The following is a 55,976-nucleotide window of genomic DNA, read 5'->3' on the forward strand; positions in this document are numbered from 1 at the left end:
AACGACGGTGGTGTAGGCCGCGATGCCAGCGAGCTGCTGCGTAAGGTCAAGGCTGCCCAGTACGTTGCCGCCCACCCGGGTGAAGTCTGCCCGGCCAAGTGGAAAGAAGGCGAGGCGACCCTGGCGCCATCCCTGGACCTGGTCGGCAAGATCTAAGTCGATGCGTCAATCGCGGGCGGTAGACAGCCGCCAAAGCTGAAATACCTACCGCCCCGTCAAACGCCCGGGCGACCTCGCCTGGGCGTTTTTGTATCCGAGTTTTGAAAAAGGAATCGCCCGTATGTTGGACGCCACGCTTAAATCGCAACTGAAAACCTACCTGGAGCGGGTCACCCAGCCGATCGAGATCGTTGCTTCCCTCGACGACGGCGCGAAGTCCCGCGAATTGCACGACCTGCTGGTGGAGATCGCCGGCCTGTCGAACCTCATTACCCTGCGCGAGGACGGCAGCGATGCCCGTCGCCCTTCGTTCTCGCTCAACCGCCCGGGTGCCGACATCAGCCTGCGCTTCGCCGGCATCCCTATGGGCCATGAATTCACCTCCCTGGTGCTGGCGCTGCTGCAAGTCGGCGGCCACCCGTCCAAGGCCAGTGCCGAAGTGATCGAACAGATCCAGGCGCTGGAAGGCGAGTTCACCTTCGAAACCTATTTCTCGCTGTCGTGCCAGAACTGCCCGGACGTGGTCCAGGCGCTGAACCTGATGGCAGTGCTCAACCCCAACGTGCGCCACGTAGCCATCGACGGTGCGCTGTTCCAGGATGAAGTCGAGGCGCGCAAGGTCATGGCGGTGCCGAGCATCTACCTGAACGGCGAAGTCTTCGGCCAGGGCCGCATGGGCCTGGAGGAGATCCTCGGCAAGATCGACACCAACGCCGGCAGCCGCCAGGCCGAGAAGATCAACGCCAAGGACGCCTTCGACGTGCTGGTGGTCGGTGGTGGCCCGGCGGGCGCTTCGGCAGCCATCTATGCGGCGCGCAAAGGCATCCGTACCGGTGTGGCAGCCGAGCGTTTCGGCGGCCAGGTGCTCGATACCCTGGCGATCGAGAACTTCATCTCGGTGCAGGAAACCGAAGGCCCGAAATTGGCCACGGCGCTGGAAGAGCACGTCAAGCAGTACGACGTGGACATCATGAACCTGCAGCGCGGTGAAGCGCTGGTCCCGGCCACTGATGGCGGCCTGCACGAAGTGCGCCTGGCCAGTGGTGCGTCGCTCAAGGCCAAGACCGTGATCCTGGCCACCGGCGCCCGCTGGCGCGAGATGAACGTACCCGGTGAGCAGCAATACCGTGCCCGTGGCGTGGCCTATTGCCCGCACTGTGACGGCCCGCTGTTCAAGGGCAAGCGCGTGGCGGTGATCGGCGGTGGCAACTCCGGCGTGGAAGCGGCTATCGACCTGGCGGGCATCGTCGCCCAGGTGACCCTGATCGAATTCGACAGCCAGCTGCGTGCCGACGCCGTGCTGCAACGCAAGCTGCACAGCCTGCCGAACGTCAAGGTCATCACCCGTGCCCTGACCACCGAAGTGCTGGGCGATGGCGAGAAGGTCACCGGCCTGCGCTACAAGGACCGCAGCAATGACCAGATGCATGATGTGGCGTTGGAAGGCATCTTCGTGCAGATCGGCCTGCTGCCGAACACCGACTGGCTCAAGGGAACCGTCGAGCTGTCGCCGCGTGGCGAGATCATCGTCGATGCCAAGGGCCAGACCAACATCCCGGGTGTGTTCGCTGCCGGCGATGTGACCACGGTGCCGTACAAGCAGATCGTCATCGCCGTGGGCGAGGGCGCCAAGGCTTCCCTGGCCGCCTTCGATCACCTGATCCGCACCTCGGCGCCAGCCTGAGGAACCTAGGGCCGCTTTGCGGCCCTTTCGCGAGACAAGCCCGTTCCTACAGGATGCGGGCTTGTCTCGCGATGGCTTCAAGGCGTATCTGTCTATAGTGATAAACAGACCCGCTGACGGACCATGCCCATGACCCTCATCAGCCGCGAACCCTGGTGGCTAGTGCCGCCCAAGCCCGGGCAGAAGGAGCAGGACCTGCACTGGGGGTACCTGGAAATCTATTCCGACGGCCGTACCGTCTTCGTCGACCAGCGCCCCAGCGACCGGGAGTTGGCCGAGCGCAAGAGCTGCCGCAACTTCCCCGACGCCGAACAGCCCTGACTCAACCCTCGAGTTCGGCCAGGCGTGCCTCCAGCGCGGCGACCCGCGCCTCCAGGGCGTCGATTCGCTCCTGTGACACATTGCTGGCACCGCTGCGCTCGCCGCCGCCTTGCTGGCGCGCAGCCAGGATCGCCTCGATGTCCGCCGGGTCGCCCAGGGCATGGGTGTAGCGGTCTTCACGCTGGCCGGCCTGGCGCGGCAGGTGCAGGGCCAGGCCGCGGGCGATCAGGCGCTCGAGCTGGTGCTGGACCTGCTCCACATCGTCGAAGTCGTGCAGGCGATTGCTACGGGTCAGCAGTTCACCCAGTGTCTGTGGCCCGCGCAGGAACATCAGCCCCATCAGCACCAGCTGCGCCGGCACCAGCTCCAGGGCCTTGTCCACCCGCTGCTCCCAGCGGTCGGCGCGGCTGCCCATCTGCAGGCGGGTCATGTCCTGGCCTTCCAGCGTACGCAAGGCCTGGCCGACCTGCCCGGGAGAAAGGTTCATGACCGGTTCCCGGCTGGTTTTCTGGTTGCAGGCCAGAACCAGGGCGTTGAGCGTCAGTGGGTAGGTTTCCGGATTGGTGGCCTGTTTTTCGATCAGCGAGCCGAGTACACGGATTTCGATGCTATTGAAGCGGCCTGCGCTTGCGGTTTCGTGTTCTGACATGGCCCTGTCTCATGGCGAGGAAAGGCCCCTAGCCTAGGTAAAGCGGGGGCGTTAGGCAATCAGGTTGATATCGCCGACGGCAGGTTGCGGCGCAACTTCGCGATGAGCGAAGGGTACGCCGCAGTGACAGAGGGTCAGTCGTTCGCCTTCCATGCACCGGCAACTGCCGCGGCGCGGAACCTGGCGCGGTTTTCAGGGGTGTCGACGGGCTCCGATTCACCGAAAATCGCTTTCATCCAGTGCCCGTCGGTGGGGTTGGGGAAGACGATGAACCGCTCGCCGAACTGGGCACGGTCCTCGTCCAGCAAGGCGGCGCGCTGCTCGACGTTGTCGACGTAGTAGCGGCGTTTGAAGTCGTTGAGGTTGTCGCCGAGCATCAGCAGTACGTCATGGTGCTGGGCCACGGCTTTTTGTGCAGGCTCCTTGTTGGAACTTTCGCGCAGGATGGTCACATGTTCCTTGTCGGCGAAGGGCACCTTCAGTGCGCGCAGGTTGGCCAGGGCGTATTCGTCGGTCTTGTCACCCTGGTCGCGGCTGGAGACATAGAAGATTTCCACGCCCTTGGACTTGGCATATTCGAGGAACTCCAGTGCGCCCGGTGTCAACGTCGGGCCGTTGCCGGCCACCCAGCGGTCCCACAGCGCGTCGTCGAAGAAGTCCTTGTCCTCTTTCATGAGCGCGCCCCAGTAGGTATTGCTGCTCAGGAGGGTGTCATCCAGGTCGCTGATGATCGCGGGTGGCTTGGCCCCAGGCTTGCGTTCGGCCAGGGCCTGGTCCAGGCGCAGCTTGGCCAGATTGAAGCCTTGGTAGTACAGCGCGCGGTATTCTGCGGCGGTCTGTCGCCACGCGACGGCGGCAGTCAGCAGGTTCGGCTTGACTGGGGCGGTATCGGCCAGCGCCAGGTGCAGGGGCGCGACGAGCATGAGTGCGGTGGCGGCGATTATGGTTCTTGGGGATGGCATTGTGCGAGGTTCCTTGTCATCGCCCACTTCAAGCGGCGGGCGTGGGAACCTCGTACCACAGGGCATGCGCGCCACTCTATCGAGGTGACGCAATTGTGTAGCAACCTGGCGCCTTGGCCTCATGAAAACGGCCCGCACCCTCGCCGGCAAGCCCTGCAGGGGATCTGCGCTGCAGGCCTGGTGGGGCCGGCTTGCCGGCGATGGGGCACAAAGGCGATCAGAAGCGGTAGGCCACGCTCGCTTCCAGGGTACGTGGCGCACCTGGGGTGATCAGGTCCACCGAACCATGGGCGGAGGCGTAGTAGTCGCGGTCGAAGGCGTTCTTCAGGCGCAGCGCCATGTCCCAGTGCTGTTCGCTGTACAGCAGTGCAGCGTCGAAGGTGGTGTAGCCAGGCATCACCACCTGGTTGTCCAGGGCGGTGTAGCGTTCGTCCACGTAGTTGGCTCCGGCGGCCACACGCCACTGCGGGGTGAGGGTGCGCACCAGCCACACGTTCGCGCTGTTGCGCGGGGTCAGCGTCGGGGTCTGGCCTTCGTTGGAAACGCCGTTGGTCTTGGCGTTGGACTTGACGATCTCGGCGTCCAGGAAGGCGTAGCCGGCGTAGATCTGCCACTTGTCCGAGAGCTGGCCGCTGATGGTCGCTTCGAAACCGTCGGTGCGCTGTTCGCCGGCCAGGATGGTCAGGCCAGGGGTCACCGGGTCCGGGGTACGCATGTTGGTGCGCTCCAGGCGGAAGATCGCCGCGGTCACCGACAGCTTGCTGTCGAGCAGGTCCCACTTGGCGCCCAACTCGTAGTTGGTGGTCTTTTCCGGTTCCAGGTCGGCGTTGCCGGCGTTGACCGCGAACATTTCGCCCGAAGGCTGGTAGCTGCGGCTGACGGAAACGTAGTACGACTGGATCTGGTCCGGCTGGTACACCAGGCCGACCCGTGGGCTCCAGGTCTTGTCGGTGCGGTCCAGGTCGACGTCCGTTGCGCGGATGTCGTCGTACTCCTGGCCGAAGATGTCGTAGCGCACGCCGAGCAGCGCCTTCCACTGGTCGTTCAACTCGATCAGGTCCTGCACATAGAAGCCAGCGGTCTGCTGGTAGTTGGTGCCTTTGGACGACAGGTTGGCCGCATGTTCCGGCACCGGTACCAAGGCATCGCGATAGACCGGAACCTGGGCCACGTTGTTCTGGTTGAACACCCGCTGGTACTTGTCCTGGTAGCCCACCTCCACGCCGTAGAGCAGATTGTGCCGCATGCCGGCCAGTTGCGCCTGCTGCTTGAGTTCGGTCTGGTTGAACACACCGTACTCGTCGCGGGCCACGTTGCCGCGGTTGAGCTTGACCAGCAGTTCGCCGTTCGGCGCGGTGACGAAGCGGGTAGGGCTGCTGTCGGCCAGGGTATTGTTACGGTCCAGGTCGTAGTGGTAGTAGCGGCTGGTGTTGGTCAGCGTGAAATCGTCGTTGATGCGGTAGTCCAGGCTGGCGGTGAACGAGAACACCTCGCTGCGGGCGTAGTCCTGGTCCGCATCGCCGGAGCCGAAGCGCTTGTCGCGGTCGACGTCCACGGGGCGGTTGCCCAGGGCCGGAATGCCGAAGTCGATCAGGCGCTTGTCGTACAGGTAAGTGGCGCCCAGGTTCAGCTCCAGGTCGTCGGAAAGGCGGAAGTAGGCCGACGGGGCGATAGCCTTGCGGTCGATGTAGCCATCGTCGCGGAAGGTGTCGCTGTCTTCGAAGGCGCCGGTCAGGCGGTAGGCCTGGTTGCCTTGCGGGTCGGCCCAACCGGTGTCGAACTGGGTGCGGCGCTTGCCCTCGGTGTCCAGGGTCATGCCCACTTCGTGCTTGGGGTCGAAGCCTGGTTTCTTGCTGACGCTGTTGATCAGGCCGCCGGACGAGCCACGGCCATAGAGCACGGCAGCGGGGCCCTTGATGACCTCGACGCGCTCGATGTTGGACAAGTCGCGAAAATACAAGGCGTCGTCGCGCACGCCATCGATGTACATGTCGCCAATGGCGTTGAAGCCGCGGATGGTGACCTGGTCGCGCTGGCCGTCGCCGTTGGACAGGCCGACCCCGGGCACATTCTTGAGTACGTCTTCCATGGACTGGGCGCCCTGGTCCTTGATCACGCTTTCAGGAACGACGTTGACCGTCTGAGGAATGTCGCGCAGAGGCGCGTCGATCTTCAGAGCACTCTTGCTTTCGGTAGCCTTGTAGCTCTGCTGCTCGTAGGCACCGGTCACCGAAGTCGCCGGCAGGGCCAGCGTGTCCTGGGTTTCAGCGTGAACAGCAGGCACTGCCAGCAGGCCCAGCATCGACAGGGATGCCGGGGCGACGTACTTTTTTGCCATTGAGAATCACTCGCGTTGTTTTTATTGGGTGCGAATAGTATCGATTCACAAATGTAAATCAAGTGTAAAGATGAGTATTCGAACGAATGCCTGTGCAATGGCGGGAACAAGCAAAACGATGTCTTGAACAGCTACGTCCGGGGCGGGCGGGCACGCTGATGGCCTAGTCCGAATGGAGGGTGCGAGGCGGTATTCGATGGACGTAGTGTCGGGTCCACAGTCACCCGTCAAGGAAGGTGAACGCAGTGGACCTGGAACAACGCATCAACCGGCTGGAAGCCCTGGAGGCGATCCGCCAGCTCAAGCATCGCTACCTGAACGCCTGCGACCTCAAGGACGTGGCGGCCATCCGCGATTGCTTCGCCTCGGGTGAAGTGCTGATCGACTATGGGCCTCTTGGCACTTTCCACGACCGGGAACCGTTCCTGGCGTTGTTCCGCGAGCTGGCGTGCGTGCCCCGGGTGATCGATCTGCACCACGCCGCCAACCCGGAAATCGACTACCAGGATGCCGACAACGCCCAGGCCCGCTGGGCCTTGCACTACCAGAACCGAGATGGCGAAACCGGGGCGACCCGCCAGTTGGGCGGGTTCTACCAGGACCGCTACCAGCGGTTCGAAGGGCAATGGCGGATCGTCGAAACGGTGTTTCGTGGCCACTTCGAAGTGGCTCGCCCAGGGATCGGCTGATCACTCCCTGGCCTTGAGGCCACCTTGGCCGCGGCCCATCTGATTCGAGGCTTCCGGCAGCGAGGTCACCTTGATCGCCCGTGCTGGCACGGCAAACTTCGCGCCGATACTGGCGAACTGCTCCAGCAACTGGAAATTGATCGCCTGCTGGATGTCCATGTACAGGTTGTACCCCGGGTCGAGCACGATGTAGACGCATTCGAATTCCAGCGACTCCTTGCCGAAACCGCGCAAGTGAGCACGGTCGAAGCGCACCTTGTCCTGGCTCTGGATCACTTGCGCAACGATGCCCGGCGCCTTCTTCACCGCTTCGGTAGGGGTGTCGTAGGAGAGACCGAACTCGAAGACGATGCGCCGCTCTTGCAGGCGCTTGTAGTTCTGGATGGTGCTGCTGATCATGCCGGCGTTGGCCATGACGATCTGCTCGCCGCCGAGGCTGCGAATGCGTGTGGTCTTCAGGCCAATGTGCTCCACTGTCCCGGCCAGCGGGCCGATGACGATGAAGTCGCCCACCTCGAACGGCTTGTCCACGGCGATGGAGAGTGAGGCGAACAGGTCGCCGAGAATGTTCTGTACCGCCAGCGCTACGGCGATGCCGCCCACGCCCAGGCTGGCGACGAAAGCGGTGATGTTCACCCCGAGGTTGGAGAGCATGGCCAACAGCACCATCGACCAGAGCAGCACCCTGGCGCCCCAGGCAGACAGCGTGGCCAGGGCGCTGCCCTGATAGAGACCTGCGCTGCTGTGCCGGGCGAAGTAGCGGGACAGGCCAAGGGCGATGGCGCGGTTGGCCCACAGGCCGATCTGCAGCGCGGCCACCACGAACCATAGGCTGCTGACCCGGCCCAGCCAGCGGTCCGGCAGGTCCAGCACGCTCAGGCCGATGAGCAGCGCGGCGAGGAACAACAGGAAATTGCTGGTGCCTTCGAGCACCTTGGCCAGCACCTGGGCAAAGTGGCCGTCATGGGCCGACCAACCCTGCACCCTGCGCTTGACGAAGCTGATGGCCCAGCGGGCGACCAGGAAGGTGACGAGGCTGACTGCCAGGGCCAGCAACCAATTAAGGACAGAGATGCCGAAGATGGTCGTGTTCGTCAGCGGGTCCAACAAGCGTTCGTTCATCGTCGATTACCCCTCCAAGGCTATGATGCGCACATGGTCGTTAGAAGGGCGTGGGCTGCGGGGGTTGGGCTGGGCTGGCGGGAAGCTCGACGAATGGTCGCGAATCGATCGAGGGCTGTGCGGGCCGACAGCCTGGCGCTGTTCGTGCCGCCTCGATCGCCGGCACGCCGGCTCCCATCGGTATCGCGCGGGTGTTGCAGACACCGCTGAACCTATGGGAGCCGGCTGGCCGGCGATGGGGTCACGAGGCCTGTCAGGCCTCGCGCTTGGGCGCAAAGCGCAGGATGGCGCAGGCGATCAGCGCCGACAGCAGCGAGCCGAGGAGGATGCCGATCTTCGCTTCATCGATGCGCTCCGGCTGCCCCGGGAAGGCCAGCTCGCCAATGAACAGGCTCATGGTGAAACCAATGCCGCAGAGCATGGCCACGCCATAGATCTGCAGCCAGCTTGCACCACGCGGCTTGGCCGCCAGGCCTGTCTTGACCGCCAGCAGCACCCCGGCGAACACTCCCAGTTGCTTGCCCAGCAGCAGGCCCAGGGCAATGCTCAGCGGCAGCGGGGCGAGTACGTCGCTCCAGCTCAGGTGGCTGAAGGACACCCCGGCGTTGGTGAAGCCGAAGGCTGGCACGATCAGGAAGCCGACCCACGGCGCCAGGCCGTGCTCGAGCTTGAGCAACGGGCTGGCGTTTTCACCTTTGCCGGCACCGGCGCTGTAGGGAATCAACAGCGCGCCGACCACGCCGGCGATGGTGGCGTGCACGCCGGACAGCAGGGTCACGTACCACAGCGCGGCGATACCCAGCAGGTAGGGCCACAGCGACACCACGCGCAGGCGGTTGAACGCCAGCAGCACGACGACGATCCCGGCCGCCGCCGCCAGAGCGAGCAGGTTGATCGACGAGGTGTAGAACAACGCGATGATCGCCACTGCGCCCATGTCGTCGATGATCGCCACCGAGACCAGCATCACTTTCAACGACAGCGGCGCATGCCGCCCCAGCAGTGCCAGGGCTCCAACGGCGAAGGCGATATCGGTGGCCGCGGGGATCGCCCAGCCACTGGCAAGCCCAGGTTCGCCGCGCGAGAACGCCAGGTAGATCAGCGCCGGCACGGCCATGCCCATCAGTGCCGGCAGGGCCGGCAGACGCCGTTGCTCCCAGGTGGCGAGGCGGCCGTCGACCAGTTCGCGCTTGATTTCCAGACCCACCAACAGGAAGAACACCGCCATCAGGCCGTCGTTGATCCACAGGTGCACGGTCATCGGCCCGAGCTTGTCGCTGAGCGTCGGCCCCACAGGCAGGTGCAGCAGGTGTTGATAGGCCTCAGCCCAGGGGCTGTTGGCGATTACGATGGCCAGGGCGGCGGTGAACATCAACAGCACACCGCCCGCGGCTTCGCTGGCCAGCAGGCGGCGCAGCACCGATTGCGAGGTGAGAGTGGGAAGGGGTGCATTCATCAAGGAGTCCTCGTTCATGGCGTCGCCTGCGCAAAAGCAGCGGTGCGTCGGAACGTGGACACAGCGAAACGATGGCGCCGGATGAACCGGACCACTGCAGCGAAAGGCGAGAAGAAGGGAAGGGTGTGGCGCATGGACGTGCCGGCCGCAAAAAAACGGAACGGCAAATACCAGGAATGTACGGAGGCTGCATGCAACATGGACGGACTCTCGGAAAACAAATGAATGTTCTCCGTATTCGGGAAGGCTCCCGGGCGCACGCAGCACACGCCAGGCAGCAATTCTACGGAGATGGGTGGCAGTTCGCCTGCGAAGTTTGCATCAAAATGTTGCCACTGCCGGATGGGCGGGGCCGCGCAGGGGTCATGCCGCTGTCATGCACCCTTGGTAAGGTCCAGGCGCTTTTGCGTCCAACAACAAAAAGGTGGCCCTGAAGGTGAATACCGGCACGCTCCGCAAACAGATCATCCTCCGCTCCCAGGACATGCACAGCGAGGCCTTCGGCGCACTGTTCTCGCGTATGTTCGACAACCTCTATGCCGACTCGCTGGTGCTGTCGGACGACCTGCTCATCGGCGGTGTCTACGGTCGCCATGGAGGCGTCAGCTTTCGCCGCATGCAGTACCAGGGCGATTGTTGCGTCACCTTCACCGACCCGCAGGACGAAATCACTTTCGTGCTGCCCAGCGCGGGAAAGGTGGTGTTCGGTCTCCAGAATGAAACCATCGGGCTGCCGGGCATGGGCCTGGCCATCGAGAAAAGGGCGTTGCGTACCTTGCGTTTCATCGACGGCCATGCCCAGTGCGGCATGTCGATCCGACGAAGTTTGATCACCGAGCGCCTGGCGGTGTTGCTGGGCAAGCCAGTGTTGCAGCCGATCCGCTTCGAGCCGCTGGTGGAGCTGGAGATGGCCGCCTGCCAAGGCATTCGCGCCCTGCTCGAACTGGCCACCGGCAACGAGTTCGATCAACTGATCCATGCCGGTGCGTTGATGCCGGTGCGTTTGCAGGAAATGCTGGTCGACGCGGTGCTCGAGGCCTGGCCGCACAACCACAGCCAAGCCTTGCGCCGGCCTCTGCCGCAGATCGCGCCGCGGCACGTGAAGTTGGCCATGGACTGCATTCGCGCCAACCCGTCGAGCGCGACCCGCGGCACGGAATTGGCGGCCCTGGCCAACGTCAGCTTGCGTGCGTTGCAGCAGGGGTTTCGCAGGTTCCTGGGGTGTTCGATCGTGGACTACCAGCGGCAGGTGCGCCTGGAGCGGGCGTATGAGTCATTGCTGCATGGGGAGCCGGTTTCGGTTTCCGAGGTGGCATTGCGTCATGGCTTCAGCAATGCCGGGCGGTTCGCGCAGTATTTCCAGCAGGCCTATGGCGTGAGCCCGGCGCAAGTTCGGCGCAGAGGGTAGGCAGTTGGGGCGCTGAGCGCCCCTTTCGTGGCACAAGGCCGCTCCTACGGGTCGTGTACACCCGTTATGGGAGCGCCCCTTGCGCCGCGATGGGCTGCGCAGCAGCCCCACACATTCAAAATGCGTAACTGGCCTTCAGGCTCCCGCTTACCCCATGGCTGTCACTGCCACCGCCAGCTGCCACTTCACCTCCCACGCTGAACGCCCCGAGGGTGGCCATCGCACTGACCCCGGCGCTGAACAGGTCGCGGTTGTCGTACGCGGCGCGCTGTTCGATATCCAGCCCGAGTAGGTGGCCTTCGCTGTCGACCTGGTGATCGCCCAGCACATGCTCGTATCCCAGCGTGAACCCCGGCATCAACTGCCAGCCGCCGCTCAGCTCGAGCGGCGCCAGGGTACCCTGGAGGTTGGCCACCGCGCTGCGCCGGGTTTCCTGGAGGCTGTCCACCTCCAGCGCCAGCTCGCTGCCTTTCTCCGTGAAGCCGGAGCGGTCCACGTGGCTGACCCGCACGCCAAGGCTTGGCTCCAGCATCAGAGTGCCCGCCTGCATCCGATAGCCCAGCGCCAGGCCGGCCCCGGTCAGGTTGCCATGGCTGTCGCCCTTGGCCTGGCCCAGGCCGTTGCCCAGGTCGCGCTTGCTCTGGTAGTCGAACCAGCCGGCATGGGCATCGGCCTCGATGAACAGCCCGTGCTCCAGGCTGCCCGGCGCGAAGCGTGCGCCGGCGCTGAGAAAGGTCAGGTCGGTGTCTGCATCACCACCGGCGCCGCCGACGTTGCCGCGGCTGTAGCCGAAGCCTGCATGGGCGCTGAGCTGTTCGGAAAAGCGCTGTGTCAGGCCGACCATCAAGCCTTGGCTGTGCTCGTTGCTGCTGCGTGCATGGGACGAGCCGTCGGTGCCCAGGTAGCTGGCCAGGGCCGTGCTCCACAGCCGCGTCTGGCCGACCTTGAGGTCCGTGCCGCTGGCGAAGGGCGCGCTGGCCTGTTCGATCATCGTGCCCTGGCGCAGCAGGTAGCTGGCAGCATCGGCGTGTACCTGGCCACCGACGGTGGCCTCGACGCCGCCCAGGGTACCGGCATCGATGGCCGATTGCAGGTAGTAGTTGTAGGCGCTGTAGGTGCCCGACAGGCTGCTGTCCTGCAGGCCTTGCAATAGCCGCGCGCCTGCCGCGGCGTTGCCTTGCAGGCCAGCCTGGCCGGGCAGGCTGTTGAAGCGGACCATCTTGCCGCGCAAGACGTAGAGGGTTTCCTGGGACAGGCCCAGGCCTTGCTTGAGGTAGTTATCCATGCTGCCGTAGCGCGCCTTCACCTCGTCCAGCCCTGCCTGTAGGTAGCTGGCCTCCACGCCGATCAACGGCCCGTAGATTTCGGCCAGGCTCGGCGGCAGCGAATCGAGGATCGCCGCCATGCGCTCGGCGGTGTAGGCGTTGGTGGCCAGGTAGTCCTGCATGATGGTGGCGTCGTCGACACCGGCGATGCTCTGCAACAGCGCAGCGGTCCAGCCGGTGCGGTCCTTGCCGGCGGTGCAATGGAACAGCGCCGCGTCCTCGGTGCGGGCCAGCTCGTTGAACAGCACGGTGTACTGGCTGCGCATGCCGGCATCGTAGACGAAGGCTCGGTTGGTCTCCTTCATCATGGCTTCGGCTTCGGCGGCGCTGTGGAACACCATGTCGGTGATGTTGGCCCCAGAGGTGTTGTTGCCGATGATGTCGATGTTCCGGTAGGCCGCACCGGCCTGCAGGGTGTCGGGGGTGGCAGCGATCTCGCTGGGGGTGCGCAGGTCGAATACCGTGCCGATGCCGAGGCGCTCCAAGGCCGTCAGGTCCGAGGCGGTCGGGGTCACGGCATTGGAGCGATAGAACACCCCTGCGCGCAGGGTGCCGTCATGGGCGGTGCTGTAGGCGGTGGTGGTGCCGGCGATGTCGCGAAAGTTGTCCATGCCCACCAGGCGCGGGGTATCGAGCGGCTCGGCGCCATGGGCGGCGGAAATGGCGAGGGACAACAGGGACAGGGAGCAAAGGACACGTGGGTACACGGAGCTAGCCTCGTTGTTGGGTGATAGGCCAGCCACTATTAGCGTGATCGTCGACCGGTGTTAGTGCATTGATCCCGGGTGGCAACGATGAGTGCGCGATCGGTCCATGGGGTGCGTGATTTGTCTCTTCAGAGCGGGTTCGTGGGTTGTTTTTTCAGACCCCATCGCGGGACAAGCCCGCTCCCACCCGGCCTGCGCTGTTTTCAGAGACACCGCCGTACCTGTGGGAGCTGGCTTGCCAGCGATAGGACCGGGGCAAGCAACTCAAGACAGTTGGCTCCCACCAGGCCTGCGCTGTTTTCAGAGACACCGCCGTACCTGTGGGAGTGGGCTTGTCCCGCGAGAAGGCTCGCGCAGTTACAGGCAGGCGTACACCACCAACTCCACCAACATTTCCTCGCGTGCCAAGCCGGCCACCACGACCGCGGCGCGGTTGGGGTAGGGCGCCTGGAAATATTGGCTGTAGAGGCTATTGACCGTGGCCAGGTAGCTGCGGTCGGTGACGTAGATCAGCACCTGGGTCACGGCGTCCAGCGAGCTGCCCGCAGCCTCCAGGGTGTGGCGCAGGTTGTCCAGGGTTTGGCGGGTCTGGGCTTCGATGCCGCCGGCGACCACTTGGCCTTGGGCGTCGATGGGAATCTGCGCGGTATAGAGCGTGCCGTTGCCGACGACGGCCCATTCCAGCGGGGCCTTTGAGGCGAACAGGTCGGTCTTGATGGCGTATTTCATGGGTCGGTTCCTGAAAAGGTGGGCGCGGTCAGTCGGTATCGCTGCCGCCACCGGCGCCATGCCGGCGCGAGGCCTCGGTGCTTTCGACCAGGATGTGTTCGGCCAGCTGCTTGAGCCGTTGCCAGGTCTGCTCGCTGACGGTGAAGCCCTCGGTGGGCAGGGCCGGTGGAATGGCTACTGGCTCGGTGTGCCGGGCAGGCCGGTTGAACAGCACCGTGATGCACTGTTCGGGCGCGGTAGAGACGGCGTGTTCGTCGCTGTGCAGCGCAGGGCGGATGGCACCGGCGGCGAAGCTCGCCACATGTTGCTGGCGGGCATCGCCCCAGCGGGCCTGCACCTCGAGCCCCAGCTCCGCGGCCCGGCTGAGGTAGCCCAGCAGCAACAGGCGGTTGTGGCACTGATGGATGCGCAACAGCGCCTGGCCAGTGCGCAAGGCCTTGCCCAGCGCCAGCTCCACCGCAGTCGCAGCGCAGCGCAGCACGCTCTGGCCTTGGGCATTGATCACCAGCACGGCGCTGTCCTCGTAGCACAAGGCGTAGGGGCGGTCGGCCTCCCGTTGCAGGTAGTCCAGAGCTTTGGCCAGGGTGCCGAGGCCATCCAGACCTTGCAGGTGCAGCCAGCCAACCAAGTCGGCGGCATCTTCGCAATCGCCGCCGGCAAAGCCCATGCCTTCGAAGGCCTTGCGGCACATCACCTGGATTTCATTGAGCGATACACGCATGTTCACAGGCCTCCTTGCGGCATGACTGCGAAGTTCCAGTCGTCGGCAAACGGTTGGCCGATCTCGCTGACCAGCGGCGCGCCCTGGAACAGGGTGATGCGCACCCAGCGACTGGACTTGGGGTCGAATTTGCCCGCACCGAAGAACGCCAGTTTGCAGCGCAGCAGGTGAATCGGCAGCATGTCGCGGGCCAGCAGGTTGGCGCGGATCTCGCCGTAACGGGTTTGCGCCATGCCTTGCAGGCGGCGCACCGTGCCCTTGAACGCTGGCTGGGCGATCAAGAAGTGCGCGGTCAGCGCCTGGGGCTGGGTGCTCAGGTGTTCGAGCACGGCCGCGTGGCAGCGCTGGAGATTGCGCGCGATGCCCAGTTGCATTTCCTTCTCGGCACCCGGCTCCTCGGCGCGCATGCCGAGGCGAGGCTCTTCTTTTTCAGCCGAGCGATACCAGAAGAAATGCTCGGCCTCCACGTCGCCGAAGTCATAGGCCAGGGCCCACCCGTACTGCTGCTCGATCAGCTCGCGCAGCTGCACCAGGGGCATCTGCGCATCCAGCCGCCAGGCTTCGGCCACGCCCATCTGGTCGGCCAGGGGCGTGACCTGTTCGGGGTACAGCTCCAGCAGCAGGCTGACCAACAGCTCCTGGCAACCCAGGCCGCCATGGGCCTCGCTCCATGCCAGCAGGCGAGGCCAGAGGTCGCCGCTCGCCGGTTGGCGTTCGAGCCATTCGGCCAGGGCGGTAAGCTCGGTCAGGGTGCACTGGTTTTGCGCGTGCTGGCGAGGGTCGTCGGTCAAGGTTTGGGCAAGGTGCTGGTGGGCGCGCTGCAGCAGCGTGTGCAGGCGCGCCAGGTGGGCGGGTTCGGCCGCTTGCGACAGCACCTGGGCCAGTGCGGTTTCGCGCACGCTGATCCAGCGTTCCACCAGTTGCGGGTGGTTGATCAGGAAAGGCGCCATGCCCAGCCCGGTGGCGTTGCCGACGCCCAGGTAACGTTGCAGCGCCGGGGCCAGCTTCACCGCCCGTTGCGGGTCGAGCGCCTGGGCCATGTGCTCGATCTGCTCGATGCTGAAGTGGCGCAGCAGATACACGGTGAACATCTGCGCCGCGAATGGCTGGTCGAAGTCCGGGTTGCCCTGCAAACAGGCGAAGTCGGCGATGCCGAATTTGCCATTGCCGTAGACGGCGGTGGTGCGGTAGAGGTAGCCGACCTCGGCCAGCTGGCGTGGGTCTGGCTGGCTGCCTTCGGCCAGCGCGGTCAGGAAACGGTCGAAATTGCGCAGGCTGCGGTTGGCCCGCGACAGCACCAGCACTCGGGCATCGAAGCGCCCGGCCTCCTGCAGCGGTACGTTGCGTTGCAGGTCGGCCAGTTGTGCCTCGTCCACATCCCCAGCCACCAGCACGAAGGTCACGTCCCACTGGTCGGCGATCACCCGGTCGCTGCGTTTCTCCGGCGGCAGGTAGGCCGAGAACAGCACGCAATGGTAATGGGCGTTCGGTGTGTCGATGCGATAGATGGCGGTGCCGAAGCCCTCTGCATCGAGGTCGAAGCGGCTGCGCCGGACCTGCCAGTGCTGGTTCATCATCCGCCGCATGCTGCTGCGCACGAAGCTCAGCGGGCTCTGGAAGTGGCTGCCCAGCCGGGCCAGGTCCATGACCTGGCTGGCGGGGCGCAGCGTGGGCGTTGCAAGCACGGTGTTGGACATTGTCGTTGTACCTGGATGCCTCATGTTCAGACGCCTTGTTCGCGGGCCATGTGCCGGGCGATGCGTACCGCATCCCACAGCGCTGGCAGGATCACCAGCGACACCGGCACCGCGGTGATGACAATGAAGGACTGCAGGGCCGTCACGCCGCCCGCGCCGATGGTGATCAGCACCACCGCCGCCAGGCCCATGCCGATGGCCCAAAAGCCGCACAGCCATTTCTTCGGTTTGTCGGTGCTGGACATCGCCAGCGCCACGGTGAACGCCATGGCATCGCCATTGGTGGCCACCGAGATGAAACTCAGGAACAGGAACAGCGCACTGACCAGGCCGCCCAGCGGCAGGTTCTGGGTCACGCCCAGCAGCAGGTCTTCTGGCTGTGAGCCATGGGCGGTGACGATGCCGGGTGTCTGCAGCTCCAGGCCGATGCCGGCGCCGCCGACCACGGTGAACCAGAACATGGTCACCAGCGGGGCGATGATCGACAACGTCATGATGATCTCGCGAATGGTGCGGCCCCGCGAGATGCGCGCGACGTACAGCGCCACCATGGGTGCGTAGCCGATGAACCAGCCCCAGTAGAACACCGTCCACCAGTCCAGCCACTTGGGGTCGGCGCGGAACATCGTCATTGGGATGAAGTGCTCCACGTGCAGGGCGAAGGCTGCCGGGAAACCGCCGAGGATGAACAGCGTCGGGCCGAAGACCACCATGAACACGGCAAGGCCAAGCATCAGCCACACGTTGATCTCGCTGACGAAGCGGATGCCCTTGAGCCCCACCAGGCACGAGACGGTGTACATCAGCGTGACCAGGACGATGGTGATCGACTGGGTGAGAATGCCGTTGGGCACACCCCAGACGGCATGCAGGGCGCTGCTGATCTGCAGGCCGAGGAAGCCGATCGGGCCGATGGTGCCGGCCACCACAGCGACGATCGAGGCAGCGTCGGCCAGGGTGCCGATGGGGCCCTTGAGCGCCCGCTCGCCGAACAGCGGGTAGAGCAGGGTGCGCGGTGCCAGCGGCAGGCCCTTGTCGTAATGAAGATGCATCAGCACGATTGCCAGCAGGCTGCCGAGCACCGCCCAGGCCAAGAAGCCCCAGTGCACGAACGATTGTGCCAAGGCCGCGGTGGCCGCCGCTTCGCTGTGCGGCTGCAGGCCCGCGAACAGCGGTGGTGGGCTGGCAAAATGCATCAGCGGTTCGGCGGCAGCCCAGAAGGCGCCGCCACCGGCCAGCAGGGCGCACATGATCACCGCGATCCAGTTGAAGGTGCTGATGTCCGGGCGCTGGGTGACGCCACCCAGACGCACGCGTCCGCATCTGGAGAAGCCGATCGCCAGGCTGACCGCGAAGGTCGCCAGCATCAGGACCTGCCAGTACAGGCCGAAGGCTTTGGTCGACCAGGCGAACAGGGTATTGACCAACGCCGAGACGGCGTCGATGTCGATCAGCGCGGCGAGCAGGAAGGCGCCGAGGAAGCCGCCGCTGATCAAGAACAGTGGCCAGTCGATGTCGCGTGCCAGTGGCAGGCGCATGGCCTGGCCCTCAGCTTGCAGGGTGGTTGGGTTTTTCATGAAGCCTCCGGAACCTGCGATTGTTGTTATTGTTGATGCTGTCCGTGCGGTGGGCTCAGGCCTGCGCCGTGGTGGCGGTTTCCAGCAGGCGCAACCAGTTCAGGCCCATGATCCTGCGCACGTCTTCCTCGGCGAAGCCTCGGGCGCGCAAGCCCTGGGCGATGTTGGGGAAGTCGCGGCTGTCGCGGAACCATGGCAGCGGCGCGGGCCAGTTGGCGTTGTCCTTGGAGCCTTCGCCGTAGTCCTTTTCCTTGCTCCAGCGGCCGTTGCGCATCCATTCCAGTACGGCCAGTGGTTGCGCCTGGCACAGGTCGGTGCCAATGCCGATATGCTCCACGCCCATGAGGTCGGCGGTGCGCGCGACCATGTCGCAGAAGCTCTCCAGGCTGCATTCCGAGGCACCCTTGAGGTGGAAGGGGTAGGTGCTGAAGCCCAGCAGCCCGCCGGACTCGGCGATGGCACGCAGTACCGCGTCGGACTTGTTGCGCTTGGCGGCATGGAAGCTCGACGGGTTGGCGTGGGAGATGATCACCGGCCGGCTGGACAGCTCGATGGCCTCCAGGGTGCTGCGCTCGGCACTGTGGGACATGTCGATCAACATGCCAACCCGGTTCATCTCGGCGATCACCTGGCGGCCGAAGCGGCTGATGCCATTGTCTTCGCGCTCGTAGCAACCGCTGGCCAGCAGGCTCTGGTTGTTGTAGGTGAGCTGCATGACGAACACGCCCAACTGGCGGAAGACCTCCACCAGGGCGATGTCGTCCTCGATCGGCGAGCAGTTCTGGAAACCGAAGAAGATCCCCACCCGGCCTTCCTCGTGGGCCAGGCGGATGTCGCTGGCCGTGCGCACCGGGCGGATCAGTTCGGGCCAGGTTTCGAAACGGCGGTTCCATTCGCCCAGGCGCGACAGGGTTTCGCGAGCGTTCTCGTGGTAGGCGATGGTGGCGTGTACCGCGCTCAGGCCACCGGCCTGCATTTGCTGGAATATCTCCGGGCTCCAGTTGGAATACTGCAGGCCGTCGATCATCAAAAGGTCGTGCATGGCGAGTATTCCTTTCAGGGGCGCAGGTAGGTGGTCTTGACCACGGTGTAGAAGTCGCGGGCGTATTGCCCCTGTTCGCGCGGGCCGAAGCTCGAGGCTTTGCGGCCGCCGAACGGCACGTGGTAGTCGGTGCCGGCGGTGGGCAGGTTGACCATCACGCAGCCGGTCTGGGCGCGGCGCTTGAAGGCGCTGGCGTGGCGCAGCGACTGGGTGATGATGCCGGCGGTGAGGCCGTAGCGGGTGTCGTTGAGCGTAGCCATGGCCTCTTCGAAGTCGCGCACGCGGATCACGCAGGCGATGGGGCCGAAGACTTCCTCGCGGTTGATGCGCATGTCGTTGCGGCTGTCGATGAACAGCGCCGGACGCATGTAGTAGCCGTCGGTTTCCAGTTGCAGGCGCTCGCCGCCTTCGATCAGGGTGGCGCCTTCGGCCTGTGCCAGGCGCAGGTATTCCAGGTTCTGTTCCAGTTGGCGGGCTTCGGCCACCGGGCCGATCTGCACACCAGCGTGCAGGGCATGGCCGACCTTGAGCTGGCGCATGCGCAGGCGCAGCGCCTCGACGAAACGGTCATGGATCGCCTCGCAGACGATCAGCCGCGAGGACGCCGTGCACTTCTGCCCGGTGCCGAAGAAGGCACCGTTGAGCGCGCATTCCACCGCCAGGTCGAGGTCGGCGTCGTCCATCACCACCAAGGCGTTCTTGCTGCCCATCTCCAGCTGGCAGCGCACCAGGTTGCCGGCAGTGGCCATGGCCACATGGCGACCGGTCTCCAGGGAGCCAGTGAAGGTCAGGGCGTCGATGTCGGCCGACTGCACGAGGGTTTCACCGACGCTGGCGCCGCTGCCCATGACCAGGTTGAAGGTACCTTCCGGCAGGCCCTGGCGGCTGATGATCTCGGTCAGCGCCCAGGCGCTGGCTGGCACCAGGTTGGCAGGCTTGAACACCACGGTATTGCCGAAGGCCAGGGCCGGGGCGATCTTCCAGGCGGCGGTGGCCATGGGGAAGTTCCAGGGGGTGATGATGCCCACCACGCCAACCGGTTCGCGGTGCACTTCGATGTCGATGCCGGGGCGCACGGAAGCGGCGGTCTCGCCCATCTGGCGCAACACCTCGGCGGCATAGTAGTGGAAGAACTGGCCACTGCGGTGGACCTCGCCGATGCCTTCGGCCAGCGGCTTGCCTTCTTCTCGCGAGAGCAGTTCGCCAAGCTCTGCCTTGCGGGCGATCAGCTCGTCGCCGATGGCCATCAGCACTTGCTGGCGGGCTTCCAGGCCGGTCGCGGCCCAGCGTGGCTGCGCGGCGCGGGCGGCCTGGATGGCCTGGTGGGTCTGCTCAGCGCTGGCCTGGTGGTAGCGGCCGATCAGGTCGCGGGTGTCCGAGGGGCTGTGGTTGTCGATGGTGGCGTGGCCTTCGCACCACTGGCCATCGATGTAGTTCTTGTAGGTGTTGAGTGACATGGATGAAAGCCTCCGTTTGCCTGGCTTCCATCATGCGAGCAATATGGTGCAAATAAAAATTAATAAAAAAAATGCTTTGATAAGGATCGCTAACCATGTTGCCCGAGTTGAAGATCGCCCAGCTGCGCTATTTCGTGCTGGTGGCCGAGCTCAAGAGTTTCCATGCCGCCGCACGCCAGGCCTACCGCACCCAGCCCGCGATATCGCTGGCGGTGCGCGAGCTCGAACAGAAACTGGGCCAGCCCTTGGTGGAGAAGGGCGGTGGCCGGGTGGAGCTGACGCCCTTCGGCGAGCATTGCCTGCCGCTGTTTCGCGGCTTGCTCGAACACCACGACCGGATCGCCCGTGAGGCCATGCTGCTGGCCCGTCACGAAATCGGCCAGGTCAGCATCGCCACCGTACCGTCGGTGGCCAGTCGCTTGTTGCCAGGGCCACTGGCGCGTTTCGTGGCCGAGCACCCGAACGTGCAGGTGAGCATTCAGGACGGCACGGCCGAAAGCGTTCAGCAGTTGCTGGCCCAGGGGCAGGTGGATTTCAGTATTGGCAGCCTGTGGATGGAGGATGAGCAGGTCGAATTCACGTCGATCATCAACGACCAGGTCGGGGTGGTGTGCCGGGCTGACCACCCGCTGGTGACGGTGGGCGGTGCCCTGCACTGGTCGCAACTGCAGGACGTGCCGATGATCCGCAATGGCACCTCGCGGCTGCTCGAAGGCACCGATGCGGCGTGTTTGCTGGAGCACAGTCGGCTGTTCGTCTCCAACATGATTTCGTTGATCGCGATGCTGGAGGAGGGGGTAGGGGTCAGTACCTTGCCGTACCTGGCGTTTCCCTTGGAGAACGAAAAACTCGCATTCCTGCCGCTGGCAGAGCCGAAGGTGGAGCGCCAGATCGGCATGCTGACACGCAAGGGGCGCAGCCTGTCGCCAGCGGCGCAAGCGTTGATGGGGTTCTTGCGGGCGCAGTTGCCGAGCGCTGGGCATTGAGGATTTCAGGGGCGCTTGGCGCCCCTTTCGCGGCACAAGGCCGCTCCTACAGAAATCACGGGTCTTCTGAGCGGGCTGGCCCCGCGAATGCGTCGGTAACGCCACAACCGCCTTTGCCAAGAACCCGCCACCACCAGGCCTGCGCTGTCTTCAGCGACACCGCCGTACCTGTGGGAGCTGGCTTGCCAGCGATAGGACTGGGGCAAGCAACTCAAGACAGTTGGCTCCCACCGCGCACGGTGTGTGCCCTCACGAGGAATTATTTAGCGTCCCGTTGTATCTGATGCCATAGAACTCGCTCAGCTACAGGGACTGGCCATGAAACCACGGAAAAAAACCGTCAAGCCGATCGGCTTGAAAGACATCACCATCGTCGACGATGCCAAGATGCGCAAGGCGATCACCGCCGCCGCGCTGGGCAACGCCATGGAGTGGTTCGACTTCGGCGTCTATGGGTTCGTCGCCTATGCCCTGGGCAAGGTGTTCTTTCCCAATGCCAGCCCCGGCGTGCAGATGATCGCCGCCCTGGCGACCTTCTCGGTGCCGTTCCTGATACGCCCGCTGGGCGGGTTGTTCTTCGGCGCCCTGGGCGACCGCTACGGCCGGCAGAAGATCCTGGCCGCGACCATCGTGATCATGTCCCTGAGCACCTTCGCCATCGGCCTGATCCCATCCTATGCCTCGATCGGCATCTGGGCGCCGATCCTGTTGCTGCTGGCCAAGATGGCCCAGGGCTTCTCGGTGGGCGGGGAGTACACCGGGGCGTCGATCTTCGTCGCCGAATACGCGCCTGACCGCAAGCGCGGTTTCCTGGGCAGTTGGCTGGACTTCGGCTCGATCGCAGGCTTCGTGCTCGGCGCGGGCCTGGTGGTGTTCATCTCCACCCTCCTGGGCGAAGAACGGTTCCTCGACTGGGGCTGGCGCCTGCCGTTCTTCCTGGCCCTGCCATTGGGCATCATCGGTCTCTACCTGCGCCATGCGTTGGAAGAGACTCCAGCCTTCCAGCAGCATGTGGACAAGCTCGAGCAGGGCGACCGCGAAGGCCTGGCCTCGGGCCCGAAGGTATCGTTCAAGGAGGTCGCCACGCAGCACTGGCGCAGCCTGCTGACCTGCATCGGCGTGGTGATCGCTACCAACGTCACCTACTACATGCTGCTGACCTACATGCCCAGCTACCTGTCCCACAACCTGCATTACAGCGAAGACCACGGTGTGCTGATCATCATCGCGATCATGGTCGGCATGCTGTTCGTCCAGCCCATGATCGGCCTGCTCAGTGACAAGTTCGGGCGTCGGCCGTTCATCATCGCTGGCAGCGTGGGGTTGTTCGTCCTCGCCATCCCGGCTTTCATGCTGATCAACAGCGGCGTGCTGGGTGTGATCTTTGCCGGCCTGTTGATGCTGGCGGTGCTGCTCAACTTCTTCATCGGGGTGATGGCTTCCACGCTGCCGGCGATGTTCCCCACCCACATCCGCTACAGCGCCCTGGCCAGCGCCTTCAACATCTCGGTATTGATCGCCGGCCTGACCCCGACCATCGCCGCCTGGTTGGTAGAAGGTACCAACAACCTATACATGCCGGCCTATTACCTGATGGTGATCGCCGTGGTCGGCCTGGCCACGGGCTTGTCGATGAAAGAGACGGCCAACAAGCCTCTGCGCGGTGCGGCGCCGGCGGCCTCGGACATCGAGGAGGCGCGCGAACTGCTGCAGGAGCATCACGACACCATCGAGCAGAAGATCGAGGACATCGACGCGCAGATCGCCGAGCTCGAAGCCAAGCGCAAGCTGCTGGTGCAGCAGCACCCTCGCATCGAATAGTGGCTGGCTGCGCCAGGCCGCTGTTTTGCACGAGGGCGCTGAGCTTCGGTGGTGTCAGCTGAACGTGTAGCGGCTCAGCGGCATGCTGCGAATCCGCTGGCCGGTCAGCCGCGCCACCGCATTGGCCACCGCCGGCGCTACCGCCGGCAACGGTGGCTCGCCGATGCCGCCCATCTTGGCCCCGCTCTCGACGATGCGCACATGCACCCGGGCCATGCGCGACGGGGGCAGTACCGGGTACATGTCGAAGTTACGTGCCCGTGGCATGCCGTCCTGCCACACCGCTTCCTCCAGCAGCACCTGAGACAGCCCCAGGGCTACCGCACCGTTGACCTGGGCCTCGATGATCGCCGGGTTGACGATGCTGCCCGGGTCGATCGCCTGCCAGATGTCATGCACCTTGACCTGGCCATTGTCGATGGACACCTCCGCGATCACCGCCGCCTCGGAGCCGAACGGCGAGGCCATGGCCACGCCGCGGGCGCGCTTGCTGCCGTCCTCGGCGGTGAACGGGCCGCGCTTCCAGCCCCCGGACAGCTCGCCAACGGCCTGCAGCAAGGTGGTCAGGCGCGGGTTGTCGCGCAGCAGGTGCAGGCGCAGCTCGAAGGGGTCCTGGCCACCTTTGTCGGCCAGCTCGTCCAGAAACGCCTCGTAGAAGAAGTCGTTGAGCGAGTTGCCCACCGAGCGCCAGTAGCCCAGCATGGCCGGCCCTTTGACGTAGACCTGGGCGATGCGTTTGTTGGCGATGGCATAGGCCTTGCCCGACAACCCTTCGAGGGCAGTGGGGTCGAGCTGCTCGCCTTGCTTGCCGGCGATAGCTTCGGTCGGCCCCTCGGTGGCGCTGACGGCTTCGAGAGCGACCGGCAAGCCTTTGTCATCGAGCCCCGCCCGGAATTTGACCACGGCGACTGGGCGCAGCACATCGCGCAGGAACTCTTCTTCGCGGGTCCAGATCACCTTCACCGGGCGCCCGACGGCCTTGGCCAGTGCGATGGCCTGGGGGTAGGGGTTGGCCGAGTCATAGAGAAAATGCCGGCCAAAGAAGCCGCCGAGCAGTGGCGAGTGCAGGGTGATCCGCGCCGGGTCCAGGCCGGTACGTTTGGCGATGTCGTCGCGGAACATATCCGGTGCCTGGTTGGGCAGCCACACCTCGAGGGAACCGTCCGGGTTGAACCGGGCGGTCGTCGACGGCGGTTCGATCTGGGCATGGTTGAGGTACTGGTTGTGATAGGTCGCCTCTACGGTGGTCTTGGCGCCGGCCAGGGCGGTGGCCACGTCCCCTTGCTTTTCATCGTCGCGGCCAGGGCCGGGCTGGGCGGCCAGGTGTTCGCGCCAGGCGTCGCTGGAAAAGTCCTTGGGCATGGACCGGACGTTCGAGCCCGGGCCCGGCTCCTGCCAGTCGACCTGCAGGGCCTGCACAGCCTGCTTGGCGTGCCACCAGCGCTCGGCGACCACGGCCACGGCGCCAGGCAGTTGATGCACCGAATGCACCCCCTTCATGGCCTTGACCTGGGCTTCGTTGCGCAGGCTGGCGACCGTCATCCCCAGGCGAGGTGCATGCTGCACGGCAGCATGGAGCATGCCGTCGACCTTGGTGTCGATGCTGTACTGGGCCTTGCCGGTGGACTTGTCGTAGGCATCGACGCGCTTGACCGGCTTGCCGATCCAGCGGAACTGGCTGGGGTCGCGCAGGGGGATGCTGGCCGGGTCCGGCACGGGCAGGTCCATGGCCCGCTCGGCCAGCTCGCCATAGCTGACGCTGCGCCCGGAGGCCGCATGGACGACCTTGCCAGGCTCAGTGGACAGCTCGCCCACCGGCACGCCGAAATGCTCGGCACCGGCCTGCAGCAGCATGGCGCGGGCGAGGGCGCCGAGGCGGCGCATGGTTGGGTAGCTCATGCGCACCGACATGCTGCCGCCGGTGATGCGCATGCCGTTCTCCATGACCACGTAGGCCTCGCCGGGCGGCGCGCTGTCGACCAGGAAAGTGGCCGGGTCGGCGTCCAGTTCCTCGCCGACGATCTGCGCCATGGAGGTATAGGTACCCTGGCCACCTTCCATGAATGGGCTGAGCAGGCGCACGGTGTTGTCTGGGCGGATCTCCAGGAAAGCCGGTACCTGGGTGCCGCGTTCCGGGGTCGTTGCCGCTGCTGCCTGCACCCGGGCCGAGCCCAGCGGCAGGCCGAAGCCGAGGACCAGTGCGCCCACCGCGGTGCCGGCCAGAAAACGCCGGCGCGACAGGTTGACGGTTTCGCCCGCGCTCAGGTTCAGCAGATCTTCGGGGGTAGCGATTGGCGCTTTCATCAGGCTTTACCCCCTTGGGCCAGGTCGTGCAGGGCGGCATGGATGGCGTTGTAGGTACCGCAGCGGCACAGGTTGACCATCGCCGCGTCGATCTGCTCGTCGCTGGGCTTGGGTGTGTGCTTGAGCAACGCGGTCGCCGCCATCACCTGGCCGGATTGACAGTAGCCGCACTGGGCCACTTGATGCTCGACCCAGGCCGCGACCACACGCTTGCCCACCTCATCGGCTTCGATCGCCTCGATGGTGGTCACCTCGCGACCGACCACACCCGCCACCGGCGTGACACAGGCGCGCACCACGCTGCCGTCGACCAGTACCGAACAAGCGCCGCACTGGGCCAGGCCGCAACCGTACTTGGTCCCGGTCAGGCCCAGGTCGTCGCGGATCACCCACAAGAGCGGCGTGTCGGCTTCGGCATCGACCTGGTAGGTCTTTTGATTGATCTTCAGCTCCATGGCTCACCTGTAATCAGTCGGTTGAAAGGTCGATTCTCGTCAGGCAGGCGGGCGAAGTGCGCCCAATCCAGAAACGCTAGCACAGGCGCGGCGGGTGGCCATCGCCAGGGCCTGGTGAATTGGCTGTCGGTTGACTGAATCGGAGCAACGCGCCCCGTTGGAACTGCCCTGCAGGCCTCCAGGTCGTGCCAGACGTCTGCAGGGGCGCCAAGGTGCTTGGCGCAGATAAACGAGGGGATATCAGCGACGATAGTAGCGGCGATCGTAATCGCGGTAGTCGCGGTCGTAGCGATGGTGCATGGCGCGATAATGGTGGCGTTCCCAGTCGCGACGGCGCTCGGCGGCGCGGCGGGCCTGCTCGCGGCGCCAGTGGTCACGGCGCCAGTCACCTCGGCGGTCGTGCCAGCGGCCATCGTGGTCGTGCCAGTAGCGGTCGTCATGGGCAAGCAGCGGTGCCGATTGCAGGTCGGCGGTGCTGGCCAGGTTGGCCCAGGGGTTGCCGGCGGCCTCGCGCGGAGCCTGGACGGCTGCGACTTCAGGAGTGGCCGCAGGGGTGGACGCCTTCATTTGCGTTGCTGATGCCGAGCCCATTGCCGCGAACGCGAACAGGCCGAGCAGCACTATCCGTGGGACATGGAATTTCATGAGCGAAGACAACCTCTGGTGGACAATGGGATGTAGCCGGCTGGCAAGTGATTTGCCGAGCTTCGTGGCTATCCAGATAGACCGATAAATAGGAAAAAGTTCTAGGCCGCCTCGTATAAATAACGCCCAAGGCTTTTTCTTGGCTGCCCGCGAGAACTGGGCCACAGGCCATAGTCCCAATGGCCGATGCCCGGCCTCCGATCGCTGCCGAGAATGTTTTCTCACGGGTCCAACGAGACGTGACGAGGCGAGGCTGATGGGCCATTTCGACGAGACCATAAATCGTGACCGGCGCCGCGACGGGCATCGTCCGTCAGGTTGCCTTGAGCTTCGCCAGGGCGGGTACACTGCCTGGTGAGCCTCATGCGATCGGCCACAAGGCCTGATGGCAGTGCTTCCAACACCGTGCCAACGTCAACAAGAAAAGCGGTTTTTCAATGCACAACCTCAGCGTCGAGTCGTTCAGTGACCTAGTCGGCAAACTCTATCAGGGGCCACGGGAGACCATTCCCTGGGCCACATTCCTCAACCAGCTCAATGTGCAGATGCGCAGCAAGTACGTCACGTTCATGCTGCGCCTGCCACGCCATCTGGATGTCGGCCTGATGATCAACACCACCGGCTCCACGGCGCAGATCACCAGCTCCTACAACCAGTACTTCTTCGCCCTCGACCCATTCGTCGACCTGCCCAATCGCCAGGTGGTCACCAACTCGGAGTTCATCACCGACAACAACTGGCTGAATTCGGAGTTCTACAAAAGTTTTCTCGAGCCATTGGACGTGTTCCATATCCTGGGCGCAGACATCACCACGTGCGACGGCGTCAATTGCCGGATCCGCATCAGCCGAAGCCGCACCGCGCCTGGCTTCGGCGATGACGAAAAGGCGTTGTTGGCGCAGTTCATTCCGCACCTCGAGCGTTCGGTCGAAATCCATACCCAGCTCAACCGCATCGCCACCGAGCGTAACCTGTATGCCGAGGCGGTGGACCAGCTCGAGGTCGGCACGATCCTGCTCGATGAGGCTGGCCATGTGCTGCAGACCAACGAGGTTGCCAATGACCTGATCCAGGCCAAGGATGGCATCAGGTTGGTCCAGGGCTCGCTGGTGGTCGGCAGCAGCCGCGAGACCCAGGAGTTTCGCCGCCTGGTCAAACGCTCCCTGCTCTCGCACAAGAGCAATACCCCATCGGTGGTCGAAGCCCTGCGGGTCAAGCGTGCTTCCGAGCGCGCGGACCTGGGCATCATCGTGCGCTCGGTACCGCCGCTGGAATGGAGCGAAGGCAAGCAGTGCCCGGCGGTGGTGATCTTCATCAGCGACCCGGAGCGGCATTCCAGCGCGCCGAAGGAAATCGTCAGCGCGCTGTTCAACTTGACACCGGCAGAAACCAGCCTGGCCATGTTGCTGGCCAACGGCTTGACCAAGGACGAGGCCTCGATCGAGCTGGGCATCAGCAGCAACACGGCACGTGCGCACCTACGGTCGATCTTCTCCAAGACCGGGGTGACGCGTCAGACGATGCTGGTGCGTTTGATCCTGCGCAGTGTCGCGACCTTGGGGTCAGAGGTGTGACAACGCTCACGACTTCAGCAGCTGCTATTTGCATGCATACTGGTCTGGGCCGCCTGCGATTCCTTTGATTTTCACGGGTGAATAAGGGCGCCTGCACGCGCTATAAAGCGCCCTTTCTCCGGTGAATGTTCCTGCCATAGCCTTGCCTGCAGCGATCGTCCACAAGCCGTATTGATCCTTTGCACAATCGTAGGCAGCACCTGCGTCGGTCAGCGGTGCCTTGTCGAACGGCGCGGGGTTCTTGATGCAGAACGTTAACTCGATGTCGAAGTTGCAGACGTTGTAGAAGCGATTGCCGCGGTATTCAACGCACTGTGGCAAGGCGTGGTCCTTGAGCGATGCAATGAGCGCATCTTGACTCCCCGGCGTCGGCGCCTGGGTGTAGTAAGTGTTGGCCTCGGCGGGCTGATGGGGAGTGATGGCTTCGCTTGCCTGGGCTTGGCTTGCAGTGTAAGTGTTGGCTGAGGCTTCGACTGCCGTTGCGACCGTTTCCATGTCGTCTTCGTCCAGGGTATTGCCCAAGGTGAAGACGTCCATGATCAGCGCGAAAGGCAGCGCAAGGCTCATGATCCCCACGCCTAAGACGTCTCCGTCCTTGGCCGCGTCGGCGATCATGTCACCGGTCTGTCCGGTATGGGTGGAGCAGCCGCAAAGCGTCAGCAAACCGATGATCGTCGCTGTTTTGCGCATGATTGTTTCCTATGGAAGGGTATTCAGGCAGGGATAGGGGCCAGCGCCATGCTTGCGTGTGAGCAGTCTGGTCGTTTTTTTTTTTTGGGTTTTGCGGAACTATTTGCAAGGCGTGTTGTATCGCCTGGCTGGCCCGGCGATCTTCTCTAGCGGCATGGATTGATGTCAATACGCCTTGGCGAAATGCCGACAGCGGTGTCGGAAATTGACTGTGACGTCGACCCGATGTTGGGCAGCGTCCAGGAGGCGCTTCGTTACAGCCCTTGATGCAGTACGCAGACGGTGGGTAGCCCGAGGAGTATGCCGTGAACCTCAGAGAAGCCAACGCCAGTAGTGGACGCCATGCTGGACAGGACCTGATCAAGTGGATCGCCCTGTTGACCATGGTGCTCGATCACATGCGCCTGGCCTGGCCGACGCTCAGTGACCTGTTCGTGCTTGGCCGGCTTTCGTTCCCCTTGTTCTGCCTGGCCATCGCGATCAACGTTTCGCGCACTCGGCCAGGCGAGCTGTTCACCCGCAGCAACGGCCGGTACCTGGCGCTGCTGGTGCTGTTCGCTGCGCTTTCAGAGGTGCCGTATCGCCTGATTGGCACCTCGGACACGTTCAATGTGCTGGTGACCCTGGCCCTGGGCCTGCTGGTGGCCTGGGGGGCGCACCACCGAAGCGTCGAAAGCCTGGCGATGGCCGCCGCGGCGGTAGCACTCGCTGGTTTGCTGAACGAGCCGCTCATGTATGGCTTCTTTGGCGTGCTCCTGCCTTCGGCCTTGTTGCTGGCGATAAAGCGCCCGGCGCTCTTTGCGTTCGTGCCCGTTGCGCTGTGCGTCATCATCAATACGCGTACCGGGTTGTTCGCACGTGCCGTGCAGCTGGAGCCCTACGCCATGCTGGCGTTGCTGGTCGCCGCGTTTGCGCCCGTACTTGGGCTGGCGCTGTTCTGGTGCAAGCTGCCCTTGCGAGTAATGCCGGTCACCCAATGGAGCTACTGGTTCTACCCAGGCCATCTCGCTGTGCTGCTCGGTATACGCAACGTGTTCTAGCGCTTTTTCCACTTGGCGTCGCTGCCGTTGGCCAACTGCCACGCGGCCTCTTTCAGAAGGCCCGGCAGGCGCCAGGGCAGTTACCCACCCCGGCGCCGCTCATCGGCAATCAGCGGTTCTTGTCCCATTGCTGAGTGTCGCTTTGCGATTGTTGCCCACCCATGCGGTCCCTGTCGGAGGGGTTCTGCTTGTCGGTTCTGCCCTGGCCAGCCTGGCCGCCCTGGCTTCCGGATTCCCGGGAGCGATCCCAGTCCTTGTTCATCTTGTCCTCAGGCTTGCGGTCCGATTGCTGCCCCCCTTTTTGCGGGTTGGGCATGCCGCTTCCCGAGCCCTGGCCACCTTGTTGGCCTGTGCCTGTGTTGTTGCCCATGCCAGTGTTGGTGTCGCCTTGGTTACCCTTGTCTTGATTGTTAGCCATGGTCGCTTACCTCAAGTCAAACACAGGAAGGTCTGTGTCCAATTTGGAGTGACCGGCTCCGTCTCGGTATGCATTTATCGCAACCTTTTCGGACCAAGCGCGTTAACAACCAGCGGGCCGGCCTTTAAAGCGCCAAGCACAGGTTCGAGCCCGCAAGACGACCGCATCAGATGCTACGCGTCACCCCACCATCGACCCTGATGTTCTGCCCGGTGATGTAGGCCGCGCCATCGCTGGCGAGGAAGGCAATGGTCGCGGCGATTTCTTCGCTGGTGCCGTATCGCTTGAGCGGCACGCTGTCGCGACGCTGATCGGTGGCTGGCAGGCTGTCGATCCAGCCGGGGAGTACGTTGTTGATGCGCACATTGTCGGCGGCGAAGTTGTCCGCGAAGATCTTGCTGAACGCCGCCAGGCCAGAACGGAACACCGCCGAAGTGGGGAACAGTTCGCTGGGTTCGAAGGCCCAGGCCGTGGAGATGTTGATGATCACGCCGCCTTTTTGCCGCTGCATGATCGGCGTCACCAGGCGTGCAGGGCGGATGACATTGAGCAGGTAGGTCTCCATGCCTTTGTGCCATTCTTCATCACTGATCTCGAGGATGGGCGCGCGAGGACCGTGGCCGGCGCTGTTGACCAGTACATCGATGCGGCCCCATTGCTCGATGACGGCATCGACCAGCCGCTGCAGGTCTTGCACCGACTGGTTGCTGCCGGTCACGCCGATACCGCCGAGTTCGTTAGCCAGCGCCTCGCCCTTGCCCGAAGACGAAAGGATGCCGACCTTGAAGCCATCGGCTGCGAGACGACGTGCCGCGGCTGCACCCATGCCACTGCCGCCGGCGATGATGATCGCTACTTTTTCTACAGACATGCTACCTCCTGAGCATTGAAAACCACGCTGTTGCAAGGTTTCACACTAGCAGCCGCATAAGCATCCAGGGAGGCAGCCCAGCGTTGCCGAGCCAGTAGATTAGCTATTGTCTACCTGGGCTTTGAACCAGTGCCTGACGATATCCAGGGCCGCAGGCTGTTGTGCCTTGCGTGGCCATACGAGGTAGAACGCTTTGTCTAGCCGCAGGTGCTGAGGGAAAACCTGCACCAGCCTGCCTGTGGCGAGATCGTCTTTGACGAACGCCTGGCTGGCAAGGGCAATGCCTTGCCTGGCAACGGCAGCATCGATCGCCAGCGATGTCTGGTTGAAATGTACATGCTTGGTTGTCGTTGCGGGGTGGCCGGGAAACACGGTGGCGATGAACTGCGGCCAATAATCATGGGCATCGTGAAGCGCAACGTACCCTTGCAGCGCTTCGAAGCGATCGGGGATGCCGCGTTCGGCCAGCAGGGCGGGGCTTGCCACCGCGACGATCCGCTGCTCCATCAACAGCTCGGCGTTCAGGCCAGCCTCGAAGGGTGGTTGGCCGTAGCGCACGGCGATATCGACGCCATCGGTATGGAAATGTGAAAGCCGTTCGGTGGCCAGCAGTCGCAGGTCGATGTCTGGATGTGTCTGGGCAAAGTGTCCCAGCTTGGGGATCAGCCATTTCGAGGCAAAGGTCGGGGTAACGCTGACGGTGAGATGTGAGGGTTCTGGGCGCAGCAGCCGGGTCGCCTCGTCAAGCATTGTCAGCGCGCTGCGAACGCTCGCGCTGTAGGCCCGCCCGGCATCGGTCAGGCCTAGGCCGCGGGGCAGGCGGTCGAACAGGCGAACTTGCAGGCTCGCCTCCAGTCCACGTACCTGCTGGGCAACGGCAGCCTGGGTCACGCCAAGTTCCTCGGCGGCGAGGCGAAAGTTCAGGTGACGCGCCACCACTTCTAACACGCGTAGCGCATTGAGTGAGGGCAAACCAGGGAAACCTGCGGGCATGGCAATGGGTTTTCTATTGGGTAACGAGGGCTGGGCTGTTGGGCCGAGTGTGGCACGTGTTTCTCTGCCAAGGAAAGCCGGGCCAATCGCGGGACAAGCCCGCACTCACCGTGAGCACTACACAGCCCCTGTAGGAGCGGCCTTGTGCCGCGAAAGGGGCGCATAGCGCCCCCCAGCATCCTCAACCCAACACGTTCCCCGCCACTTCATCCACCGCCGCTTTGGTGATGGCCACGATGCGCTCGGCATCCTGCTTGTCCAGCACCAGCGGTGGGGCGAAACCGAGAATGTCGCCATGGGGCATGGCACGGGCGATCATGCCCCGCTCCAGGCACGCCGCCGATACCTGCGGGCCGACCTTCAATGCCGGGTCGAATGCGGTGCGGGCTTCGCGATCGGCCATGAATTCCACCGCGCAGAGCATGCCGTCGCCGCGTACCTCGCCCACCAGCGGGTGGCCTTCGAAGGTCTCGCGCATGCGCTGGTTGAGGTAGGCGCCAACCACCTCGGCGTTGCCGGTCAGGTCCTCGCGCTCGAGGATGTCCAGGTTGGCCAGGGCCGCCGCAGCGCAGATCGGGTGGCCGGAGTAAGTCCAGCCATGGCCCATGGGGCCGGCCTTCTGCGAGCCTTCCTCGATCACGTTCCATACCTTCTCGCCGACGATCACCGCCGACAGCGGCGCATAGGCGCTGGTCAGGCCTTTGGCGGTGGTGATCAGGTCCGGTCGGATGCCATAGCGCTGGCTGCCCATCTTCGAGCCCAGGCGGCCGAAAGCGCACACCACTTCGTCGGCGATCAGCAGCACGTCGTAGCGGTCCAGCACGGCCTGGATCGCCGCCCAGTAGCCCTTGGGCGGGACGATGATGCCGCCGGTGCCCATCAACGGCTCGCCGATGAAGGCGGCCACGGTGTCGGGGCCTTCGGCGAGGATCAGCTTTTCCAGTTCGTCGGCGCAGTAGCGCACGAAGGCCTGCTCGTCCATGCCAGCCGGGGCCTTGCGGTACCAGTGTGGGCAGACGGTGTGGGTGACGCCCGCCACCGGCAGGTCGAAATGCTGGTGGAAGCTGGGCAGGCCGGTGAGGCTGCCGGTCATGATGCCCGAGCCATGGTAGCCACGGTCGCGGGAGATGATCTTCTTCTTGTTCGGGCGCCCGAGGATGTTGTTGTAGTAGCGCACCAGCTTGACCTGGGTCTCGTTGGCGTCGGAGCCGGAGAGGCCGTAGTAGACCTTCTTCATGCCCACAGGTGCCCAGTCGATGATACGGCTGGAAAGCTCGATGATCGCCTCGGTGGAGTGGCCCACATAGGTGTGGTAGTACGCCAGCTCCTTGGCTTGGCGATGGATCGCGTCGGCCACTTCGGTGCGGCCGTAGCCGATGTTCACGCAGTACAGCCCGGCGAAGGCATCGATCAGCTCGCGGCCTTCGTGGTCGCGCAGGCGGATGCCCTCGGCACCGGTGATGATCCGCCCCTTGAGCGCGCCGCTGGCGTGGTCATGGGCGTGGGTGGATGGGTGCATGAAGTGGGCACGGTCTTGCTCGAACAGCTGGTTGTATTCTGGGTTCATGGCAAACACTCCTTAGAATTGACCTTGGTGGTGCACGCAGAAATATTTGGTCTCGACGAATGGCTCGAAGCCCTCGTTGCCACCTTCACGGCCCAGGCCCGAAGCCTTCATGCCGCCGAACGGGATGGGGTGACCGGTGAACTTCACGCCGTTGACCGCGACCATGGCGTGGTCCAGCCGACGGATCAGCGGCTGCACCACGTCCAGGCGGTTGGAACAGATGTAGGCGGCCAGGCCGTACTCGGTATCGTTGGCCATCTCGATGGCCTGCTCCAGGGTGTCGAAGGGCATCACCCCGGCGATGGGGGCGAAGTTTTCTTCCTGGTAGATGCGCATGGCCGGCGTCACGTCCGCCAGCACGGTGGGCTGGTAGAACCAGCCGCCCAGGGCATGGGCTTCACCTCCCACCAGGCGGCGGGCGCCCTTGGCGATGGCATCCTCGACCCGTGCCACCGTGGCGTCGAAGGCGCCCTGGTGCATCAGCGGGCCGACGTCGGCCGAGGTCTCCTGGCCATCGACCATCGCCGGCCCCACGCGCAGGGCCCGCACCGCCTCGGCGAAGCGGCCGAGGAAGGCTTCGTACAGCGGGCGCTGGACCATGATGCGGTTGGCCGCGCAGCAGTCCTGGCCGGAGGTCTGGAACTTGGCGGCGACGGCGACCTTCACCGCCAGGTCCAGGTCGGCGTCGGCACAGACGATGAAGGGCGCATTGCCGCCCAGCTCCAGGGCGACCTTCTTCACATCATGGGCCGCAGCCTGCAGCACCAGTTTGCCGACCCGGGTGGAGCCGGTGAAGCTGACCGAGCGCACCCGCGGATCGCGCACCAACGTTTCCATGGCCATCTGCGGCTCACCGATGACCACGTTGAACACCCCCGGCGGCAGGCCTGCGTCCTCGGCCAGTTGGGCCAGGGCCAGGGCCGAGTAGGGCGTCTCATGGGCCGGCTTGACCACCACGGTGCATCCGGCGGCCATGGCTGCGGCAGCCTTGCGGGTGATCATGGCGCTGGGGAAGTTCCAGGGCGTGAGCAGCGCGCACACGCCTACCGGCTCCTTCACCGTGCCAAGGTCGGCGCCGGGGATATGGCTGGGGATGGTCTGGCCGTACAGGCGGCGGGCCTCTTCGGCGAACCAGGGGATGAAACTGGCGGCATAGGCGATCTCACCGCGCGCCTCGGCCAAGGGCTTGCCTTGCTCCTGGCTGAGGATGCGCGCCAGGGTCTGCTGGTGTTCGAGGATCAGTTCGCCCCAGCGGCGCAGCAGCGTCGCACGTTCTTCCAGGCGCAGGTTGCGCCAGGACGTAAAGGCACGCTGGGCGGCGTCCACGGCGGCGACGATCTGCTCGTGGTCGAGCAGCGGTACATGGCCGATGGTCTGGCGGTTGGCCGGGTCGAGGACGGCGATGCTGTTGCCGCTGGTGCTATGCAGCCATTGGCCGTCCACATGGCACAGTTGCTTGAACGGGTATTCGTCTGACATGAGCTGTTCTCCCATACCTCTTGTTGTCGTTGCGTCTTCCGGCTAGGCCAACACGTCGGCGATCACCGCCAGGGTGTCGCCGCACTGCACCAGCCCGGGGAAATGCCGGGCGGCCAGCAGGCCGTCGCGGCGCGCGCGGTATTCCACCGGCGCGCTGCCGGTGCGACGGATGTCATGGATGCGGGCGATCACCTCGCCCTGGCGCACCTGCTCGCCCAAGTCGCGGCACATCTCCAGCAGGCCGTCGTGCTCGCTGGCGATGAAGCAGTCGCCATCGGGCATGTCGAGCATGATCGACTCGGCGGGCGAAATTTCGCCCTGGAGGATGCCGGCATGCACCAGCAGGTTGCGCACGCCGCGCTCTGCCAAGGCGACGCTGCGTGCGGTCGAGGTGCCGCCACCGCCCAGTTCGGTGGTGACGAACACCTTGCCCTGGGCCTCGGCGGCGGTGTCGTACATGGCCTGGGCGTCGAGTTCGAGCATGCGCATGGCGTAGGGCGCGGCGAATGCCCGCATGCCCGCTTCGCAGCGTGCCTGCTGGGCCTTGTCGGGCAGCACATGGCAGGCGGCGAAGGGCAGGAAGTCCAGGGTGCGACCGCCGGAATGGATGTCCAGCACCACGTCGGCCAGGGGCAGCAGGGTGCGCCGGAAGTAATCGGCGATCTTCTGCGTGACCGTGCCGTCGGGCTTGCCCGGGAAGCTGCGGTTGAGGTTGCCCTGGTCGATCGGCGAGGTGCGGGTGCCGGCATGGAACGCCGGGGTGTTCATGAACGGCACGATGATCACCCGGCCTGAAACCGCTTCGGCGCGCAGCTGCTGGGCCAGCTTGCACAGCGCCACCGGGCCTTCGTATTCATCGCCATGGTTGCCGCCGGTGAGCAGGGCAGTGGGCCCTACGCCGTGCTTGACCACGGTGATGGGAATCATCACCGCGCCCCAGGCCGAGTCGTCGCGCGAGTAGGGCAGCTTGAGGAAACCGTGCTGCACGCCATCGCGGGTGAAGTCCACGGTGCTGCTGATCGGGTTGGCCACCTCGGTGGCGGTGTCCGTGAATGCATTCATGGCGTTAGTCCTTGACGAACAGCTGGCGCGGCACGTCGCACAGGGTCTGCACCCCGGTCTCGGTGATCAGGATGCTTTCGGTGATCTCGAGGCCCCAGTCGTCCATCCACAGCCCCGGCATGAAGTGGAAGGTCATGCCCGGTTGCAGCACGCTGGTGTCGCTGGGGCGCAGGCTCATGGTGCGCTCGCCCCAGTCCGGCGGGTAACTGATACCGATCGGGTAGCCGCAGCGGCTGTCCTTGTGGATGCCGAACTTCTCCAGCACCTTGAAGAAGGCCCGGGCGATGTCGCCGGTGGTATTGCCGGGGCGGGCGGCTTCCAGGCCGGCGGCGATGCCTTCGACCACGGCCTTTTCGCCGTCGAGGAAGTGCTGCGGCGGCTTGCCCAGGTACACCGTGCGCGACAGCGGGCAGTGGTAGCGTTTGTAGCAGCCGGCGATCTCGAAGAAGGTGCCGGCGCCGCGGGTGAAGGGCGAGTCGTCCCAGGTCAAGTGCGGAGCGCTGGCGTCGGCACCGGTCGGCAGCAGGGGCACGATGGCGGGATAGTCGCCGCCGTGGCCGTCCACGCCGAGAATGCCGCTGCTGTAGATCTCGGCCACCAGTTCGTTCTTGCGCATGCCTGGCTCGATGCGCTCGAGGATGCGCCCATGCATCTTCTCGACGATGCGTGCGGCGATGCGCATGTATTCGATTTCCTGCGGCGATTTCACCGCCCGTTGCCAGTTGACCAGCCCGGCGGCATCGCTGAAGGTCGCCTGGGGCAGGTGCCGGCACAGGGCCTGGTAGGCTGCGGCGCTGAAGTAGTAGTTGTCCATTTCCACGCCGATGTTCAGCGCGCCCCAGCCCTTGGCCAGGATCACTTCCTGACACAGGTAGTCCATGGGGTGGCGTTCGCGCGACTGCACGTAGATGTCCGGGTAGCCGACGATGTTGTCGTGGCTCATGAACACCGTGCGCTTGGCGCCGTTGGCGTCCTGGCCGCGGCCGAACCAGATCGGCTCGCCGTCCAGCGCCAGTAGCACGCACTGGTGCACGTAGAACGACCAGCCGTCATAGCCGGTGAGCCAGGCCATGTTCGACGGATCGGTGACCAGCAACAGCTCCAGGCCCTGCGCCTGCATGGCGGCGCGGGTCTTGGCCAGACGCTGGGCGTACTCTTGCCGACTGAACGGCAGGTTGACCACTGACTGAGACATTGCAATGCCCTCTGATGAGTGGGGTGGGGAGGTTCAACTGTCGAATGCCAGGCCCTTGCCTGCGGCGCGTGCGCGCTCGAAGGCAAGGTTGGCGATGGCGGTGTCCTGGGCGCCGGTGCCGGTGAGGTCGCACAGGGTGACCTGGCCGGCATCGGTACGGCCGGGGTGCTGGCCGGCGATGACCTGGCCGAGTTCGCACAAGGCGGCCTCGTCGGTGATAGCGCCGGCGCGCAAGGCGTGGTGCAGCTCGCCCAGCACGCGGGTCTGGCCGAGGCGGTCGGCGACATAGCGGTCGACCTGGGCCAGCACCTGCGGGGCGATCTCGTTCTTGTGCTCGGCGTCCGAGCCCATGGCGGTAATGTGCAGGCCCGGTTGCAGGTGCCGGGGCTGGATCAGCGGTTCACGGCTGGGCGTGCAGGTGACGGCGATATCCACGCCCTGCATGGCCTGGTCGATGCTGTCGCACAGCACCACGTGCAGCGTGCCGTCGCGGCCCAGTTCATCGGCCAGCGCCGCGGCCTTGGCCGGGTCGCGGGCCCACAGTTGCACCCGCTCGATCGGCCGTACCAGGCGCAGCGCCTGCAGTTGCAGGCGGGCCTGCTCGCCGCTGCCGATCAGGGCCACGCAGCGGCTGTCTTCGCGGGCCAGCCAGCGCGCCGCGACCGCGCCCGCCGCCGCGGTGCGAACGGCGGTGAGGTAGCCGTTGTCCAGCAGCAGGGCGTCGAGCAGGCCGGTGCGTGCCGAGAGCAGCATCATCATGCCGTTGAGGCTGGGCAGGCCAAGGCTGGGGTTGTCGAAGAAGCCTGGGCTGACCTTGATCGCGAAGCGCTCGATGCCCGGCAGGTAGGCGGTCTTCACGTCCACCTCGCCGTTGTGCTCGGGCACGTCCAGGCGCAGGATCGGCGGCATGGCCACGTTGGCGGTGGCCAGCAGGGCGAAGGCCTGCTCGACGGTGTCGACCGCGGCGCGGTCGAGGGTGATGCAGTCTCGCAGGTCGGCTTCGTTGAGCAAGGTGATGGCCGGCATCGGTGAACCTCCAGTGAGCGAAAAGGGAAAACCTCAGGCGTGGTCGCCGTTCATCACCCGCAGGTGCTGGGCGGTGTCGACATTGCGCCCGCTGATCACCACCACGATCGGCCCGCGGGCAGGCACCAGGCCGTCGAGCAGGGCGGCGATACCCACCGCGCCGGCCCCTTCGAGCACCTGGCGTTCCTGGTGGTAGGCATGGCGCAGGCCCGCTGCGATGGACGCTTCCTCGAGCAGATGCAGCTGGTCGAGCAGGCGTTGGGTGAGGGTGAAGGTGTGACGGTTGTCCAGGCCGATGCCGCCGCCCAACGAGTCGGCCAGGGTCGGCAGCTCCTGTACCTCGACCGGGTGCCCCGCCTGCAGGCTGGCGTGCATGGCGGCACCGCGGCGCATGCTGATGCCGTGGGTGGTGATGGCCGGGTTGAGGCTCTTGAGGGCCAGGGCCACGCCGGCGAACAGGCCGCCGCCGGAGAGCGGCACCAGCACTTGGCTGACGTCGGGCAACTGTTCGATGATTTCCAGGCCCAGGGTGCCCTGGCCGGCGATGACGGCCGGGTGATCGAAGGGCGGCACCAGCATGGCGCCCTGTTCCTCGGCGTGGCGCTGGGCGGCGTGCTGAGCGTCGTCCTGGGAGAGGCCGGCGATGCACACCTCGGCGCCCAGGTCGCGAATCGCCTGGACCTTGTTGGCCGGCACCAGCTGCGACAGGTAGACGGTCGCTTGCACGCCCAGTTGCGAGGCAGCGAAGGCCAGCGCCCGGCCATGGTTACCGGTGGAGGCGGTGACCACGCCGCGTGCCCGTTGCTGGTCGTCCAGGCAGGCCACGGCGTTGCTCGCGCCGCGCAGCTTGAAGCTGCCGGTGAGCTGCTGGGATTCGAGTTTCAGGTAGACCGGCACGCCGACCAGACGGCTCAGGCTCGGCGAATGCTCCAGCGGCGTGCGACGCACGAGCCCCTGGATGCGCTGGTGGGCAAGGTGGATATCGTGAAGCGAAAGCTCTGACATGACCGCATCCCAACGAGTGACCGGGTGTTGGGCGGAGTCTAAGAGCGGCAAATTGTCGTGATGAATGTACTAGGTCAATTTGCTGGACATTTTTTTGGAGCGCTGTCGCGGCACCTGTGGAAGACCACCCAGCGCTTCGGGCTGCGCTGTCGCGCAAAGAACAAGAGGTTAGCGCTGGTCCCCCTGTGGGAGATTCTATGGTTGTGGGCAAGCCGGCTCCCACTGGTGCAGCGCCAACCACACCCTGTGGGAGCGGGCTTGCCCCGCGATCAAGGGCGAAGCCCTTGCCAGGCGACGATGATATCGGGCCCGGCCCAATCGCGGGACAAGTCGGACCGCCGCACCGCCGCTCCCACAAAGGACCTGCAAACTCAAATAGTTATGCGTTGTTCTATGAGAGATCGCCCAGCCCTTGCGGGCTGCGCTATCGCGCAGCAAACAGGATGAGCATGACTTTAGATCTGCGCTGACATCGAAATCCAGGAAAGCATTCGGCGATGGCCCCGGGTCAAAGCTCGTGGATCTGCGGGTATTGCTCGAACAGTTCATGCATGTCGGCCAGCGCCTGGCGCATCTTGGCATCGGAACACTCGGCGCCTACACATAACCGCACTGCCCGTGGTCGCGGCGTGCCGCGCACCAGGAACGGCTCCGGCGGGGTCACGGCGATCTGTCGGCGACGCAAGGCGCGCACCAGGCTGTCCACCTCCCAGTGCGCGGGGATCCCCAGCCAGGCGCCCAGTGCCTGGGCCGGGTTGCCCAGCAGGTACTCGCCCAGGTGCTCGCGCAGCATCGCCTGCCGCCCACTGATCAGCTTGCGCTGCAATTCGGCCAACTGCGCCGCGCGGCCATCGTTGATCCAGCGTGTGGCGATCTCCGCCACCAGCGGCGTGGCCATCCAGCTGTTGACCCGCAAGATGCTTTCGGTGCGCAGCGCCAGGCGCTTGGGCATGGCCAGATAACCGACCCGCAGCCCGGTGAGCACCGACTTGGTCATGCTGGTGCAATAGAACGACAGCTCCGGCGCATAGTGGCTGATCGGCCGGGCACGACGCTCGCCCAGCAATGGCCCGTACACATCGTCCTCGATGATGTGCACGCCAAAGCGCCGGGCGATGGCGGCGATCTCCCGGCGGCGAGCGTCGGGCATCAGGCTGGTGGTAGGGTTGTTGAGGTTTGGCGTGCACACCAGGGCGGTGACCCGTTCGTTGCTGCAGATATCCTCGAAATGCTCCGGGTCGATGCCGTCGCGGTCCATTTCAAGGCCCTTGAGGGTGAACCCCAGCACCTGGGAGTTGCCGATCACGCCGTGGTCGGTCAGGCCTTCGCAGAGCACCACGTCATCGGGGCCGGCCAGCGAGGCCAGGGCCAGGAAGATGGCATGGGCCGCGCCGTTGGTCACCAACACGTCGTCGCGCTCTACCGTCATGCCCAGGCCTGCCAGCCAGCGCACCGCTGCCTCGCGGTGGCTCTCGAAGCCGGCGATGGGGCGGTAGGCGTGGATCCATGGCTGCTCTTCCTCCACGCTGAGTTCGGCGCAGGTCTCGCGCCAGATCCGCTCGTGCACCTGGGTGTGCAGGATGCGCGTGATGGAAAAATCCACCAGGGTGCGCTCGGGCAGGTCGATGATGTCGTCGGCTACCCGGTCGCTCATGCGTCGGCTGACGAAACTGCCGCGGCCGATCTCGCAGCGCACCAGGCCCTGGCGCTCCAGTTCCTTGTAGGCATTGGTCACCGTCTGCACGCTGATCTCCAGCGCGTCGGCGACATGCCGTTGGGGCGGCAGGCGCTGGTCGTGCACCAGTTCACCGCGTTCGATCTCCCCGGTGATGGCCTGCACCAGCAGTTTGTACTTGGACTCGCCGATGCGTGCCGACTCGAGGGCTTTCTTCCAGTTTTCCATGGGTATCGCTTCGCTGGTCGGGACTGCGCACAGCATCGCCTGTGCAGGATCTTCGGGCAATTGTCCTAGTGCAATGCCATCGCTGTTTAGGCTTTTGTATGCTCCGGTCCAAGGTCGACACCCGTTACCCGAACAATGCATCGTCGGCCCGCCGGAACGCTCGGGCTGTGCACCGATCGAACGACACATCCGGCCTTCGCTGTTTTGCTCCACTGCCTCCTATACACACAGCCGTCACCGACGGTTTGATAACAAAACAGGAGATTCATTGATGAGCCAGCCTCCTTCCGCCAACGCGGTATCCCCCTTCAAGCGCCTGCTGATGGCCTGTGCGGCCCTGGGCCTGGCTGCCAGTGCCCAGGCCACCACCTTGGACACGATCAAGGAAAACAGCCGCATTCGTATCGGCTACGCCAACGAAACGCCATTCGCCTTCACCGAGACCGACGGTCGGGTCACGGGCGAATCGCCGGAGATCGCCAAGATCATCTTCCAGAAGATGGGCATCAAGCAGGTCGATGGCGTGCTCACCGAGTGGGGGTCGCTGATCCCAGGGTTGCGTGCAGGCCGCTTCGATGTGATTGCCGCTGGCATGTACATCACCCCGGCGCGCTGCAAGCAGGTGATTTTCACCGACCCGCAGTACGCCTTGCCCGACACCCTGCTGGTGGCCGCCGGCAACCCGAAGAACCTGCACAGCTACGCCGACATCGCCAAGAACCCCGAGGTGAAGCTGGCGATCATGGCCGGCACGGTCAACCTGGCCTATGCCCGTGATTCAGGCGTCAAGGAAGAGCAGATCCTCCAGGTGCCAGACACCACCGCCCAATTGCAGGCCGTGCGCGCCGGGCGCGCCGATGCCGCGGTGGGCACTCAGCTGACCATGAAGGGCCTGGCGAAGAAAGGCGGCGAGAAGGTCGAGGCGATCGGCGACTTCAAGGACGACCCGGCCCACACCGGTTACGGCGCCCTGGCGTTCCGCCCTGAGGACAAGGACCTGCGCGACGCGGTCAACGCCGAACTCAAGCGTTGGCTGGGCAGCGAAGAGCACCTCAAGGCCGTGGCCCCGTTCGGTTTCGACCGCTCCAACGTGACCGACAAGACCGCCGCCGAGCTCTGTGCCCAGCAATGAATCGAGGTGGCATGGCGCCTGCCATGCCGTTCCCTGCGTAATCCGATTATTCAGGTCGAACCATGGGTGAATTGATACCGCTGTTACTGCAAGGTGCCTGGATCACCATCCAGGTCACATTCTTCGGCTCGTTGCTGGCCATCGTCGCCGCGATCCTCGCCGCCCTGGGCCGGCGCTCCTCCTGGCGACCCTTGAGCTGGTTTTGCGTGGCCTACATCGAACTGTTCCGTGGCACGTCGCTGCTGGTGCAGCTGTTCTGGCTGTTCTTCGTGCTGCCGTTACCGCCGTTCAACCTGGAACTGAGCGCCTACACCGTGGCCATCGTCGGTCTCGGGCTGCACATCGGGGCCTATGGCGCCGAGGTGATGCGCGGTGCCATCGGCTCGGTGGCCAAGGGCCAATACGAGGCCTGCGTGGCGTTGAACATGCCACCGGCCACGCGCTTTCGCCGCGTCATCCTGCCCCAGGCGTTGCTGGCGGCGATCGCACCGGGCACCAACCTGCTGATCGAGCTGCTCAAGAACACCTCCCTGGTGTCGCTGATCACCTTGTCGGACCTGAGCTTCCGCGCCCGCCAGCTGGACCAGGCGACCTTCCAGACCCTGGAGATCTTCAGCCTGACCCTGCTGCTGTACTTCGTCCTGGCGCAGGTCATCAACTTTGCCATGCGCGGGGTCGAGCGACGCCTGGGCCGTGGTCGCCTGCGGGGGAGCCTGTCATGAACGTCTGGGACTGGAACTACGTCGCGCAGATCTTGCCCGACCTGCTGCAGGCATCGCTCAAGACCCTGGGCATTACCCTGGTGGGCTTCATGATCGCCATCGTCCTGGGCTTGTTCCTGGCCATCGGACGGCGCAGCCGGCAAGTGGCGATCGCCTGGCCGGTGACCCTGCTGATCGAGTTCATCCGCAGCACGCCGCTGCTGATCCAGGTGTATTTCCTGTACTACGTATTGCCCAACTACGGCGTGAACATGACGGCCATGCAGGCGGGCATCCTCGGTATCGGCCTGCACTACGCCTGTTATATCGCCGAGGTGTACCGCGGCGGGCTGGACGCTGTGCCGCGCAGCCAGTGGGAGGCCGTGGTGGCGCTGAACTTCGCCCCCTGGACCGCCTACCGCACGATCATCCTGCCCCAGGCGGTGCGGCCGATCTTGCCGCCGCTGGGCAACTACCTGATCGCCATGCTCAAGGACACCCCGGTGTTGTCCGCCATCACCGTGGTGGAAATCATGCAGCAGGCCAAGAACGTCGGTTCCGAAAGCTTCCGTTACCTGGAGCCGATCACCTTGGTCGGTCTGTTCTTCCTGGCCTTGAGCGTCGCTCTGGCCTACCTGGTTCGGCGCCTCGAAGTGCGCCTGGAGTTACGCTAATGATCGCGCCTGTCTCGAACCTCGCCACCCTTGCCACTAGCCCCCAGCAGCGGGACCACGTCATGCCGGAACCGGTCATCGCCCAGCCGATCGTCGCCTTCCGCGACGTCACCAAGCGCTACGGCAACTTCACTGTGCTCGACGGCCTGAACCTGGAAGTCGCCCCGGGCGAAAAAGTGGCGATCATCGGCCCCAGCGGCTCGGGCAAGTCCACCTTGCTGCGGGTGCTCATGACGCTTGAAGGCATCGACCAGGGCATGATCGAAGTGGATGGCGAATCGCTGACCCACATGCCCGGGCGCAACGGCCTGGTCAGCGCCAACGAACGCCATGTGCGCCGCGTGCGCGCGAAGATCGGCATGGTGTTCCAGAGCTTCAACCTGTTTCCGCACATGAGCGCCCTGCAGAATGTCATCGAGGCACCGGTGCAGGTGCTGGGCGTCAAGCCTGCCGAGGCCCGCGAACGTGCCGCCGAGCTGTTGGAGATGGTCGGGCTGGGCAACAAGTTCGATCACTACCCCTCGCAGCTTTCCGGTGGCCAGCAGCAGCGCGTGGCGATCGCCCGGGCCCTGGCCATGCGGCCGAAAGTGATGCTGTTCGACGAGGTGACGTCGGCGCTGGACCCCGAGTTGTGCGGAGAAGTGCTCAACGTGATCCGCCGACTGGGCAGCGAGCACAACCTGACCATGCTCATGGTCACCCACCAGATGGGGTTCGCCCGTGAGTTCGCCGACCGGGTGTGCTTCTTCTACAAAGGGCAGATCCATGAACAGGGCGCGCCGGCCCAGCTCTACGAGAACCCCCAGCAGGAGAGGACCCGGGCATTCTTGAGTGCGGTCAGGGAAGCCAACTGAGGCATGGCACCGGCTGCGCCGGTGTTCGCGGGGCAGGCCTGCTCCTACAGGAAAGACGCTGCACGTCAGAACGGCGCTGTCTTGGAGGAGCGGGCTTGTCCCGCGAGGTAGGCGACGAGGTGTTAAAGCGGTTGCTCAGTGGCTTCGGTCTCGGCGGACGTACGCTTGACCGCGGACTTCTTCTCCTGCACGACGATGTAGAACTCCTCGCCATGCTTGACCGCGCCATACAGCACGGCTTTCTCGATCAGCTCGGTGCCGCGCAGATGGCGCAGCATCATCGGGTCCTTGCGCAGGTCGCGGTACAGCGCCAGGCACAGCAGCACCATCACGATGACGAAGGGCAACGACACGACGATGGTCAGGTTCTGCAGGCCCGTGAGGGCCTCGCCCGGGTTGCTCGGGTCGCCGATGGCCAGCATGATCGCCGCCACCGTGCCGGTCAGGGCACCCCAGAAGATCACCGTGGCACGGGACGGGTCGGTGGTGCCGCGCTCGGACAGCGTGCCCATCACCAGGGATGCGGCGTCTGCGCCGGAGACGAAGAAGATACCGACCAGGACCATCACCAGCACCGAGGTCACCGAGGCCCACGGGTAGCTTTCCAGCAACTGGTACAGCGCATGGTTGCTGTTCACGGCACCATTGACCAACTGGTAGGTGCCTTGCTGCAGCGCGTCGATGCCGGCGCCGCCGAAGATGGTGAACCAGACCAGGCTCACCAGGCTCGGCACCAGCAATACGCCGGTGACGAACTGGCGGATGGTGCGGCCACGGCTGATGCGGGCGATGAACATGCCGACGAACGGTGTCCAGGAGATCCACCAGGCCCAGTAGAACACGGTCCAGCCGGCCAGCCAGTTGTCCATCTGCTCGCCGCCGCTGGCACTGGTGCGTGCCATCATCTGCGGCAGCATCTCGATGTAGACGCCGATGGACGTCGGCAGCAGGTTCAGCATCAGCAGGGTCGGGCCGACGATGAAGGTGAACAGCGCCAGTGCCAGGGCCAACACCATGTTGGTGTTGGACAGCCACTGGATGCCCTTGCCGATGCCAGAGACCGCCGAGGCGACGAACGCGACGGTGAGCAGGGTGATGATCGAGATGTAGAAGATTTTGCCCGGGTGCTCGATCCAGCCGTTGTATTCCAGGCCACCGGCGATCTGTAGTGCGCCCAGGCCCAGCGAGGCGGCCGAGCCGAACAGGGTGGCGAAGATCGCCATCATGTCGATCAGGCGGCCGATGGGGCCGTTGGCGTGGCGGCCGATCAACGGGCGGAATGCCGTGGAGATCAGTTGCGAGCGACCGCGGCGGAAGGTGCCGTAGGCGATCACCAGGCCGACGATGGCGTACATGGCCCAGGGGTGCAGGGTCCAGTGGAACAGCGTGGTGGCCATGGCCACCTGCATCGCCTCGCTGCTTTGCGCGGTGGCGGTGCCGGGCGGCGGGGAAACATAGTGCGACAGCGGCTCGGCCACGCCGAAGAACATCAGGCCGATGCCCATGCCGGCGCTGAACATCATCGCCACCCACGACACGGTGCGAAACTCGGGGCGCTCGCCATCACGCCCCAGCGGTACCTTGCCGTAGCGGCTGGCCGCCAGCCATAGCACGAACACCACGAACAGCGTGGAAGTGAGGACGAAGAACCAACCGAAGTTGACGATGACCCAGGACTGGGCCGTGGAGGCGCTGGCCGCGAGGCTTGCCTGGCTGACGAAGCCCCAGATGACGAATGCGATTGCGAGGATGCTGGTGATGCCGAAGACGACCCAGTCGATCTTGCCCTCCAGGTGACGATCCCGTTTGGCCTCTTCGGTTTGCGAAGGGTCCGTCACGCCAAGCGCGAGTGTTTCAACGTTCTCTTCCGTTGCCATGTGTAATAACGCCCCTTTGGTGGGTGCCTTGCCGCTGCAGGTTGTAGTTTTTTTAAGTGTGCCGCTGTGCGTCGGCAGACGCCTCGGAACCAGGCCGTGCTGCCGAGGCGGGATTATCCTGCTGAAAAAAGGGGGCTTCCTGTCCCAAGACCGTCCTGGCACGTCCTTGAAACGACGCCGTGGCCGGCTGTCGATCTGGCCGTGCGCCGTTCGACCATGAGCAGGGGCGGCATGTTGGCAGCCCAGAACTGGAGGATCACACCATGCGCAAGCTCACCGTTGCCGCGTTCGTTTCGCTCGATGGCGTCATGCAGGCCCCTGGCGGGCCGAGCGAAGACCTGAGCGGCGGCTTCCGTTTCGGCGGCTGGCTCGTGCCCTACGCTGACCAGGCCTTCGGTCAGGCCATCGACGCGCTGTTCGCCGAGCCGTTCGAGCTGCTGCTGGGGCGGCGCACCTACGATATTTTTGCCGGCTACTGGCCGCGCATCGGCGCCGAGTCGAGCGATCACATGATTGCCGAAGTGTTCAACCGCATACCCAAGCATGTGGCCACCCACCATCCAGAGACATTGGCGTGGCATAACAGCCATGGGCTGCAGAGCGATGTCAGCGAGGCCGTGGGCGCGCTCAAGCGGCAGGCGGGTGACCGTTTGCTGACCCAGGGCAGTAGCGAGCTGGTGCAGCAATTGCTGGCGGCGGGGCTGGTGGATGAATTGCTGCTCATGGTCCACCCGATCTTGCTGGGGGCGGGCAAGCGGCTGTTCGGCGACGATGCCCAGCCGGCGGCCTTTACCCTGGCGGACTCGACCGCGACGCCGAGCGGGGTGGTCATCAGCCGGTATGTGCGCAGCGGGGAAGTGCGGACCGGGTCGTTCGACTAGCGCCGGTGAGGACGCAAGGGGCTGCCTGACAGCCCAATCGCCGGCAAGCCGGCTCCCACAGGGTGTGGTTGGCGAAGTACCGGTGGGAGCCGGCTTGCCCACAACCATAGAATCTCCCACAAAGGGCGCGGAGTCGGCTTGCCGTGCGCCAGCGTAAAAAAAGCCGCACCTTGTCGGGTGCGGCTTTGTCGACCAGGCCTTTGGCCTCAGCGGTCGTTCTTGGTGGAGGAATCCACCGCGTTCGACAGCCCTTTGCTGTTGTGCGTACCCGGCGTGGTGCCGGAGATCGCAGTGGCCTTGGTCAGGCCGCGGGTGTCTTTCGACTGGGCGATGCCCGAAGTCGCGGTGCCGTGGCCTTTGTCATCGTTACGGTCCTTGCCGTAGTGGTTGCCGCTCAGGCCATGGTCACGGGAAGCCTTGCCGGCATGCCCGTCGGATTTGCCCAGGCCCAGGCCGCCCTCGCCATGCCCGGCGCCCAGGCCGCCGCCGTGTCCACCACCATGGCCGCCGCCATGACCACCGCCACCGCCGTGGCCACCACCGCCGCCACCACCACCGCCGCCGCCACCACCTTTGGCATAAGCCGACGCGATCGGGGACATCTCAGCAGGCAGGAAGGCTGTGGTGCCCAATACCAGTGCAAAAGCAGCCACGGCAGCCAGGGTTTTCTTCATGATTTAAACGCCTCCAGGGGCGAGTGTTGTGATGTGTCCTATGGACAAATCGCGGCGACCTTTGTTCAAAGCCGCCCGACAAAATAACCGGCCCCGTCATCCTCCTTGAGGAAGGCCATGCGCGGGGCATAGATGATGAAATCGGCAAGCTCGCATGGCTATGCTGTCCATTGACGTCAAGATCGGCGAAGGAGGGCGGATATGCACCTGTTCACAGGCGGTTGCCTTTGCGGCCAGGTTCGCTTCGAGGCTGCGGGGCAGCCTTACAGAGTAGGGCTTTGTCATTGCCTCGATTGCCGCAAGCACCATGGGGCGTTGTTTCACGCGTCGGCGATTTTTCCCGAAGAGGCGGTGAAGGTCGAAGGCCAGACGGGCGACTATGCCGGACGGTTTTTCTGCCCACGCTGCGGGTCGTCGGTGTTTTCGCGAAGCGGGGACGAGGTGGAGGTTCATCTGGGGGCGCTAGATGCGCCGGACCAGTTCACGCCGACCTATGAAAGCTGGACGGTTCGGCGTGAAGGGTGGTTGCCGGCGTTCCCGCTCGCCCGGCATTACGCGGGCGACCGGGAAGGAACGGGGCGTAGCGAAACCTGACCGAGTCAGCATGCTCGGGACAATGTAGGAGCGGCCTTGTGCCGCGCCTACAACGAGAAAGGGGTCAGAGCCAGTAGGTCACCGCCCACCACCCCAGCCCGCCCATGACCACGGTATAGGGCAACGCCATCCACACCATCCGCCCATAGGACAACCGCACCAACGGCGCGATCGCCGAGGTCAGCAGGAACAGAAACGCCGCCTGCCCGTTGGGCGTGGCCACGCTGGGCAGATTGGTGCCGGTGTTGATCGCCACCGCCAGGGTCTCGAAATGCTCGCGGCTCATGGCGCCCTCGAGGAACGCCTGCTTGACCTCGGTGATATAGATGGTGGCCACGAACACGTTGTCGCTGATCGCCGACAGCAGGCCGTTGGCCAGGTACAGCATGCCTGGCTGCTGTTCTGCCGGTAGGGCCAGGACCCAGGCGATCAACGGGCTGAACAGCTGCTGCTGGTGGATCACCGCCACCACGGCGAAGAACACCACCAGCAAGGCAGTGAACGGCATGGCGTCCTGGAAGGCGCGGCCCAGGCGGTGCTCATCGGTGATGCCGGTGAAGGCGGTGATCAGCACGATCACCAACAGGCCGATCAGGCCTACTTCGGCGATGTGCAGGCCCAGGCAGACGATCAGGATCAACGCGGCAATGCCCTGCACCAGCAGGGCCACGCGCTGGGCCTGGGTGCGCGCGGCGTCGTCTTCGGCGGCGTAGCTGGCCAGCACCTGGCGCACGCGTTCGGGCATCAGCGTGCCGTAGCCGAACAGGCGCAGTTTCTCCAAGAGCACGCAGGTCACCAGGCCTGCGGCCAGCACCGGCATCGATACCGGGGCGACCTTGAAGAAGAACTCGCCGAAGTGCCAGCTCATTTCATGGCCGATCAACAGGTTCTGCGGCTCGCCCACCAACGTGCAGACACCGCCCAGGGCCGTGCCCACGGCGCCATGCATCAGCAGGCTGCGCAGGAAGGCGCGGAACTGGTCCAGGTCGTCCCGATGCAGTTGCGGCACCTGGTGGTCGTTGCCCAGTTCCGACTCCTCGCGCGGGTTGGAACCCGACGCGACGCGGTGGTAGACCGCGTAGAAGCCCACCGCGGCGCTGATGATCACGGCGGTAACCGTCAGCGCATCGAGGAACGCCGAGAGAAAGGCCGACAGCACGCAGAACAGCAGCGACAGGATCGCCTTGGAGCGCACGCCCAGGAGGATCTTGGAGAACAGGAACAGCAGCAGCTCTTTCATGAAGTGGATGCCGGCCACCATGAACATCAGCAGCAGGATCACCGGGAAGTTGTGCAGCAATTCCTCGTAGAGCGCTTCAGGTGTGGTCATCTTCAGCAGCAGCGCTTCGATCAGCAACAGGCCGCCCGGCATCAAGGGGTAGCACTTGAGCGCCATCGCCAGGGTGAAGATGAACTCGATCACCAGCACCCAGCCGGCGACCACCGGGCCGAGGGTGGCCAACAACAGGGGGTTGAGCACCAGGAACAGGCAGATGACCGCCTTGTACCAGAGCGGCGACTGGCCCAGGAAACCGCGGGCGAAGGCGCTGGGCAGGGAACGGGACATGAATTTGTATCCTTATGATTCAGCAGTGGCGCAAGGTGCCCGATGCGCGCGCTGGGTGCAAGGCGTTCAGTCCCGCTTTTGGCACAAGCACGGCCTTGTGGGTGCGTTATAGTCCGCTGCGTGAATATTTTTACTTCAGGAGTGCCGCCTGTGACCGAGTATCGCGCGTTCAAGGTTGAACTGACCGATAACATCGCCCATGTGCAGATCAACCGCCCGGAAAAGCTCAATGCGATGAATGCCGACTTCTGGCAGGAGATCCGCGACATCTTCCAGTGGGTCGATGACACCGACGCGGTGCGCGTAGTGGTGCTCAGCGCTGCCGGCAGGCATTTTTCCGCCGGTATCGACCTGGCCTTGCTGGCCCAGCTGGCCGGGCAGATGGGCAAGGACGTGGGGCGCAACGCACGCCTGCTGCGGCGCACCATTCTCGGCCTGCAGGCGTCGTTCAATGCCGTGGACAACTGCCGAAAGCCGGTGCTGGCGGCGATCCAGGGCTATTGCCTGGGCGGGGCGATCGACCTGGTTTCGGCCTGCGACATGCGCTACTGCAGCGCGGATGCACAGTTCTCGATAAAGGAAATCGACATGGGCATGGCGGCCGATGTCGGCACCTTGCAACGTTTGCCGCGTATCATCGGCGATGGCGTGATGCGCGAGATGGCCTATACCGGGCGCAACGTGGCGGCGGCCGAGGCCCAGCGTATCGGGCTGGTCAACCAAGTGTTCGACGACCAGGCGGCGCTGCTCGATGGAGTCTTTGCCTTGGCGGCGCAAATTGCGCAAAAATCGCCGATTGCCGTGGGCGGCACCAAGCAGATGCTCAACTACATGCGCGACCATCGCATCGACGATGGCCTGGAGTACATCGCCACCTGGAACGCCGCCATGCTGCAGTCCGAAGACCTGCGGGTCGCTATCGCGGCCCACATGAGCAAACAGAAACCGACGTTCGCCGACTGACCAGGCCGGGGGACGCGCTTCAAGGAACCCCCGAACATGTCAGCACGCTGGACTACCGCAGTACTCGACCCGCAGATCACCGGCGGCCTGGCCGTCGCCCGCGGCCCGGAAGGGTTCCTGGTGGACGACAACGGCGCGCTGTTCCCCCGCCAGTGGCTCAAGGCCCAGGACCTGGACGTACTGTGCGAGCACGGCATCGGCCACCTGGACGGCCAGCCGGTGTTCCTGCTCGAGCTGCGCGCCAGTGCCCAGGTGCCGGGCTGCACCTGGCGCGGCCTGCGCCAGTTCATGCTCGAGGGCGACATGCAGACCTACACCGTGCTGGGCTATGCCGCGCAGATCGGCACTTGGGCCCGCGAGCACCGTTTCTGCGGCAGCTGTGGCCAGCCCATGGCCCAGATCCGTTGGGAGCGGGCGATGTACTGCCAGCCGTGCGACCTGCGCAGCTACCCGCGCGTTTCGCCAAGCATGATCGTGCTGATTACCCGGGGCGATGAAGTGTTGCTGGCACGTTCGCCGCGCTTCGTCACGGGCGTGTACAGCACCCTGGCGGGCTTTGCCGAGCCGGGCGAGTCGGCGGAGGACTGCCTGGTGCGTGAGGTGCGCGAGGAAGTGGCGGTGGAGGTCGGGAACATCCAGTACATCGGCAGCCAGTGCTGGCCATTCCCCCATTCGATGATGCTGGGCTTCCATGCCGAATATGCCGGTGGCGAAATCGTCATGCAGCCGGACGAGATCGAGGATGCCCAGTGGTTCAACGTGCACGACCTGCCGCCGCTGCCGGCCGGGCGCTCCATCGCCCGCTACCTGATCGACCTCTATGTGGCCCGTCGCCTAGGCCTGCCCGAACCAGTGCTGCCACACTAGGCGCACGGTCAATGCCAGGACCACGGCGATGAATACCGGGCGGATGAACTTGCTGCCGCCGCTGATCGCCGTGCGGGCACCGAAGAACGCACCGACCATCACCGACAGGCCCATGGCCAGGCCGACGATGTAGTCCACCTGCCCGGAAACGATGAATACCGTCAGCGCCGCAATGTTGCTGACGAAGTTCATGCTGCGTGCCACGCCGCTGGCACGGACCAGGTCGATGGGGTAGAGCAGCAAGGTGCTCACCGTCCAGAACGCGCCAGTGCCCGGGCCGGCCACGCCGTCATAGAAGCCCAGGCCGAAGCCCTGCGGGAACTGCCATCTCTTCTTGATTGGCACGTCGGCGTCCAGTGGTGCCTTGGGCGTACCGCCGAACAGCAGGTAGACGCCGCAGGCGAAGACGATCACCGGCAGCATCTTGTTCAGCCAGTCGGCGGGCATGAAGTGCGCCGCTACCGCCCCGAGCAGCGCACCGACCAATGTACCCAGCAGCGCCGGGCGCCACTGCGCCGGGTGGAACAGCTTGCGTCGGTAGTAGGTAAAGCTGGCGGTGGCCGAGCCGAAGGTGGAACTGAGCTTGTTGGTCCCCAGTACCAGGTGCGGCGGCATGCCGGCGGTCAGCAATGCCGGCGTGGTCAGCAACCCGCCGCCGCCGGCGATGGCGTCGATGAACCCGGCGACGAAGGCGACCAGGGCGAGGATCAGCAGGGTGAGTGGTTCTACGGTGAGTTCGAAGGGCATGGGGGGCTTTGGCTGGCTGGGGAGGCGGCGAGGGCCGCGCTAGAGGGTGGACATGGTAATCGGCCCGCAGAGCGGTTGCCAATCGAGCCGTTGGGGCTGCTTTGCAGCCCTTGCGCGGCACAAGGCCGCTCCAACAGTGTGGGGGCGACCTTTGTTGATATATCGATCAGAGGAACCAGCGATACTCCCGCGCACTGACCTCATGCATGAATGCCAAATGGTCCTGGCGTTTGTTTTCGCAATAGACCATCACGAACTCCTCGCCCAAGCCCTCGTTCACCGCCCGATCGTTGCGCATCGCCGCCACGGCGCCGAGCATGTCCGTGGGGAAATCGATTCCGCTGGTGCGGTCGTCGTTGAGCGGCGCGATCGGCTCCTGTGCGGCATCGAGCCCATGTTCCATGCCGCACAGGATCGCCGCCAGCACCAGGTATGGGTTGGCGTCGGCCCCCGCCAGGCGATGTTCGATGCGCAGGTTACGGGCATCGGAGTCGGGGATGCGAATGCACGCATCGCGGTCCTCGAAGCCCCAGCTGGCACGGCTGGCGGCATTGACCATGGCGCCATAGCGACGAAACGCATTGTGGTTGGCGGCGAAGATCGGCATGCAGTGCGGCAGCAGCGCCAGGCAGCCGGCCACGGCGTGGCGCAGGGGGCGTTGGCCGTCGGCCGCCAGCAGGTTGTTGCCGGCCTCGTCGTAGAGGCTCACATGCACATGCATGCCGCTGCCCGGCGCATGCAGGTAGGGCTTGCTCATGAACGAGGCGCGCAGGCCGTGCTTGAGGGCAACGCCACGGGTGCTGCGGCAGAACATGGCGGCCCAGTCAGCTGCGCGCAGGCCGTCATCGCAATGGCCGAAGTTGATCTCGAATTGGCCCGGGCCGAGCTCGGCGGTGATGACATTGGCATCCACGCCTTGGGCATTGGCCGTGCCGACCATGTCGTGCAGCACGTCGGAGAACCGCGAAAGGCGCTCGATGTGCATGCTGGGCTGGTCGTCGGCATCGCCGCTGAACGGGTCGCGGGGGAACTGCGGCAGGCCATCTTCGAGCGTACGGTCGAACAGGTAGAACTCCAGCTCGAAGGCGACCACCGGATGGATGCCTCGACGTTGCAGGCGCTGCAGCACGCGGGCGAGCACTTCGCGCGGTTCGAACTCGATGGGTGCGGCGGTGCCGTCGGAGGTGATGAGCATCTGCCCCAGCGGCTCGCGTTCCCAGTTCACCGGCTTGAGGGTGCCGGGCACCAGGCGGCGCGGTGCGTCCGGATCGCCGTCGGCGAAACAGTAGTCGCCGATCGGGAACAACCCGCCCTGCACACCCAGCAACACGCAGTTTTGCGGTAGTTTCAGGGGGCTGCCGGCGGCAACCTTCTCGAGCATGTCCACCGGGTAGCGTTTGCCATAGAAATGCCCGGGGATATCCAGGCTGATCAGGTCCACATGGCGCACGTCGGGGTGCTGGGCGCGAAATGCGCGAACTTCACTGAGCAGGTCGGGAACGCTTTTTATTGTGGTTGTCATGCTGTGCTCTCAACGAAATACCCAGAGGACTCGGGTCGTCTGGTCGGTCAGGTTGGCGTAGCGGAACTGGCTGTGTGGCGGTAGCTGGAAACTGTCGTTGGGGCCGAGGGTCACCGGCTCGTCGCGGCCTTCCAGCCAGACGGTCAGTTGCCCTTCGAGGACGAACCCGCCCTGTTCGGAGCTGTCGTCCAGGTGCCCCTCGCCACTACTGGCGCCGGGGGCCAGGTGGCTTTCGAGCATGGAGAAGCTGCCGGTGAGGGTGGGCGAGACCAACACGTCGGTCACGCCCTCGGCGTAGTAGATCGTGCGCCGCTCGCCGGGACGGGTGACCCAGCCCAGCGCCCGGGGCTGGTTGGCCTGGTAGAAATAGGTGGTCGGTACGTGCAGGGCTTCGCTGATGGCGGTGAGGTCGGCCACGGTTGGGCGCGACAGGCCGCGCTCGACCTGGGACACGAAACCCAGCGAGCGGTTGACTCGACTGGCCAGCTCGCCCAGGGTCAGGCCACGGTGCTTGCGCAGGTCGCGGATCAGCAGCGCCAGGCCCTGGATGTCTTCGTCGGTGTGCCGTGTGACGTGGGCTTCAGACATGGTCGCGCAACCTGTACCAGGCTTTGGCAGCGGCTTCCAATGGCGCGGCCATGAGCGCTCCACCGGGGAAGCGACCGTTGTCGATGCCCTGATATAGGCCCAGCAGCTCGTCATCGCCGAGAATCGCATCGCTGACCGCCCGCGCGCCGGCCAGGGTCGGCAGCACGCCATGGCCGGAGAAGCCCTGCAGCCAGTAGCGCTGGCCCTGGCGTCCGATGTCCGGCGTGCGCTGGATGCTGCAGTCGATGTGTCCGCCCCAGGCATAGTCCAGGGCCACGCCGGTGAGCTGGGGGAAGACGCGTTCCAGATAAGGGCGGGTGGCGCTGGCGACATCCTTGGGAATACCGCCCAGGTAAGTGCAGCCACCGCCGAACAACAGGCGGTGATCGGGCGTCAGGCGGAAGTAATCAGGGACGAACTGGTTGTCGATCACGCAGCTGTTGCGCGGCAGCAGCGACTGGGCCAGTGCCGGGTCCAGGGGCGCGGTGGCCACCTGGTAGGAGCCCACCGGCAGCAGGCGGCGCGAAAGGTCGCGGTCGAGGCGGTCGATATAGGCATTGCAGGCCAGTACCAGCACCTGGCTGCGCACTTCGCCGTGGGCGGTGCGGGCGACGAAGCCGCTGGCGCTTTCGTGATAGTCCAGCACCCGGCTCTGCTCGAAGATCTGCCCACCCGCGGCCTCGATCGTGGCTGCCAGGCCCTGGGCCAGCTTCAGCGGGTTGAGATGGGCGCCGTTGGGATCGTACAGGGCGGCCTGGTAGCGCGGGCTGTCGATCCATTCGGGCAGCTCGTCGCGGCGGATCAGGCGCAGGCAGTCGTACCCCCATTTCTGCTCGGCCTCGCGCTGGGCCTGTTCAAGGATCTTCACCCGACGGGGCATCACGGCGGTCCACAGGCTGCCGACCCGGTAGTCCACGTCGAAACCGTGTCGCTCGGGCAGCTCGCGCATTTCTTCGGCGGCCCAGCACATGCTGGCCCACAGCCGGCGGGCGCGCTCCACGCCCAAGGCCTTCTCCAACGGCGGCATGTCGCACGACCAGCCTAGCAGCGCCTGCCCTCCATTGCGCCCGGACGCGGCCCAGGCGACCCGGCTGGCCTCCAGCAGGACCACGCGCTTACCGGCCAGGGCCAGGCGCAGCGCGGTATGCAGGCCGCTGAAGCCAGCACCGATGATGAGCACGTCGGTATCCAGGGTGCCTTGTAGGGTCGGGCGCAAGGGGATGGCGGCGGGGTAGGTCTGGGCGTAATAGCTGGCGAC

50 protein-coding genes (2 of these 50 running past the window's edge) are annotated in these 55,976 nt (G+C 64.9%); 17 read left to right on the top strand and 33 right to left on the bottom strand.

From position 1 onward, the window contains the following. From ahpC to ACNFG0_RS00285, 3 genes are all read left to right on the top strand, one after another. Nucleotides 1-156 carry the end of an alkyl hydroperoxide reductase subunit C gene (gene ahpC, locus ACNFG0_RS00275; protein WP_070091596.1) on the top strand. It extends 408 nt beyond the left edge of the window, so only the last 156 of its 564 coding nucleotides appear in the window; its start codon lies beyond the left edge, outside the window; the stop codon is at nt 154-156. A gap of 124 nt (nt 157-280) precedes the next feature. Beyond that, entirely contained in the window at nt 281-1,843 is a 1,563-nt protein-coding gene (ahpF, locus tag ACNFG0_RS00280; RefSeq protein ID WP_196143309.1) for an alkyl hydroperoxide reductase subunit F, read from the top strand. 129 nt (nt 1,844-1,972) lie between these two features. Then, nucleotides 1,973-2,164, top strand: coding sequence for a hypothetical protein (locus tag ACNFG0_RS00285; protein ID WP_196143308.1), 192 nt, complete (start codon nt 1,973-1,975; stop codon nt 2,162-2,164). Nucleotide 2,165: 1 nt separating this feature from the next. On the opposite strand, the gene ACNFG0_RS00290 is transcribed toward ACNFG0_RS00285, so the two are convergent. The 3 genes from ACNFG0_RS00290 to ACNFG0_RS00300 form a co-directional block, all read right to left on the bottom strand. After that, on the bottom strand, nt 2,166-2,813 hold the full coding sequence (locus ACNFG0_RS00290; protein ID WP_196143307.1) for a YceH family protein: 648 nt from the start codon (nt 2,811-2,813) through the stop codon (nt 2,166-2,168). Nucleotides 2,814-2,947: 134 nt separating this feature from the next. Further along, nucleotides 2,948-3,775: a 5'-nucleotidase, lipoprotein e(P4) family gene (locus tag ACNFG0_RS00295; protein WP_416763730.1), complete on the bottom strand. Its 828-nt coding sequence runs from the start codon at nt 3,773-3,775 to the stop codon at nt 2,948-2,950. A 217-nt stretch (nt 3,776-3,992) separates the two neighbouring features. Beyond that, the gene (locus ACNFG0_RS00300; RefSeq protein ID WP_416763731.1) at nt 3,993-6,113 is read right to left on the bottom strand and encodes a TonB-dependent receptor; all 2,121 of its coding nucleotides are present in this window, start codon (nt 6,111-6,113) and stop codon (nt 3,993-3,995) included. A 245-nt stretch (nt 6,114-6,358) separates the two neighbouring features. On the opposite strand from ACNFG0_RS00300, the gene ACNFG0_RS00305 reads away from it, so the two are divergent. Then, a complete protein-coding gene (locus tag ACNFG0_RS00305) occupies nt 6,359-6,802 on the top strand; it encodes a nuclear transport factor 2 family protein (RefSeq protein WP_416763732.1) in 444 nt (147 codons plus the stop codon). On the opposite strand, the gene ACNFG0_RS00310 is transcribed toward ACNFG0_RS00305, so the two are convergent. Together ACNFG0_RS00310 and nhaA are read right to left on the bottom strand one after the other, a co-directional pair. Next, nucleotides 6,803-7,924 (bottom strand): mechanosensitive ion channel family protein, encoded by a 1,122-nt coding sequence (locus ACNFG0_RS00310; RefSeq protein ID WP_416763733.1) that lies wholly within the window; start codon nt 7,922-7,924, stop codon nt 6,803-6,805. It lies immediately after the preceding gene. Nucleotides 7,925-8,177: 253 nt separating this feature from the next. After that, entirely contained in the window at nt 8,178-9,380 is a 1,203-nt protein-coding gene (gene nhaA, locus ACNFG0_RS00315) for a Na+/H+ antiporter NhaA (RefSeq protein WP_416763734.1), read from the bottom strand. A 436-nt stretch (nt 9,381-9,816) separates the two neighbouring features. On the opposite strand from nhaA, the gene ACNFG0_RS00320 reads away from it, so the two are divergent. Further along, nucleotides 9,817-10,788, top strand: a complete 972-nt coding sequence (locus ACNFG0_RS00320) for a helix-turn-helix domain-containing protein (protein ID WP_328307943.1) — start codon at nt 9,817-9,819, stop codon at nt 10,786-10,788. 115 nt (nt 10,789-10,903) lie between these two features. Here the strand turns inward: ACNFG0_RS00320 and ACNFG0_RS00325 are convergent, their stop codons facing one another. The 7 genes from ACNFG0_RS00325 to ACNFG0_RS00355 form a co-directional block, all read right to left on the bottom strand. Next, nucleotides 10,904-12,820 carry a tyrosine-protein phosphatase gene (locus tag ACNFG0_RS00325; RefSeq protein ID WP_416763735.1) on the bottom strand — a complete coding sequence of 639 codons (1,917 nt, stop codon included), beginning with the start codon at nt 12,818-12,820 and terminating at the stop codon, nt 10,904-10,906. 357 nt (nt 12,821-13,177) lie between these two features. Then, nucleotides 13,178-13,549, bottom strand: coding sequence for a RidA family protein (locus ACNFG0_RS00330; RefSeq protein WP_196156709.1), 372 nt, complete (start codon nt 13,547-13,549; stop codon nt 13,178-13,180). 28 nt (nt 13,550-13,577) lie between these two features. Beyond that, a complete protein-coding gene (locus tag ACNFG0_RS00335; RefSeq protein ID WP_416763736.1) occupies nt 13,578-14,270 on the bottom strand; it encodes a DUF3726 domain-containing protein in 693 nt (230 codons plus the stop codon). 2 nt (nt 14,271-14,272) lie between these two features. Then, entirely contained in the window at nt 14,273-15,967 is a 1,695-nt protein-coding gene (locus ACNFG0_RS00340; protein ID WP_416763737.1) for a hypothetical protein, read from the bottom strand. A 26-nt stretch (nt 15,968-15,993) separates the two neighbouring features. Next, nucleotides 15,994-17,544, bottom strand: coding sequence for a BCCT family transporter (locus tag ACNFG0_RS00345; protein WP_196143297.1), 1,551 nt, complete (start codon nt 17,542-17,544; stop codon nt 15,994-15,996). Nucleotides 17,545-17,599: 55 nt separating this feature from the next. Beyond that, complete coding sequence (locus ACNFG0_RS00350; RefSeq protein ID WP_196143296.1) at nt 17,600-18,586, bottom strand: dipeptidase; 987 nt, start codon at nt 18,584-18,586, stop codon at nt 17,600-17,602. Nucleotides 18,587-18,600: 14 nt separating this feature from the next. Next, nucleotides 18,601-20,043: an aldehyde dehydrogenase family protein gene (locus tag ACNFG0_RS00355; RefSeq protein WP_416763738.1), complete on the bottom strand. Its 1,443-nt coding sequence runs from the start codon at nt 20,041-20,043 to the stop codon at nt 18,601-18,603. A gap of 95 nt (nt 20,044-20,138) precedes the next feature. Between ACNFG0_RS00355 and ACNFG0_RS00360 the strand changes: the two genes are divergently transcribed. Continuing rightward, the gene (locus ACNFG0_RS00360; RefSeq protein WP_196143294.1) at nt 20,139-21,029 is read left to right on the top strand and encodes a LysR family transcriptional regulator; all 891 of its coding nucleotides are present in this window, start codon (nt 20,139-20,141) and stop codon (nt 21,027-21,029) included. 318 nt (nt 21,030-21,347) lie between these two features. Further along, nucleotides 21,348-22,850 (top strand): glycine betaine/L-proline transporter ProP, encoded by a 1,503-nt coding sequence (proP, locus tag ACNFG0_RS00365; RefSeq protein ID WP_196143293.1) that lies wholly within the window; start codon nt 21,348-21,350, stop codon nt 22,848-22,850. Between the two features lie 54 nt (nt 22,851-22,904). Here the strand turns inward: proP and ACNFG0_RS00370 are convergent, their stop codons facing one another. The 3 genes from ACNFG0_RS00370 to ACNFG0_RS00380 all read right to left on the bottom strand — a co-directional run bounded on the left by ACNFG0_RS00370 (nt 22,905) and on the right by ACNFG0_RS00380 (nt 26,254). Next, on the bottom strand, nt 22,905-25,154 hold the full coding sequence (locus tag ACNFG0_RS00370; RefSeq protein ID WP_416763739.1) for a molybdopterin cofactor-binding domain-containing protein: 2,250 nt from the start codon (nt 25,152-25,154) through the stop codon (nt 22,905-22,907). Next, complete coding sequence (locus ACNFG0_RS00375) at nt 25,154-25,609, bottom strand: (2Fe-2S)-binding protein (protein ID WP_196156651.1); 456 nt, start codon at nt 25,607-25,609, stop codon at nt 25,154-25,156. Before ACNFG0_RS00375 ends, ACNFG0_RS00370 begins: the two co-directional genes overlap by 1 nt. Nucleotides 25,610-25,849: 240 nt before the next feature. Further along, nucleotides 25,850-26,254: a hypothetical protein gene (locus ACNFG0_RS00380; protein ID WP_196143290.1), complete on the bottom strand. Its 405-nt coding sequence runs from the start codon at nt 26,252-26,254 to the stop codon at nt 25,850-25,852. 437 nt (nt 26,255-26,691) lie between these two features. On the opposite strand from ACNFG0_RS00380, the gene ACNFG0_RS00385 reads away from it, so the two are divergent. Next, nucleotides 26,692-27,828 (top strand): helix-turn-helix transcriptional regulator, encoded by a 1,137-nt coding sequence (locus tag ACNFG0_RS00385; protein WP_416763740.1) that lies wholly within the window; start codon nt 26,692-26,694, stop codon nt 27,826-27,828. A gap of 24 nt (nt 27,829-27,852) precedes the next feature. Here the strand turns inward: ACNFG0_RS00385 and ACNFG0_RS00390 are convergent, their stop codons facing one another. Beyond that, the gene (locus tag ACNFG0_RS00390; protein WP_416763741.1) at nt 27,853-28,518 is read right to left on the bottom strand and encodes a hypothetical protein; all 666 of its coding nucleotides are present in this window, start codon (nt 28,516-28,518) and stop codon (nt 27,853-27,855) included. A gap of 305 nt (nt 28,519-28,823) precedes the next feature. Here ACNFG0_RS00390 and ACNFG0_RS00395 point away from each other — a divergent pair, with 305 nt between their 5' ends. Next, nucleotides 28,824-29,558: a TraX family protein gene (locus tag ACNFG0_RS00395; protein ID WP_416763742.1), complete on the top strand. Its 735-nt coding sequence runs from the start codon at nt 28,824-28,826 to the stop codon at nt 29,556-29,558. Between the two features lie 109 nt (nt 29,559-29,667). Here the strand turns inward: ACNFG0_RS00395 and ACNFG0_RS00400 are convergent, their stop codons facing one another. The 10 genes from ACNFG0_RS00400 to ACNFG0_RS00445 all read right to left on the bottom strand — a co-directional run bounded on the left by ACNFG0_RS00400 (nt 29,668) and on the right by ACNFG0_RS00445 (nt 41,077). Further along, complete coding sequence (locus ACNFG0_RS00400) at nt 29,668-29,976, bottom strand: hypothetical protein (protein ID WP_196143287.1); 309 nt, start codon at nt 29,974-29,976, stop codon at nt 29,668-29,670. A gap of 166 nt (nt 29,977-30,142) precedes the next feature. Then, nucleotides 30,143-30,847 carry an SDR family oxidoreductase gene (locus ACNFG0_RS00405; protein ID WP_416763743.1) on the bottom strand — a complete coding sequence of 235 codons (705 nt, stop codon included), beginning with the start codon at nt 30,845-30,847 and terminating at the stop codon, nt 30,143-30,145. Nucleotides 30,848-30,946: 99 nt separating this feature from the next. Beyond that, nucleotides 30,947-31,840 (bottom strand): LysR substrate-binding domain-containing protein, encoded by an 894-nt coding sequence (locus ACNFG0_RS00410; RefSeq protein ID WP_416763864.1) that lies wholly within the window; start codon nt 31,838-31,840, stop codon nt 30,947-30,949. 181 nt (nt 31,841-32,021) lie between these two features. Further along, complete coding sequence (locus ACNFG0_RS00415; RefSeq protein ID WP_416763744.1) at nt 32,022-33,407, bottom strand: aspartate aminotransferase family protein; 1,386 nt, start codon at nt 33,405-33,407, stop codon at nt 32,022-32,024. Between the two features lie 12 nt (nt 33,408-33,419). Continuing rightward, a complete protein-coding gene (locus ACNFG0_RS00420; RefSeq protein WP_416763745.1) occupies nt 33,420-34,886 on the bottom strand; it encodes an NAD-dependent succinate-semialdehyde dehydrogenase in 1,467 nt (488 codons plus the stop codon). Nucleotides 34,887-34,928: 42 nt separating this feature from the next. Further along, the gene (gene doeB, locus ACNFG0_RS00425) at nt 34,929-35,948 is read right to left on the bottom strand and encodes a N(2)-acetyl-L-2,4-diaminobutanoate deacetylase DoeB (RefSeq protein WP_196143282.1); all 1,020 of its coding nucleotides are present in this window, start codon (nt 35,946-35,948) and stop codon (nt 34,929-34,931) included. 4 nt (nt 35,949-35,952) lie between these two features. Beyond that, nucleotides 35,953-37,143, bottom strand: a complete 1,191-nt coding sequence (gene doeA, locus ACNFG0_RS00430; RefSeq protein WP_196156644.1) for an ectoine hydrolase DoeA — start codon at nt 37,141-37,143, stop codon at nt 35,953-35,955. Between the two features lie 33 nt (nt 37,144-37,176). Then, on the bottom strand, nt 37,177-38,169 hold the full coding sequence (gene eutC, locus ACNFG0_RS00435) for an ectoine utilization protein EutC (protein WP_416763746.1): 993 nt from the start codon (nt 38,167-38,169) through the stop codon (nt 37,177-37,179). A gap of 33 nt (nt 38,170-38,202) precedes the next feature. Then, nucleotides 38,203-39,174, bottom strand: coding sequence for a hydroxyectoine utilization dehydratase EutB (gene eutB / locus ACNFG0_RS00440; protein WP_416763747.1), 972 nt, complete (start codon nt 39,172-39,174; stop codon nt 38,203-38,205). A 508-nt stretch (nt 39,175-39,682) separates the two neighbouring features. Then, entirely contained in the window at nt 39,683-41,077 is a 1,395-nt protein-coding gene (locus ACNFG0_RS00445; protein WP_416763865.1) for a PLP-dependent aminotransferase family protein, read from the bottom strand. Nucleotides 41,078-41,348: 271 nt separating this feature from the next. Here ACNFG0_RS00445 and ehuB point away from each other — a divergent pair, with 271 nt between their 5' ends. The 4 genes from ehuB to ehuA all read left to right on the top strand — a co-directional run bounded on the left by ehuB (nt 41,349) and on the right by ehuA (nt 44,438). After that, nucleotides 41,349-42,209, top strand: a complete 861-nt coding sequence (gene ehuB, locus ACNFG0_RS00450; protein WP_196143278.1) for an ectoine/hydroxyectoine ABC transporter substrate-binding protein EhuB — start codon at nt 41,349-41,351, stop codon at nt 42,207-42,209. A gap of 62 nt (nt 42,210-42,271) precedes the next feature. Next, on the top strand, nt 42,272-42,931 hold the full coding sequence (gene ehuC / locus ACNFG0_RS00455) for an ectoine/hydroxyectoine ABC transporter permease subunit EhuC (RefSeq protein ID WP_084855739.1): 660 nt from the start codon (nt 42,272-42,274) through the stop codon (nt 42,929-42,931). Further along, entirely contained in the window at nt 42,928-43,584 is a 657-nt protein-coding gene (gene ehuD / locus ACNFG0_RS00460; protein WP_196143277.1) for an ectoine/hydroxyectoine ABC transporter permease subunit EhuD, read from the top strand. The genes ehuC and ehuD overlap by 4 nt, the downstream gene beginning before the upstream one ends. Next, complete coding sequence (gene ehuA / locus ACNFG0_RS00465) at nt 43,584-44,438, top strand: ectoine/hydroxyectoine ABC transporter ATP-binding protein EhuA (protein ID WP_416763748.1); 855 nt, start codon at nt 43,584-43,586, stop codon at nt 44,436-44,438. Before ehuD ends, ehuA begins: the two co-directional genes overlap by 1 nt. 122 nt (nt 44,439-44,560) lie before the next feature. Here the strand turns inward: ehuA and ACNFG0_RS00470 are convergent, their stop codons facing one another. Then, complete coding sequence (locus tag ACNFG0_RS00470; protein ID WP_416763749.1) at nt 44,561-46,315, bottom strand: BCCT family transporter; 1,755 nt, start codon at nt 46,313-46,315, stop codon at nt 44,561-44,563. A 263-nt stretch (nt 46,316-46,578) separates the two neighbouring features. Here ACNFG0_RS00470 and ACNFG0_RS00475 point away from each other — a divergent pair, with 263 nt between their 5' ends. After that, entirely contained in the window at nt 46,579-47,196 is a 618-nt protein-coding gene (locus ACNFG0_RS00475; protein WP_416763750.1) for a dihydrofolate reductase family protein, read from the top strand. 206 nt (nt 47,197-47,402) lie between these two features. Here the strand turns inward: ACNFG0_RS00475 and ACNFG0_RS00480 are convergent, their stop codons facing one another. Further along, complete coding sequence (locus ACNFG0_RS00480) at nt 47,403-47,870, bottom strand: hypothetical protein (RefSeq protein WP_196155428.1); 468 nt, start codon at nt 47,868-47,870, stop codon at nt 47,403-47,405. A gap of 201 nt (nt 47,871-48,071) precedes the next feature. On the opposite strand from ACNFG0_RS00480, the gene ACNFG0_RS00485 reads away from it, so the two are divergent. Further along, nucleotides 48,072-48,464: a GFA family protein gene (locus tag ACNFG0_RS00485; protein ID WP_196143272.1), complete on the top strand. Its 393-nt coding sequence runs from the start codon at nt 48,072-48,074 to the stop codon at nt 48,462-48,464. A 64-nt stretch (nt 48,465-48,528) separates the two neighbouring features. Here the strand turns inward: ACNFG0_RS00485 and nhaB are convergent, their stop codons facing one another. Further along, the gene (nhaB, locus tag ACNFG0_RS00490) at nt 48,529-50,031 is read right to left on the bottom strand and encodes a sodium/proton antiporter NhaB (protein ID WP_416763751.1); all 1,503 of its coding nucleotides are present in this window, start codon (nt 50,029-50,031) and stop codon (nt 48,529-48,531) included. A gap of 150 nt (nt 50,032-50,181) precedes the next feature. Between nhaB and ACNFG0_RS00495 the strand changes: the two genes are divergently transcribed. Beyond that, a complete protein-coding gene (locus ACNFG0_RS00495; protein ID WP_196155427.1) occupies nt 50,182-50,994 on the top strand; it encodes a crotonase/enoyl-CoA hydratase family protein in 813 nt (270 codons plus the stop codon). 36 nt (nt 50,995-51,030) lie between these two features. Continuing rightward, on the top strand, nt 51,031-51,861 hold the full coding sequence (nudC, locus tag ACNFG0_RS00500; RefSeq protein WP_416763752.1) for an NAD(+) diphosphatase: 831 nt from the start codon (nt 51,031-51,033) through the stop codon (nt 51,859-51,861). On the opposite strand, the gene ACNFG0_RS00505 is transcribed toward nudC, so the two are convergent. From ACNFG0_RS00505 to ACNFG0_RS00520, 4 genes are all read right to left on the bottom strand, one after another. After that, nucleotides 51,829-52,608, bottom strand: coding sequence for a TSUP family transporter (locus tag ACNFG0_RS00505; RefSeq protein ID WP_416763753.1), 780 nt, complete (start codon nt 52,606-52,608; stop codon nt 51,829-51,831). The genes nudC and ACNFG0_RS00505 overlap by 33 nt on opposite strands. 166 nt (nt 52,609-52,774) lie before the next feature. After that, nucleotides 52,775-54,130, bottom strand: coding sequence for a glutamine synthetase family protein (locus ACNFG0_RS00510; RefSeq protein ID WP_416763754.1), 1,356 nt, complete (start codon nt 54,128-54,130; stop codon nt 52,775-52,777). A 9-nt stretch (nt 54,131-54,139) separates the two neighbouring features. After that, nucleotides 54,140-54,718, bottom strand: coding sequence for a helix-turn-helix domain-containing protein (locus ACNFG0_RS00515; protein WP_196143266.1), 579 nt, complete (start codon nt 54,716-54,718; stop codon nt 54,140-54,142). Next, nucleotides 54,711-55,976, bottom strand: partial view of an NAD(P)/FAD-dependent oxidoreductase gene (locus tag ACNFG0_RS00520; protein ID WP_416763755.1) — the 3' portion only. It continues 24 nt past the right edge of the window; the window shows 1,266 of its 1,290 coding nt (coding positions 25-1,290); its start codon lies off the right edge, out of view — the gene reads right to left on this strand; its stop codon occupies nt 54,711-54,713. Before ACNFG0_RS00520 ends, ACNFG0_RS00515 begins: the two co-directional genes overlap by 8 nt.

Origin of the sequence: Pseudomonas sp. NY15372, assembly GCF_048068215.1 — a bacterium.
Classification (GTDB): Bacteria; Pseudomonadota; Gammaproteobacteria; order Pseudomonadales; family Pseudomonadaceae; genus Aquipseudomonas; species Aquipseudomonas guariconensis_A.

What these genes read in the sequence shown, in the direction of transcription:
- ACNFG0_RS00385 (WP_416763740.1), top strand. Translation starts at nt 26,692, where the DNA reads ATGCACAACCTCAGCGTCGAGTCGTTCAGTGACCTAGTCGGCAAACTC.
- doeA (WP_196156644.1), bottom strand. Translation starts at nt 37,143, where the DNA reads ATGTCTCAGTCAGTGGTCAACCTGCCGTTCAGTCGGCAAGAGTACGCC.
- ACNFG0_RS00390 (WP_416763741.1), bottom strand. Translation starts at nt 28,518, where the DNA reads ATGCGCAAAACAGCGACGATCATCGGTTTGCTGACGCTTTGCGGCTGC.
- ACNFG0_RS00480 (WP_196155428.1), bottom strand. Translation starts at nt 47,870, where the DNA reads ATGAAGAAAACCCTGGCTGCCGTGGCTGCTTTTGCACTGGTATTGGGC.
- ACNFG0_RS00405 (WP_416763743.1), bottom strand. Translation starts at nt 30,847, where the DNA reads ATGTCTGTAGAAAAAGTAGCGATCATCATCGCCGGCGGCAGTGGCATG.
- nhaA (WP_416763734.1), bottom strand. Translation starts at nt 9,380, where the DNA reads ATGAATGCACCCCTTCCCACTCTCACCTCGCAATCGGTGCTGCGCCGC.
- proP (WP_196143293.1), top strand. Translation starts at nt 21,348, where the DNA reads ATGAAACCACGGAAAAAAACCGTCAAGCCGATCGGCTTGAAAGACATC.
- ACNFG0_RS00345 (WP_196143297.1), bottom strand. Translation starts at nt 17,544, where the DNA reads ATGAAAAACCCAACCACCCTGCAAGCTGAGGGCCAGGCCATGCGCCTG.
- ACNFG0_RS00410 (WP_416763864.1), bottom strand. Translation starts at nt 31,840, where the DNA reads ATGCCCGCAGGTTTCCCTGGTTTGCCCTCACTCAATGCGCTACGCGTG.
- ACNFG0_RS00330 (WP_196156709.1), bottom strand. Translation starts at nt 13,549, where the DNA reads ATGAAATACGCCATCAAGACCGACCTGTTCGCCTCAAAGGCCCCGCTG.
- ACNFG0_RS00400 (WP_196143287.1), bottom strand. Translation starts at nt 29,976, where the DNA reads ATGGCTAACAATCAAGACAAGGGTAACCAAGGCGACACCAACACTGGC.
- ACNFG0_RS00515 (WP_196143266.1), bottom strand. Translation starts at nt 54,718, where the DNA reads ATGTCTGAAGCCCACGTCACACGGCACACCGACGAAGACATCCAGGGC.
- ehuB (WP_196143278.1), top strand. Translation starts at nt 41,349, where the DNA reads ATGAGCCAGCCTCCTTCCGCCAACGCGGTATCCCCCTTCAAGCGCCTG.
- nudC (WP_416763752.1), top strand. Translation starts at nt 51,031, where the DNA reads ATGTCAGCACGCTGGACTACCGCAGTACTCGACCCGCAGATCACCGGC.
- ACNFG0_RS00335 (WP_416763736.1), bottom strand. Translation starts at nt 14,270, where the DNA reads ATGCGTGTATCGCTCAATGAAATCCAGGTGATGTGCCGCAAGGCCTTC.
- ACNFG0_RS00370 (WP_416763739.1), bottom strand. Translation starts at nt 25,154, where the DNA reads ATGAAAGCGCCAATCGCTACCCCCGAAGATCTGCTGAACCTGAGCGCG.
- ehuA (WP_416763748.1), top strand. Translation starts at nt 43,584, where the DNA reads ATGATCGCGCCTGTCTCGAACCTCGCCACCCTTGCCACTAGCCCCCAG.
- ehuC (WP_084855739.1), top strand. Translation starts at nt 42,272, where the DNA reads ATGGGTGAATTGATACCGCTGTTACTGCAAGGTGCCTGGATCACCATC.
- ACNFG0_RS00510 (WP_416763754.1), bottom strand. Translation starts at nt 54,130, where the DNA reads ATGACAACCACAATAAAAAGCGTTCCCGACCTGCTCAGTGAAGTTCGC.
- ACNFG0_RS00310 (WP_416763733.1), bottom strand. Translation starts at nt 7,924, where the DNA reads ATGAACGAACGCTTGTTGGACCCGCTGACGAACACGACCATCTTCGGC.
- ACNFG0_RS00470 (WP_416763749.1), bottom strand. Translation starts at nt 46,315, where the DNA reads ATGGCAACGGAAGAGAACGTTGAAACACTCGCGCTTGGCGTGACGGAC.
- ACNFG0_RS00380 (WP_196143290.1), bottom strand. Translation starts at nt 26,254, where the DNA reads ATGAAATTCCATGTCCCACGGATAGTGCTGCTCGGCCTGTTCGCGTTC.
- ACNFG0_RS00420 (WP_416763745.1), bottom strand. Translation starts at nt 34,886, where the DNA reads ATGTCAGACGAATACCCGTTCAAGCAACTGTGCCATGTGGACGGCCAA.
- ACNFG0_RS00340 (WP_416763737.1), bottom strand. Translation starts at nt 15,967, where the DNA reads ATGTCCAACACCGTGCTTGCAACGCCCACGCTGCGCCCCGCCAGCCAG.
- ACNFG0_RS00360 (WP_196143294.1), top strand. Translation starts at nt 20,139, where the DNA reads ATGTTGCCCGAGTTGAAGATCGCCCAGCTGCGCTATTTCGTGCTGGTG.
- ACNFG0_RS00285 (WP_196143308.1), top strand. Translation starts at nt 1,973, where the DNA reads ATGACCCTCATCAGCCGCGAACCCTGGTGGCTAGTGCCGCCCAAGCCC.
- ACNFG0_RS00415 (WP_416763744.1), bottom strand. Translation starts at nt 33,407, where the DNA reads ATGAACCCAGAATACAACCAGCTGTTCGAGCAAGACCGTGCCCACTTC.
- ACNFG0_RS00475 (WP_416763750.1), top strand. Translation starts at nt 46,579, where the DNA reads ATGCGCAAGCTCACCGTTGCCGCGTTCGTTTCGCTCGATGGCGTCATG.
- ACNFG0_RS00485 (WP_196143272.1), top strand. Translation starts at nt 48,072, where the DNA reads ATGCACCTGTTCACAGGCGGTTGCCTTTGCGGCCAGGTTCGCTTCGAG.
- ACNFG0_RS00290 (WP_196143307.1), bottom strand. Translation starts at nt 2,813, where the DNA reads ATGTCAGAACACGAAACCGCAAGCGCAGGCCGCTTCAATAGCATCGAA.
- ACNFG0_RS00505 (WP_416763753.1), bottom strand. Translation starts at nt 52,608, where the DNA reads ATGCCCTTCGAACTCACCGTAGAACCACTCACCCTGCTGATCCTCGCC.
- ACNFG0_RS00355 (WP_416763738.1), bottom strand. Translation starts at nt 20,043, where the DNA reads ATGTCACTCAACACCTACAAGAACTACATCGATGGCCAGTGGTGCGAA.
- ACNFG0_RS00300 (WP_416763731.1), bottom strand. Translation starts at nt 6,113, where the DNA reads ATGGCAAAAAAGTACGTCGCCCCGGCATCCCTGTCGATGCTGGGCCTG.
- nhaB (WP_416763751.1), bottom strand. Translation starts at nt 50,031, where the DNA reads ATGTCCCGTTCCCTGCCCAGCGCCTTCGCCCGCGGTTTCCTGGGCCAG.
- ACNFG0_RS00445 (WP_416763865.1), bottom strand. Translation starts at nt 41,077, where the DNA reads ATGGAAAACTGGAAGAAAGCCCTCGAGTCGGCACGCATCGGCGAGTCC.
- ACNFG0_RS00295 (WP_416763730.1), bottom strand. Translation starts at nt 3,775, where the DNA reads ATGCCATCCCCAAGAACCATAATCGCCGCCACCGCACTCATGCTCGTC.
- eutC (WP_416763746.1), bottom strand. Translation starts at nt 38,169, where the DNA reads ATGCCGGCCATCACCTTGCTCAACGAAGCCGACCTGCGAGACTGCATC.
- ACNFG0_RS00375 (WP_196156651.1), bottom strand. Translation starts at nt 25,609, where the DNA reads ATGGAGCTGAAGATCAATCAAAAGACCTACCAGGTCGATGCCGAAGCC.
- ehuD (WP_196143277.1), top strand. Translation starts at nt 42,928, where the DNA reads ATGAACGTCTGGGACTGGAACTACGTCGCGCAGATCTTGCCCGACCTG.
- ahpF (WP_196143309.1), top strand. Translation starts at nt 281, where the DNA reads ATGTTGGACGCCACGCTTAAATCGCAACTGAAAACCTACCTGGAGCGG.
- doeB (WP_196143282.1), bottom strand. Translation starts at nt 35,948, where the DNA reads ATGAATGCATTCACGGACACCGCCACCGAGGTGGCCAACCCGATCAGC.
- eutB (WP_416763747.1), bottom strand. Translation starts at nt 39,174, where the DNA reads ATGTCAGAGCTTTCGCTTCACGATATCCACCTTGCCCACCAGCGCATC.
- ACNFG0_RS00350 (WP_196143296.1), bottom strand. Translation starts at nt 18,586, where the DNA reads ATGCACGACCTTTTGATGATCGACGGCCTGCAGTATTCCAACTGGAGC.